Raw genomic sequence first — 54,495 nt, forward strand, 5'->3', positions numbered from 1 at the left:
AGGCGCTGTCGTCGGTGGTGGATTACGTGCTGGCGAACGCGAAGCAGGACCCGAACGCGGTGTTCGCGGGCAGCGTGCCGTACCTGAAGCTGGCGGGCGTGGTGCTGTGCGGATGGCAGATGGCGCGCGCGCTGGTGGCCGCGCAGGCGAACCGCGCGAGCGACCCGGCGTTCTTCGACGCGAAGATCGCGATCGCGCAGCTCTATGCGGAGCAGGTGCTGGTGCAGGCAGGCGCGCTCGAGGCGTCGATCGTCGGCACGAAGGGCAACGAGGGCGTGCTCGCGTTGACGGAAGACCAGTTCTGATTCTTCGCGGGACACTCGACGTCATGAAAAAGGCGCCCCCCGGGGCGCCTTTCTTTTTGATGCCGGTCGGCAGGCCCGCATTGCTGCGGGCGGCAGCGGCTTATGCGTAGGCCGGGCGCGTCTGGCCTGCCACGTCCTTCAGGTAACGGTGTACCGACAGGTCGTCAGCCTGGATCGCAGGCATCTTGCCCGAGATCAGGTCCGCGAGCAGTTGGCCCGAACCGCACGACATCGTCCAGCCGAGCGTGCCGTGGCCGGTGTTCAGGAACAGGTTCGACACCGGCGTGCGGCCGACGATCGGCGTGCCGTCCGGCGTCATCGGGCGCAGGCCCGTCCAGAACGTTGCCTTCGACGTGTCACCGCCGCCCGGGAACAGGTCGTTCACGCACATTTCGAGCGTTTCGCGGCGCGCGGCGCGCAGCTTCTTGTCGAAGCCGACGATTTCCGCCATGCCGCCGACGCGGATGCGCTGGTCGAAACGCGTGATCGCGATCTTGTAGGTTTCGTCGAGCACCGTCGATACCGGCGCGGCCGCTTCGTTGACGATCGGCGCGGTGATCGAATAGCCCTTCAGCGGATAGACGGGGATCTTCATCAGGTTCGAGATGAAGCTGGTCGAGTACGAGCCGAGCGCGACGACGTACGCGTCCGCACGCACCGTCTCGCTGCCGCACTGCACGCCGGCGATCTTGCCGCCCGCGATCGCGAGCGCATCGATCGGCGTGTTGTAGCGGAACTTGACGCCGAGCGATTCAGCGAGTGCCGCGAGGCGCGTCGTGAACAGCTGGCAGTCGCCCGTTTCGTCGCCCGGCAGGCGCAGGCCGCCCGTCAGCTTGTGCGAAACGGCGGCGAGGGCCGGTTCGGCATTCTTCAGTTCGGCCGGCGACAGCAGTTCGAACGGCACGTTCGCTGCCTGAAGGACGGCGATGTCCTTCGCTGCACCGTCGAGTTGCTGCTGCGTGCGGAACAGTTGCAGCGTGCCGCCCGTGCGGCCTTCGTACTGGATGCCGGTATCGGCGCGCAGCGCCTGCAGGCAGTCGCGGCTGTATTCGGCGAGGCGAACCATGCGGCCCTTGTTGACTGCATAGCGCTCGGCCGTGCAGTTGCGCAGCATCTGGTACATCCACTGGAGCTGGAAGCGCGTGCCGTCGAGGCGGATCGCGAGCGGCGCGTGTTTCTCGAACATCCATTTGACGGCCTTCAGCGGCACGCCGGGGGCGGCCCACGGCGCGGCATAACCGGGGGAGATCTGGCCAGCGTTCGCGAAGCTCGTCTCGAGCGCCGGGCCGGCCTCCCGGTCGATCACCGTGACTTCATGACCGGCGCGCGCGAGGTAATACGCGCTTGCCACGCCCACCACACCGCTGCCCAGAATGACGACTCGCATAGCTGCTCCAGATGGAAGGGACCAGATCGAGGCCGGGCGCACCTGCGGCTCCGTGTAACCTCTAGCTGATCTAGTTTTTTGCGCTATGGTATTGTCGAATGTGTAGGTTTTGTTATCGTATTTTTCAGGTTTTCAGCATAAACAAATGAGAACGCAACGTCAGCCCGTACGCTCGCTCGACAAGCTCGACCGGCGCATCCTGAAACTGCTCCAGGACGACGGCCGGATGGCGATGAAGGACCTCGCGGAACAGGTCGGACTGACCGTCACGCCGTGTATCGAGCGTGTGCGACGCATGGAGCGGGACGGCGTGATCACCGGTTATCACGCGCGTGTCGATCCTCACCAGCTGGATGCCTCGCTGCTGGTGTTCGTCGAGATCACGCTCGGCCACAAGGGCGGCAACATGTTCGAGCAATTCCGCCGGGAAGTGATGAAGATCGACGAGGTGCTTGAGTGTCATCTCGTGTCCGGCGATTTCGACTACCTGATCAAGGCGCGGATCGGCGAAATGGCCGACTACCGCAAGCTGCTCGGCGACATCCTGCTGCAGTTGCCGGGGGCCGTGCAGTCGAAGAGCTATGTCGTGATGGAGGAAATCAAGGAGACGCTGACGATCGCGGTGGGCGACTGACGTACCGGCGGCAGTCCGCCGGGCCCTTTATCCCGCCCTTGGCACGCTGCGCCCAATACTGTATAAATGTACAGTATTGGGCGCAGGCGAATGGGTGGGCATATGGACGATCGATCCGACAACGAATTTCCGATAGCGCCGCCCGTGCCCCGCAAGGGGCGCGGTGCGGTCGACAACCTGCAGGGGCGATACGAGATCGCGCAGCGTGAAGCGGTCGACGACGGCTGGACACACGAGTCGGACGATGCCGATTTCCCCGCGCCGCTGCGCACGCAGGTATTCGAGGAGCGGGCGAAGAGCATCCTGACGCACAACCAGTCGCCCGATATTCCATTCAGCGTATCGCTCAATCCGTATCGCGGTTGCGAGCACGGGTGCATCTACTGCTTTGCGCGTCCGACGCATAGTTATCTCGGCTTGTCGCCGGGGCTCGATTTCGAAAGCCGCATCTATGCGAAGGTCAATGCGGCCGAATTGCTTGAGCGCGAGATTTCGCGCAAGCGCTACGTGCCGGAGCCGATCGCGCTCGGCGTCAACACCGACGCCTACCAGCCGGTCGAGCGCGACTTGCGCATCACGCGCAGCGTGATTCAGGTGATGCACGATCGCGGGTTGCCGTTCGCGGCGATCACGAAGTCGTCGCTGATCGAGCGCGATCTCGACTTGCTCGCGCCGATGGCCGAGCGCAAGCAGGTGATGGCGGCGGTCACGATCACGACGCTCGACGCCGATCTCGCGCGCACGCTCGAGCCGCGCGCGGCGACGCCGGCGCGACGGTTGCGTACGATTCGTGCGTTGAGCGAGGCGGGCGTGCCGGTCGGCGTGAGCATTGCGCCGATGATTCCGTTCGTCACCGAGCCCGACATGGAGCGTGTGCTCGAGGCGTGCGCGGAAGCCGGCGCGACGCATGCGAGCTACATCATCCTGAGGCTGCCGTGGGAAGTCGCGCCGCTGTTCAAGAACTGGCTCGCCGCGCATTTTCCCGACCGCGCGGAGCGCGTGATGAACCGCGTGCGCGACATGCGCGGCGGAAAAGACTACGACTCGGATTTCTCGAAACGGATGAAGGGCGAGGGAATCTGGGCCGACCTGCTGCGGCAGCGCTTCCGCCAGGCCGTCAAGCGGCTCGGGCTGAACGAGCGCACAAACGGCATTCTCGATCTGTCGCAGTTTCGCGGCACGCCGGCCGCCGCGGCGCCGGTGCCGCGTGTCGCTGTGCGTTCAGCCGGCACGCGATCGACGCAGGCGCGCGACGACATGCAATTGAACCTGTTCTGATCGGCGCGCCAAGCCGGCGCGGGGTGCCGGTGCGTCGCGTTCGTTGCGCTTACTGCGAAATCTGCTTGGCCGCTTCGACCTGCGACTCGAAATACGTCTGGAACGACAGTGCGAGCGCGGTCATCAGCAGGAACGCGCCGATCAGCAGCGAGAAGATCACCACGAAGATCACGGTCCAGCCCGACTTGCTGTGCCTGCCCGTCTCCGCGTTGAATTGCGCGTCCCATTTTTCGTCGGGACGCAGCCCGTAGACGAGGGCTGCGAGGAAGGCGGCCAGCAGCGAGATTGCGCCGGGTACCGCAAGCCACCAGCCGAGGCCGGCGCTGCGCTGGGTCGCGGCGAGCAAGAGGAAGCCCGGGATGCCGACGATCGTCGCGAGCAGGTGCGCCCAGCCGTACACGTCGCGAAAGCCATACAGATAGAAGCGGTGCGCGCCGAGCGAACCGAACAGGAACGCGAGGGCGGCGGTGAGCGTCTTGGAGCGGAAGCGGCGGGACGGTGCGGTGCTGCTGGACATGGATGGCGGCGTATTGTCGTTGGCATGGGCGGCCGGCGGGCCGGCGCGGGCGCGCGGCCCGGCACGCATTCTACGATGCGCGGTCGGGGCCGGTCACCCCTGTACTGCGTCAAGGTGCCGCATAGGTCACGCGATAGATTGCGCCCGCGTAGTCGTCGCTGACGAGCAGCGAGCCGTCCGGCAGCGGCAGCACGTCGGCAGGGCGTCCCCATACCGTGCCGTCGGGCCGCAGCCAGCCCGTGACGAACGGAGTCTGGCGCGCGTGGCTGCCGTCAGCCGACACCACGACACGCATCACGCGGTAGCCGACCTTCGTGCTGCGGTTCCACGAGCCGTGTTCGGCGATGAACACGTTGTTGCGATACGACGCCGGAAACATCGGCCCTGTATAGAAGCGCATGCCGAGGGCCGCGACGTGCGCACCGAGTTTCAATACGGGTGGCACGTAGCGGCGGCAAACGTCGGGGCTGCCGAATTCGGGGTCAGGCGTGTCGCCGCCATGGCAGTACGGGAAGCCGAAGTCGAGGCCTGCGCGCGGTGCGCGGTTCAGCTTGTCGTCGGGCACGTCGTCGCCCATCATGTCGCGCCCGTTGTCGGTAAACCACAGCTCGCCCGAATCGGGGTGCCATGCGAAACCGACCGTATTGCGTATGCCGCGGGCGACAACCTCGTTCCCGCTGCCGTCCGCCTTCATGCGCGCGATGATCGCGTAGCGGCTGCGATCGGCGAGACAGACGTTGCACGGTGCGCCGGTCGGCACGTACAGCTTGCCGTCGGGGCCGAACGCGATGAATTTCCAGCCGTGATGGTGTTCGGCCGGCAGCGCGTCGGTGACGACGGCGGGTGCGGGCGGCGTGGCGAGCCGGTCGTCGATGCGATCGAGCCGCAGGATGCGCGATACGGCTGATATATAGAGTGCGCCGTCACGGTAGGCGACACCGACGGGCATGTCGAGCCCGGAAGCGATCACGTAGCGCGCGCTGATCCGGCCCTCGTGCATCACGAACGCGTGCACGCGGCCTTCCCGCGTGCCGACATACAGGATGCCGCGTGGCGACCACGCCATTTCGCGCGCGGTCGGTACCGCGTCGGCCAGCACTTCGACGTGGAAGCCGGGCGGCACGACGAGTTCGCCCACCGGCAGCGCGGCTGACGCCATTGCGGATACGAGGCAGGCAAGGCCGGCAAGCAGCGCCGCGAAACGGTGCTGCGCGCGGCACATCGAGGCGGCGCGAAGGGGCGGCATGACGGTGTGGAACGTCCCGGACACGACGATTCTAGGCCCGGCGGACAGGCCGCCCGTGGATTTTTTGCGCGTAAGTGTTTGTTGTACCTCTGGTTTCCGGCTATAATCGCGTGTTTCAGTAGTTTCGAACCCGGTTTTCCCGAAGGACATCATATGGTTATCATCCGTCTGGCTCGTGGCGGCTCGAAGAAGCGCCCGTTCTACAACATCGTTGCTACCGATTCGCGCAACCGTCGTGACGGCCGCTTCATCGAGCGCGTCGGCTTCTACAACCCGGTCGCCACGAAGGGCGAATCGCTGCGTATCGCTCAGGATCGCCTGACGTACTGGCAAGGCGTTGGCGCACAACTGTCGCCGACCGTCCAGCGTCTCGTGAAGGAAGCGCAAAAGGCGCAACCGGCTGCCTAACATGGCACGGTGTGCCGGTCGTGCCGGCTGTGAGGTGCATTGATGGCGGGTCACGATTCCGGTAATGCAAGGCGCGGGCGTGCGTCGTTTGGCGCATTCGTCCGCAAGCCGGTCGAGCGCGACGTTGTCGCGAACGCCGGTCAGGCTGCCGAGCAGGGCAGTCTCGAAGTGGCGCAGGCCTGGCCCGACGATGCCGTCGAGGTCGGGGCAGTGGTCGACGCCTATGGCCTGAAGGGTTGGGTCAAGGTGGCGACACATGCCGACGCCGGTCGCGGTGGCGATGCGCTGCTCAAGGCGCGCCACTGGTGGCTGGAGCGCGGTGCGGAGCGGCTTTCCGTCCGCATCCTGCAGTCGAAGACGCACAGCGACACTGTCGTTGCGCAACCCGCGGGCGTGAGCGACCGCGATGCCGCGCTGGCCATGCGCGGTTTTCGCGTGTTCGTGCGCCGGGAAGATTTCCCGGCATTGGCCGCGGACGAATTCTATTGGGTCGACCTGATCGGTCTCGATGTCGTCAACGAGCAATCGGTGGCGCTCGGGAAGGTGAGCGGGATGATCGACAACGGCGTGCATTCGATCATGCGTGTCGAGTATCCGGCGACCGGCAAAGACGGTCAGCCGACCACCGACGAGCGGTTGATTCCGTTCGTCGGCGTATACGTCAAAACGGTGGATCAGGCGGCGCGTCGCATCGTCGTCGACTGGGAAGCCGATTACTGAAATGAACCAGGTTACCGAGAGCGCGGTGCAGTTCGACGTCGTCACGCTCTTTCCCGAGATGTTCCGTGCACTGACCGACTGGGGGATCACCAGCCGGGCCGTCAAGCAAGGGCGCTTCGGGTTGCGCACCTGGAACCCGCGTGATTTCACGACGGACAACTACCGCACGGTCGACGATCGTCCGTACGGCGGCGGTCCGGGCATGGTGATGCTGGCCAGGCCGCTCGAAGCCGCGATCGATGCCGCGAAAGCGGCGCAGGCGGAACAGGGTATCGCGAGCACGCGCGTCGTGATGATGTCGCCGCAAGGCGCACCGCTCACGCACGATCGCGCGGTGCGGATGGCGCAGGAACCCGGCGTTGTCGTGCTGTGCGGCCGCTATGAAGCGATCGACCAGCGCCTGCTCGATCGTTGCGTCGACGAGGAAATCAGCCTCGGCGATTTCGTATTGTCGGGCGGCGAACTGCCGGCGATGGCGATGATGGATGCGGTCGTGCGGTTGCTGCCCGGCGTGCTGAACGATTCGCTGTCGGCCGTGCAGGACAGTTTCGCCGACGGCCTGCTCGATTGTCCGCACTACACGCGCCCCGAGGAATACGATGGCATGCGCGTGCCGGACGTACTGCTCGGTGGGCATCATGCCGAGATCGAGCGGTGGCGGCGCCAGGAAGCATTGAGGAATACGTTGCGGAAGCGGCCGGACCTGATCGTCCGGGCGCGCCGCGAGAAGTTGCTGAGCCGGGCCGACGAGGCGTGGCTTGCGAACCTCGCACGCGAAGCGAAGGACGCCTCCTGAGGCGGTGTCGCGGGCGGGAATTGGCGGTGTCGTGCATGCGTGTGCGGCGCCTGATGTGAATCCATCCTCTATCGGGGCCAGGCCTGGAAACAGGCGGGTGTGAACGCCGACACGATGGCATAAGGAGTCAGTAATGAATCTGATCGCAAAACTTGAGCAGGAAGAGATCGAGCGCGCGCTCGCCGGCAAGACGATCCCCGAATTCGCCCCGGGCGACACGGTGATCGTGAACGTAAACGTGGTTGAAGGTAACCGCAAGCGCGTTCAGGCTTACGAAGGCGTCGTGATCGCGATTCGCAACCGTGGTCTGAACTCGAACTTCATCGTCCGCAAGATCTCGTCGGGCGAAGGCGTCGAGCGTACGTTCCAGACGTACTCGCCGCTGCTGGCAAGCATCGTCGTGAAGCGCCGCGGCGATGTGCGTCGTGCGAAGCTGTACTACCTGCGCGAGCGTTCGGGCAAGTCCGCTCGTATCAAGGAAAAGCTGGTGTCGAAGGATCGCGCCGCAGCAGCTTCCCAAGAGTAATAGCTGTAAGGAAAAAGCACCCACCCGGGTGCTTTTTTCATTCTGGCGCGACAATATGCTCGATACGACACAAACACGAGAGCCCCATTGAATCGCCGCCCCATCATCGATCCCGAAGTCTTGCCGGTCGAAGGCACCGGCGCCGGCCTGCCGGCCATCGATTCCCGCCTGATGACACCGTCCGGCCTGCGCGACCGTTTCGCGCGCACGCTCGAGTGGAGCGTCGAGCCCGACGAGGCGAGACTGCAGGAGGGCGTCGATCCGCGTAGCGCGGCCGTCCTCGTTCCGCTCGTCGTCCGCGAGTCCGGCCTCACCATGTTGCTGACCCAGCGCGCCGACCACCTGAACGACCACGCCGGACAGATCAGCTTCCCAGGCGGTCGCCGCGAACCGTTCGATCGTGACGCGACCGCAACCGCGTTGCGCGAGGCGAAGGAAGAGATCGGGCTGGCCGACGAGCGTGTCGAGATCCTCGGCGCATTGCCCGACTACCTGACCGGCACGGGCTTCTGCGTGACGCCGGTGGTCGGCCTCGTGCATCCGCCGTTCACCGTGCAGGCCGACACGTTCGAAGTGGCCGAGATTTTCGAGGTGCCGCTCGCGTTCCTGATGAATCCCGCGAACCATCAGGTCCGGGTGTTTCGCTGGGAAGGCGGCGAGCGTCGTTTTTTTGCGATGCCCTATCCGAATGGCGAACCCGGCGGGCATTACTTCATCTGGGGCGCAACTGCCGGCATGTTGCGCAATCTGTACCGCTTCTTGGCAGCCGGCTAGGCGCGCGCGGCGGCTGGCGCGCGCGGCCGGCTGCCGCACGACTGCGCCGGCAGCCATCCGGTGCTTACGCTGTGCTATCGTTATGCAAAAAATGACATAACTCCGAAGACGGCGCCACGCATGACTTTCTTTTCGGTTCTCCTCGCCCTCATCATCGAACAGGTCCGCGCGTTGTCGCCGAACAATCCGGTGTTCGCGTTGTTCCAGTTTCATGCGGAAACCGTCGCGCATGGTCTAGACGCAGGCAAGCAGAAGCACGGCATCCTCGCATGGCTCGCGGTCGTGCTGCCGTGGGTGCTGATCGTCGCGCTGATCTATTTCCTGCTGTACAAGGTGAGCTTCGTGCTCGCGTTCATCTGGAACGTCGTCGTCGTGTATTTCACGCTCGGCTTCCGCCAGTTCAGCCACTACTTCACCGACATCCACCTCGCGCTCAACAACGATGACGTGCCGCGTGCGCGCGAAATCCTGCACGAGTGGACGGGTATCGACACGGTCGACATGCCGGTCGGCGAAATCGTCCGCCATACGCTGATTCACGCCGTTGTCGCATCGCATCGCCACGTGTTCGGCGTGTTCTTCTGGTACGTGCTGCCGATCGGCCCGGCCGGCGCCGTGCTGTACCGGATTTCCGAATACCTCGCGCGCAGCTGGTCGACGCCGGGTGACGACCGCACGGCAGCCTTCTCGACGTTCGCGCAGCGCGCGTTCTTCGTGATCGACTGGATTCCCTCGCGACTGACTGCGCTCGGCTTTGCAATCGTCGGTAACTTCGAGGACGCGATCTACGCGTGGCGCAACCATACGCGCCAGTGGCCCGATCCGAACGACGGGGTCCTGCTGGCAGCCGGTAGCGGCGCACTCGGCGCACGCCTCGCGGGGCCGCTCGCGGAACCGTCGAGCCTCGATGCGCTGGCGGTCGGTGACAGCGGTCCGTTGACGGTCGGTGACGATTGCACGCCGCGTACGCTGCAATCCGCGGTTGGCCTTGTCTGGCGCGCGGTGATCCTGTGGATGATTCTGCTGCTGATGCTGACACTCGCCGTCTGGGTGTCGTGACGGGGCAGTGCAGTGCCCGATGAAAGACAAAAGGCCGGCTTGATGCCGGCCTTTTTTGCTGTGCGGGTCAATCGTCGCGTGGGTCGCGCACGGCGCCGCATTGCCAGCAGGCCGTGAACTGGGCCTCGAGCGCCTCGCCGCACTGCCGGCAGCGCCAGGGCGCGGCGCCGGCCGACGGGCCATGCGAAGCGGCATCGAGGAGCCGGCGCGCGAGCGCGTCGTCGCGTTCGTCGTCGAGCCACAGCTCGGGCGTGCACGCGTCGGCAGGCAGGCCGCCGAGTGCGCCGGTCGCGTAGCAGTTATGCAGCTCGCAACCGATGCCGGCCACCTGGAGCACGTTGGCCCAATGCTGCGCCGTCGCGAGATCGGGTGCCTTGAAACGCATCGCGGCTCCTGTCGGTGAGGGCCGGCCCGCATGGCACCGGCTGGCCGCCGCGCGCGTGCCGCGCGATCAGCGGACGATCTGGCTTGCCTCGTGCACGAGCTGCGCATACAGCGCATGCCGTGTCGGCGCGATGCGGCCGTCGGCGACGGCTTCGAGAATCGCGCAGCCGGGTTCGTGCAGATGATGGCAATTATAGAAACGGCAGTCCGCGAGCAGCGGCCGGAACTCCGGAAACGCGCGCTCGAGACGGCCTTCCGTCAGGTGGTAGAGGCCGAATTCCTGGAAGCCCGGCGAATCGATCAGGGCGCCGCCGCCTTCCAGCGGGTAGAGGCGCGTGAACGTCGTCGTGTGACGGCCGCTGTTGAGCGCGGCCGAAATCTCGCGCGTGGCGGCTTCGGCGTCGGGAACGAGCAGGTTCACGAGTGTCGACTTGCCCATCCCGGACTGGCCGAGCAGGATCGTCGAATGCCCGGCGAGGTGCGGCATCAGTTGCGCGCGCGCGTCGTCGGGCGAGCCTTTCACCGACAGCTCGAGCACGTCGTAGCCGAGTGCGCGGTAGGGCGCGAGGCGCTCGCGCGCGACCGGCAGCGCGGCTTCGACGTCGATCTTGTTCAGCACGACGAGCGGCTTCAGCTCGTTCGCCTCGGCGGCAATCAGCGCGCGGCCGAGCAAGTCCTCGCTGAAATAGGGCTCGGTCGCGAGCACGATCAGCAACTGGTCGAGGTTGGCCGCGAACAGCTTCGACTTGAACTGGTCGGAACGGTACAGCAGGTTGCGCCGTTCGCCGATCTCGACGATGACGCCCTGGTCGGCCGAGGCGAGTTCGTACGCGACACGGTCGCCGACCGCGATATCGCTCTTCTTGCCGCGCGGGAAGCACTGCAGCATCGGGCCGCCATCGTCGGGCGCGACGATGTAGTGGCGCCCGTGCGCCGCGATCACGCGGCCTTCGGCACGTTGCGCGCCCGACGCGCGCGGGGCCGGCTTGCGGGAGGTCGGCCGGCTCATGCGTGCTGCAGCAGGCGGTCGATCCGCTGCGAGGCGGGCGGATGCGAGTAGTAGAAGGCCGTGTAGACAGGGTCGGGCGTCAGCGTCGACGCATTGTCCTCATAGAGCTTCACGAGCGCGCTGACGAGATCCTGCGCGTCGGTCTGGCTGGCCGCGAATGCGTCGGCCTCGAATTCGTGCTTGCGCGACGTGAGGCTGCCGAACGGCGTCGCGAAGAACAGGAACACGGGAATCGCGAGGAAGAACAGCACGAGCGCGGCGCCCGCGTTGCTCGTGTCGAGCGACGGCGTGACGCCGAGCCCCGTGTAGAACCACGTGCGCTGTGCAAGCCAGCCGAGCAGCGCGAGCAGCACGAGGCTCAGCACGAACGACACGAGCATCCGCTTCATCACGTGGCGGCGCTTGAAGTGGCCGAGTTCGTGCGCGAGCACGGCCTCGATTTCCTGGCCGGACAGGCGTGCGAGCAGCGTGTCGAAGAACACGATCCGCTTCGAGGCGCCGAAGCCCGTGAAGTACGCGTTGCCGTGCGCGGAGCGGCGGCTGCCGTCCATCACGAACAGGCCCTTCGCCGCGAAGCCGCAGCGCTTCATCAGCGACTCGATGCGCGCGCGCAGCGCGTCGTCCTTCAGCGGTTCGAACTTGTTGAAGATCGGTGCGATGAAGGTCGGGTAGATCAGCAGCACGAGCATCTGGAACGCGACCCAGACGATCCAGGTCCACAGCCACCACAGGCTGCCGGCCTGATTCATCAGCCACAGCACGACGAACAGCAGCGGCAGGCCGAGCGCGGCGCCAAGCAGCGAGTTTTTCAGCATGTCGGTGAAGAACAGCCGCTTGGTCATCCGGTTGAAGCCGAAGCGCTGTTCGATTCCGAACTGGCGGTAATACTCGAACGGGACGTCGATCACGCTCGTGATCACGAGCACCGCGGCGACGAGCGCGACCTGCTGCCCGTAGCCGCGGCCGAGCCAGCCGGTGAGCAGCGTGTCGAGGGCGCCGACGCCGCCGAGCAGCGTGAGGCCGACCAGCACGGCCGCGCTGACGACGATCTCGAGCATCGTCAGCCGGGTGCGCTCGACCGTATAGTCGGCCGCGCGCTGGTGGGCGGTCAGCGGGATGGTCGCGCTGAATTGCGCGGGGACGCCGTTGCGGTGCGCGGCGACGAAGCGGATCTGCCGCGACGCGAGCCACAGCTTGGTGACGACCATCGCGAGCACGGCGAGCGCGAACAGCAGGGTGAACGAAAAGGGTGACATCGAAGGCGCCAAAGGGTTCTATGCGAGAATTATATGTTCTTGCGGACCGGGCCCGCTGATGCGATGCCGGCCGCCCGGGCGGCGCCGCGCGCTGCCCGCCATTTTCCAGGATGACTCATGACCGATACCGCCGCTTCCACCAGCCAGCCCGCGCTCGTGCGCAACGAGTTGAACCTCGTCTGGCTCGACATGGAGATGACGGGCCTCGACCCGGATAACGACCGCATCATCGAGATCGCGGTCGTCGTGACCAATTCCACGCTCGACGTCGCCGTCGAAGGCCCCGTGTTCGCGATCCACCAGAGCGACGAAACGCTCGCGAAGATGGACGACTGGAACAAGTCGACGCATGGCCGCTCGGGCCTGATCGACCGCGTGCGCGCGTCGACCGTGACCGAGGCGGACGCCGCCGCGCAGCTGCAGGCCTTCCTCGCGCAGTACGTGTCGCCCGGCAAGTCGCCGATGTGCGGCAACTCGATCTGCCAGGACCGCCGCTTCATGGCGCGCTGGATGCCCGAATTCGAGCGGTTCTTCCACTACCGCAACCTCGACGTCAGCACGCTCAAGGAGCTGTGCCGCCGCTGGCAGCCGGCGATCTACAAGGGGTTCCAGAAGCGGGCGATGCACACGGCACTCGCGGACATCCACGAGTCGATCGACGAGCTCAAGTACTACCGCGAGCATTTCCTGATTCCGGCCGCGTCGGCTTCGGCAGGCGAGTCCGCGCCGGCCGCCTGAGCGGGTCGGCACGCGCCCGGCGCCGGGTACAGGCTCAGCGCCGCGCGCTTTTCGGCCGGAACGCCGCGACCACCGCGGCGTCGGTCTCGATATACGGGCCGCCGATCAGGTCGATGCAGTAGGGCACCGCGGCGAAGATGCCGGGCACGGTCGACTTGCCGTCGGCATCGCGCAGCCCTTCGAGCGTTTCCCGGATCGATTTCGGCTGGCCCGGCAGGTTGATGATCAGCGCCGCATGGTCGGCCCGGGCCGTTTCGCGGATCACCGCGACCTGCCGAGACAGGATCGCGGTCGGTACGAAATTCAGGCTGATCTGCCGCATCTGTTCGCCGAACCCGGGCATTTCCTTCGTCGCGACGGCCAGCGTGGCCTCGGGCGTCACGTCGCGGCGCGCGGGGCCCGTGCCGCCGGTCGTCAGCACGAGGTCGCATCCCGCGACGTCGACGAGCTCGGCGAGCGTGGCGGAGATCGTGGGCGCATCGTCCTGGATCAGGCGCGTTTCGGCGCGCCACGGCGACGTAAGCGCGCCGCCGAGCCATTCCTGCAACGCCGGAATGCCCTTGTCTTCGTAGACGCCCGTGCTCGCGCGGTCGCTGATCGACACGAGGCCGACGACGAGCTCGTCCGGGTGGTTACGCTTCGTCGTCATGGTCGTCTCCGGCGTCGTCCGCCGCTTCGTCGTCCGCATCGGACGCGCCGCCGGCGGCCTTGATCCACTGGAACAGCTCGCGGAAATAGCGCGGCGGCTTGCCCTGCTGCGCTTCCTTGCGTGCGTTGCGGATCAGCGTGCGGCCTTCCTGGATATCGGCTTCCGGGTGCTGGCGCAGGAATTCGGTCAGCGCGTCGTCGTTCGCGAGCAACTGTTCGCGCGTGCGTTCGATCCAGTGCAGGCGGGCCGTCGCGGCCTTGTTCACGCCGCGCTGCGCGTCGAGCGCGGTGCGCAGCGCGGCCGTCTCGTCGTCGGTCAGCGAGCGCATCACGCGGCCGACGTACTGGAGCTGGCGGCGCTTGCCTTCGTGATCGGTGATCCGGCGGGCTTCGCGCACGGCGTCCGCGAGATCTTCGGGCATCGGCATGCGCTTGAGGGCGTCCTTCGGCAGGTCGACGAGCGCCTGGCCGAGCTCCTGCAGCGCGTGCATTTCGCGTTTCAACTGGGATTTGCTGGGGCGATCGTAGCCATTGTCGTCGTCCTCGACGGCATGCTCGATCGGCTGGATTCGGGTTTTGCGTGTCATGGACGGCATTGTATCGCGCCGCGGACACGCCAAGCTTGTCGGTGTCCGGCCCCGGACCTTGCTATGATCGCGGGATACGCAATATTTTGAACATGCGGGCGCCCGCCCGCCACCGGATATCAAGACGATGGCAGCCAATCTCGACGTACAAGCGCGCTATTTCCCGCACACGCAGGACCAGCTCAAGGAAATCGCCTCGGACATCCTTCGCCATGCGAAGGCCCTCGGCGCGACGGATGCCGCGACCGAAATCTCCGAGGGCGACGGCCTGTCGGTGTCGGTGCGCCGCGGCGAAGTCGAAACGATCGAGCACAACCGCGACAAGATGGTCGGCGTGACCGTGTTCATCGGCAAGAAGCGCGGCAACGCGAGCACGTCGGATTTCTCGCCGGGCGCGATCAAGGATACCGTCGCCGCCGCCTACAACATCGCGCGCTTCACGGCCGAGGACGAGGCCGCCGGCCTCGCTGAAGCCGAGCTGCTCGAAACCGACCCGCGCGACCTCGATCTGTACCACCCGTGGGCACTGACGGCCGACGAGGCCGTCGAACTCGCCCGCCGCGCGGAAGATGCCGCATTCGCGGTCAGCCCGCAGATCCGCAATTCGGAAGGCGCGAGCGTGTCGGCCCAGCATTCGCAGTTCGTGCTCGCGACGTCGCGTGGCTTCCTGTCCGGCTACCCGTACTCGCGCCACTACATCGCATGCGCGCCGATCGCGGGCAGCGGCCGTCACATGCAGCGCGACGACTGGTATTCGTCGAAGCGCAGCGCGACCGATCTCGCGGCGCCCGAAGCGGTGGGCCGTTATGCGGCCGAACGTGCGCTTGCGCGGATGGGCGCACGCCGTCTCGACACCCGCAAGGTGCCCGTGCTGTTCGAGGCGCCGCTCGCGGCCGGCCTGCTCGGCGCGTTCGTACAGGCGGTGAGCGGCGGTGCGCTGTACCGCAAGACGTCGTTCCTGGTCGACAGTCTCGGCAAGCCGGTGTTCGCGCCGCACATCCAGGTCGTCGAGGATCCGCACGTGCCGCGCGCGATGGGCAGCGCGCCGTTCGACGAGGAAGGCGTGCGTACGCGTGCGCGCAGCGTCGTCAAGGATGGCGTGGTCGAAGGCTACTTCCTGTCGACCTATTCGGCGCGCAAGCTCGGCACGCAAACCACCGGCAACGCAGGCGGCTCGCACAACCTCGCGCTGCGCAGCTCGAACACGCAGCCGGGCGACGATTTCGACGCGATGCTGAAGAAGCTCGGCACGGGCCTGTTGCTGACCGAGCTGATGGGGCAGGGCGTGAACTACGTGACGGGCGACTATTCGCGCGGCGCGGCGGGCTTCTGGGTCGAGAACGGCGTGATCCAGTATCCGGTCGAGGAAATCACCGTCGCGAGCACGCTGCAGGAAATGTTCCGGCATATCGTCGCGATCGGCGCCGATTCGATCGTGCGCGGCACGAAGGAAACGGGCTCGGTGCTGATCGAGCAGATGACGATCGCCGGGCAGTAAGCGGCGCGCGGCCTCGGCCGCCATCAAACAAAAAAAGCCCGACGGCGTGAGTGAGCCGGTCGGGCTTTTTTATTGCGCGCGATGCGTCAGCCGCGCTTGCGCTCGTAGACGACGAACGCATAGCCGAACGTGTTCGGCGCGGCCGCCTGGTGCGCGTCGCGGGACACTTCCTGCCAGTGCGCGGCGTCGGGTGCCGGGAACGACGCGTCACCGTCGAAGTCGGCATCGATCTCGGTGACGATCAGCTTGTCGGCGAGTGCGAGACCTTCCGTGTAGAGTTGCGCGCCACCGATCAGGAACGCCTCGGGCACCCCGTCGCGCGCGGCGAGCGCCAGCGCATCGGCGAGCGACGTGACCGTGTCGCAGCCGTCGAAGCGTCGCGCCGCATCGCGCGTGACGACGATGTTGCGGCGGCCCGGCAGCGGCCGGCCGATCGACTCGTGGGTCTTGCGGCCCATCACGATCGGTGCGCCCATCGTCGTGCGCTTGAAGAAGGCGAGATCCTCGGGAAGTTTCCAGGGCAACTGGTTGTCGCGGCCGATGATGCCGTTGCGGGCACGCGCGACGATCAGGGTCAACGTCGTCATGAAGGTGGGGAGAGGAAAACCGGAATGGCGCCGATTCTACCGGAACGGCGGCGCGCACCGGTTCCGGTGCGCGCATCCGCGTTCCGGCGCTGCGCGCCGCGACGGTCGAAGCCACGCGTCGCGGCGACGGAATGAATAAAAAGCGTGCCCGCCGGGGGACGGAGCACAAAACCGTTTCGTGTCGAGAGATCGCGAATGCAGCCTCTGATCGATGCTCTCCGGCCTGCCCGGATCAATACGTCATCCTGATCAAATGGTTCGATCGACGGTCACTGATGCGTACTGCCTTGTGCGGTGCCTTCCATCGCGTGCTGCACGTCGCCCGGCTGCGGTATCGGGAGCGGCATCGGCAACTGGGGCGGCGGGGGGATCTCGTCCCACAAGGTCACCGATGTCCTGCCGGCCGGCAGCGGTTGCGGTGCCGACACGGTCACGATGCCGAACCCGACGCCGTGCTGCATGCCCGGCGTGTTTGATGCAAGCAGCACGGCGTGATCCGGCTTCGAGCTTTCGTCTGCGTGTACGGGCGTGGGCGGGCCGGCGGCCGCGACCGCAATGGTCATCGGCACGAAAGAAAGTAAAAGATGTTTTCGCATGGTCGCTGTCTCCGACGGTTTCCCTATTCAGCGAAATACATGCCATCGCGCCGCGACCGTTGTCGAGACTGCGATTCGTGCGCAAGCGTTGCGAATTGTGGCGGAAAACGGCTGAAAATGTTTCAGGCCTGAAACGAGGGGGCTCGGGAATACTGCGGATTCAATCGATACGCTTCAAGGACGAAAATCGTCGCATGCATCGATGACTGCACGCATTGCTGCACAGGTGCTATGTGCAGACGATTGACATACATCGACCTCCTGAGCGATTCGGCCGTATCGCCCACGGTACTGAAATCGGATTGTCGTATTCAGTGCCTATAACTAAGCTATCTTGATCAAAATAACTGGACGCGAGATAAGCGCCATCATGCGAGGCTTTGTCGTTGCCGAGCATCGGCATGGCGAATCGAGCCGCCTTCGGCTGCCCCGATTCGATCCTTTCGCACGCGTACTGACGTGCACGGCAATCGTTAGACGGTTGAGGAACGGGGTGAGCATATGGGAGTCGATCAACGGCATGTGATCTACTATTCGCGCGAGCCGAACGACGCGTTGCGCGGCCATTTCGACGAATGCGGCTGGCGTGTCGATCTCGCGGAGACCGTGCGGGACGTACGGCGCGTCGTGCAGCACGGTGTCGCAACGGCCGGGCTGCTCGATTTTTCGCCGGGCTTCAAGCCCTCGGACCTGCGCGAACTCGAATCCTGTCTGAGCATTCAGCACATCGGCTGGATCGCGGCGACGCGCCGCGGCCAGTTGCAGGACGCCACGCTGCGCCATCTCATTCGTGACTACTGTTTCGACTACGTGACGATGCCGTACGAGACGGCGCGGATCGTCGAGACCGTCGGTCATGCGCACGGCATGGTCGCGCTGACCGAAACCGCTGCGCCGCCCGTCGGCACGGGACGCAGCGAGGGCGAGATGGTCGGGACCTGCGATGCGATGCTCGGGCTCTTCAGGACGATTCGCCGCGTCGCGGCGACCGACGCACCTGTGTTCATCTCCGGCGAATCGGGTACGGGCAAGGAGCTGACGGCGGTCGCGATTCATGAGCGCTCGTCGCGCGCGCACGCGCCGTTCATCGCGATCAATTGCGGCGCGATCCCGTCGACGCTGCTGCAGGCCGAGCTGTTCGGCTATGAGCGCGGCGCGTTCACCGGCGCGAACCAGCGCAAGATCGGCCGCGTCGAGGCCGCCAACGGCGGCACGCTGTTTCTCGACGAGATCGGCGACTTGCCGCTCGAAAGCCAGGCAAGCCTGCTGCGCTTCCTGCAGGAAGGCAAGATCGAGCGGCTCGGTGCCCACGTATCGGTGCCCGTCGACGTGCGCGTGATCTGTGCGACGCACGTGGACATGGACGCAGCGCTGCGCGAAGGGCGGTTCCGCGAGGACCTGTTCCATCGCCTGTGCGTGCTGAAGATCGAGGAGCCGCCGCTGCGCGCGCGCGGCAAGGATATCGAGATACTTGCGCGTCACATGCTCGAGCGTTTCAAGGGCGACGCACATCGCCGCCTGCGCGGTTTTTCGCCTGATGCGGTCGCGTCGCTGTACGGCTATTCGTGGCCGGGCAACGTGCGTGAACTGATCAATCGTGTGCGCCGCGCGATCGTCATGTCGGAGGGGCGGATGATCACCGCCGCCGATCTCGAGCTGAGCGAATTTGCGACACTCGCACCCGTGTCGCTGCTGGAGGCGCGCGAGGCGGCCGAACGGCAGGCGATCGAGCAGGCGCTGTTGCGCCATCGTGGCCGTTTCGCGGATGCCGCGCGCGAACTCGGCGTGTCTCGCGTCACGCTCTACCGGCTGATGTGCGCGCACGGCATGCGCGATCGCGGCGACACGCTGGCAGGGTTTTCGGCGCCGTTGCAGGAGCTTCCGCGTCACGCTTGCTAAAATTGGCGGGTACGGCCGCCCTCGCGGCCGAAGGAACCCGCATGAAACAGTATCTCGATCTCGTTCGCACCATTCTCGATACCGGCACCTGGCAGGAGAACCGCACGGGGATCCGCACCATCAGCATGCCGGGCGCGATGCTGCGCTTCGACCTGCAGCAAGGCTTCCCGGCCGTGACGACCAAGAAGCTCGCGTTCAAGTCGGCGATCGGCGAACTGGTCGGTTTCCTGCGCGCTTCCCGCAGCGCGGCCGATTTCCGCGCGCTCGGCTGCAAGGTGTGGGACGCGAACGCGAACGAGAATGCCCAGTGGCTTGCGAACCCGTATCGCCAGGGCGTCGACGATCTCGGTGACGTGTACGGCGTGCAATGGCGCCAGTGGCCGGGCTACAAGGTGCTCGACGCGGGCGCCGACGCGCAGATCGCCGATGCGACGCGCCGCGGCTTCCGGATCGTGACGCGTTTCGACGAAGACGGCGCACCGAAGGTGCTGCTGTACAAGGCGATCGACCAGTTGCGCCAGTGCCTGGACACGATCATGGAGAACCCGTCCGATCGTCGCATCCTGTTTCACGCGTGGAACCCGGCCGTGCTCGACCAGATCGCGTTGCCCGCGTGCCATCTGCTGTACCAGTTCCTGCCGAATGCTACGAAGCGCGAAATCTCGCTGTGCCTGTACATCCGCAGCAACGACGTCGGCCTCGGCACGCCGTTCAACCTGACGGAAGGGGCCGCGCTGCTGGCGCTCGTCGGCCGGCTGACCGGCTACACGCCGCGCTGGTTCACGTACTTCATCGGTGACGCGCACATCTACGAGAACCAGCTCGACATGCTGCAGCGCCAGCTCACGCGCGAGCCTTACGACAGCCCGCGGCTCGAGATTTCCGAGCGTGTGCCGGATTACGCGAAGACAGGCGTCTATGAGCCCGAGTGGCTGGAACGGATCGAGCCGTCGGATTTCTCGCTCGTCGGTTATCGTCACCACGAGCCGCTGACCGCACCGATGGCCGTCTGATCGCGCGGCCCGGGCCGCGCGGAGGCATCGATCCGCTTCCCGCAGGAAAATGGCCCGACCGGCTGATACCGGTCGGGCCATTTTGTTTCACGTTTGCGGCGCTTATTGGCGGTGCCGCTCTTCGTGGCCGCCTTGCGGCGGCGGGTTGCCCGGGTGTGGCGCCTCGACGTGCGGCGCCGGTTGCGGCCGCGGTTCCATGTGCGGTGCGGGCATCGACGGGCGCGGCTCCATGCGTGGCGCCGGTTGCGGTCTCGGCTCCATGCGCGGCGCCTGCGGTTGCGGGCGCGGCATGTCATGCACGGCGGGGGCCGGCGGCCGGTACTCGTTCACACGTGGCGGGGCGACTTCGTGGTGCGGCGCCGGTTGCGCGAATTCGGGGTGCGGTTGCGGCGCGGGCGCCGCCCGCTCCGGTTGCGGTTGCCCATGCTGCGCCGGTGTCGGGAATTCGGGGCGCGGGCGCGGCTGCGGAATCTGCGCCGTATTGTCGAGCCGTGGTTGCGGCAATGCGCGCGGTGTTTCGTTCCGGCCGCCGGGCTGCGCGCCCTGCAGCGCCGGCGCGCCCTCCGGATGCGGGATCGCCGCGCTGCGCACCGGCGGCAGCGCATTCTGTCCCGCCGCATGCAGTGCTGTGGGCGGAGCGGGGCGCTGGCGCTCCATCGGTGTGTGCGGCTGCATCCAGGCGGGCGACGGCGTCTCGGCCGCGTGCGCATTGCCGATGCCGGCCGGACTGTTGTTCGCTACCGGCGGATGGGGGACACCGTTACCGGGCCCGAACGCCTGATGTGGCGCCGGGTTGCCGGGTGCCTGCGGCATGCCGCCGTTGGCGAAGTGCGGTGCGCCAGGGTTTTCGCCGTTCATGGGCCGCGTGGCATTCGGCACGCCGGGCATCGGTGTTCCCGGCCGCCCGGCCTGCAAGGCGGCCGGCTGGCCTTCGCGAGGCGCGCGAGCCGGCTGCACGACGGGGCCGTGCGGATTCACGAGCTGCACGTTGTGCATCGCCCATGCGCCGCCACCCGGTTTGCCCGGTACGCGGACCGGACGCGCCGTATAGTCGGCCGGCACGTTCGTCTTCACGACGGGCGCGCCGGCACCCGGCACGCGCCCGCCTTGCTGCGCGAGGTGGGCGGCGGCCTGGTCGCGATACGCGGCCGGCACGGCGGGATTGCGCGTGGCGACGTACGGATGCTGGGCAATTGCCGCCGGCGGGCGGTAGCTCGCATTGCGCAGCCCGCCGGTGAAGCTCTGGCGCACCGGCGCAATGCCCGGCGTACCCGGCGTGACATGCGCATTGCGCCATTGCTGCGGGTCGACGTGCTGCGAGAAGTGCGCGACAGGCTGGCCGTGCACGAACGCGGCAGCCGGTACGGCCGTGATCGCGTGCGGCGCACGGAAGTTGACGTAGGTCTTGTTGATGTTGGTGATATTGGTGATGTTCGTCACGTTCACGGTCTTGTTCACGTTGACGTTGTTCACCACGATGTTGCGGTTCACCCGGTCGTAGTAGTGCGGGCTCCAGCCGCCCCAGCCCGGATGCCACGGTTCGCCCGGGCCGAGTGCGAACCACGCGCAGCCGGCCGCAGCGACGCCGCCCACCGTGAGCGCGACGCTCCAGTTTGGGCCGCCGCCACCGCCGACGAACGCGACGAGTGCCGGTGCATAGGCCGGCGGCTGGCTGACGGCCAGCGGGCCCGGTACCCAGGCCCAGCTATCGTCCACGTACGCCCAGCGGCCGTAGTGATACGGCGCGAAACCCCATGGCGCGTCGTCGACCCACGTCCAGCCCCACGGGGCCTGCCAGATCCAGTGGCCGTCGTGATACGGCGCCCAGTCCGCCGGCGTATCGTTCGGCACCCATACCTGGCCGTAATTCGGGGTGTCGCGCCACGTGCCGTTTGCGTCGAGATCCTGGTAGCCGGGAATGTCACGGGACACATAGCGGGCCGACACCGAGCGTTCCTCGGCCGCGTCGCGGCTGGCGGCCCACTGGTCGAGCGCATCGGGGCCGGGGGCGGCGGCTTGCTGCGCGACCTGCAGGTCGGTGCCCGTGAACACGACCTGCTGCCCCGGTGACAGCGGATACTGGCCGTTGCTGCCGTAGACGGTCGCGCTGCCGCTGCGCACCGTGACCGTCGTGCTCGCGCCGTTCGGCGCGACGTCGACGCGATAGTCGCCGGGGCCCGTGATGCCGAGCGCGAGGTTCGGCGTGTCGATTTCGTACGATCCGCCGGCCGGCAGATCGCGCACGTGAGTCGATACGGTGCCGAGCCCCACTTTCAGCTGGGTCGTCGTGTCGTCGAGGTTCAGCACCGACAGGCTCGTCGACTCGCCGAGCCGCACCGCGGTCGAGCCGATGTGCAGTTCCGAGCGCGCCCCGGCATCGTTCCAGAGCTGGTCGCCGGTCGTCAGCGGCCGGTTCACGGCGGCATACGACCACGTATCGGTGCCGGCCGGCTCGGTCGTCACGGCGCCCGACAGGTAATTGAGCCGTGCGACACGGCTGGGCGGATCGCCGCCCGGTTGCCGTGCCGCGGCCGCATACGGAGGGGCGTCGGCCGATTGCGCGAATGCGGGGGGCAGGGCCGCAAGCGCGACGAACGCGAGCAGTGTGCAGCGGGCGGTTCGCTTGAGCGTGAACAGGGTGGCCATGGTGAGCGTCTTCGTCATTGTCGCGGCGCGTCGATTCGTGCCGTTGAGTTCACAATATCCGCTCGGCCTGTTTCAATGCTCGGTGTTTTGTAAGTCGAATGGCACGCGATGTAACAAAACCTGTCGATCGCGCGCCGTTGTCGTGCAGACGCAATGCGGGCGTCAAGCGGACGTAAGCCACTCGTCGAAAACCTGCTGTCCGGGCACGGTGACGCGCAGCACGCGCGGCCGTGCCGCACGCTCGATCCAGCCGTGCGCGCAGAAGCTCTCGAGCAGTGCCGCACCGAGCGCGCCGCCGAGGTGTGAACGCCGCTCGCTCCAGTCGAGGCATCCGCACGCGAAGCGGCGCCGGCGCGTGCGCTGCTGTGCGACGTCGATGCCCCATTGCGCAAGCGCCTGGGTGCCGAGTTCGGTGGTCTCGATCGCATCGCCGTCCGCCTGCAGCCAGCCGCGTGCGGTGAGCCCGTCGAAGATGCGCACCGCGAGTTCGCCGGCCATGTGGTCGTAGCAGGTGCGCGCATAGCGCAATTCGGCCGGGACCGTGCGGGACGGCGGCGGAGCCGCGCGATGCGGCGCGGCCGCGCGGGCGACGTTCGCGAGTGCCTCGAGCGATGCCGCGATGTCGGCCGATGCGATCCGGTAGTAGCGGTGCCGGCCGCGCACGTCGAGCGCGAGCAGGCCGCCTTCGGTCAAGCGCGAGAGGTGGGCGCTTGCGGCGGAGGGCGACAGCCCCGCGATCATCGTCAGCTCGCCCGCCGGTCGTGCGCTGCCGTCCATCAGCACCCACAGCATCGCGGCGCGTCCCGGGTCGGCGATCAGCGAACCGATGCGGCTCAGGCCCGGAAAGTGGTGGTCGTCTTGGTCGGTCATCGTCGTGTCTCGTCAGGCGGGATGCTCTCCAGTGTAGTGGGCGCGCGCATTCGATGTTTCGGTTCTGGCTGAAATGTCGGATGCAGACTTGCCGGCGTCGTCGATGTGGCGAACCGGGCCGCGGCCGCGTGCAGCGCGCGCGTAGAATGGCCGAAAGCGGCGGCAGCGGGCTGCCGCACGTGACACGACGCAACGATGAAGACGATTTTCTGTTTGCTGGCGGCGGCGCTCGTCTGCGCGGCCTGTGCGCAGGGCGGTGCGGGCGCGGCCGGCGAGCGCGGCGGCAGCCTCGAGATGTACGGGACGATCGATCAGGGCATCACGGTGCGCCGCTGACCGGCGCCGGCCACATGCACGCCGGGCACGGCCCCCACAGCCGCGCCACACGGGGCGCCCCGCGACGCGTTGCCGCAGTGCAACGTATAATCGGCCGATTACAGCGCCCCTGCCGCCTGGAGCCAACACGATGTCCCAACCGTCCCCCGTACCGGCCGCCCTCGACCGCACCGAAACCGTATTCCGCTTCCTCGCCGAACCGTCGTCCGTGAACTTTGGCGGCAAGGTGCATGGCGGCGCGCTGATGAAGTGGATCGACGAAGTCGCGTATGCGTGCGCGGCCGTCTGGTCGAGCCGCTATTGCGTGACGGTCAGCGTCGGCAACATCCGCTTCCAGCGTCCGATCCTGGTCGGCAATCTCGTCGAGCTGAAGGCGCGCGTCGTTGCGACGGGCCGCACCAGCATGCACATCCATGTGTCCGTCCATGCCGGGGATCCGAAGGGCGGCGTGCTGCGCCAGACGACCGATTGCCTCGTCGTGTTCGTCGCGGTCGACGAGAACGGCAACCCGGTGCCGGTGCCGCCGTTCGTGCCCGAGACCGACGAGCAGAAGGTGCTTGCGAAATATGCGGCCGACGTGCGGGCCGCGCTCGACAAGATCGTCGAGATGAAGCCGGAAGAAGTCGCGAAAGGCGCGGTTTGACCGCGGCGGGCGCCGCGCATCGCGCCGCGCCCGCGATTCCGTAGATCGTCGTACCGCCGGTCGTCGTACCGTCAGCGCGACCCGATCATCTGCTCGGGGCGCACCCACGCATCGAATTCCGCCTCGGTCAGGTAGCCGAGCGCGAGCGCGGCGGCCTTCAGCGTCGTGCCTTCCTTGTGCGCCTTCTTTGCGATCTGCGCCGATTTGTCGTAGCCGATGTGCGGGTTGAGCGCCGTCACGAGCATCAGCGATTCGTTCAGCAGCAGGTCGATCCGCGAGCGGTTCGGCTCGATGCCCACCGCGCAGTGGTCGTTGAAGCTCTGCGCGCCGTCGGCGAGCAGCCGCACCGACTGCAACACGTTGTGCGCGATCATCGGCCGGAACACGTTCAGCTCGAAATTGCCGCTCGCGCCGCCGACGTTGACCGCGACGTCGTTGCCGAACACCTGGCAGCACAGCATCGTCACGGCTTCGGACTGCGTCGGGTTCACCTTGCCCGGCATGATCGAGCTGCCCGGCTCGTTTTCCGGAATCGACAGTTCGCCAAGCCCGCAGCGCGGCCCGCTTGCGAGCCAGCGGACGTCGTTCGCGATCTTCATCAGGCTGGCAGCAACCGTCTTCAGCGCGCCGTGCGCGAACACCAGCGCATCCGCGGCCGCCATCACCTCGAACTTGCTCGGCGCCGTCACGAACGGCAGCTTCGCGAGCCGGCCGATCTCATCGGCGACACGCACCGCGAACTCCGGATGCGCGTTCAGCCCCGTGCCGACCGCGGTGCCGCCGAGCGCGAGCTCATACAGGTGCGGCAATGCCGATTCGACGTGACGGATGCCCTGGTCCAGCTGCGCGACATAGCCGGAAAACTCCTGGCCGAGCGTGAGTGGCGTGGCGTCCTGCAGGTGCGTGCGGCCGATCTTCACGATGTCGGCGAAGGCCTTCGACTTCGCGTCGAGCGTCGTGCGCAGCGTGCGCAGCGCCGGCAGCAGGTGGTTGACGATCGCGTACGCGGCGGCGACGTGCATGGCGGTCGGGAACACGTCGTTCGACGACTGGCCGCGGTTCACGTCGTCGTTCGGATGAACCTTGCGCGCTTCGCCGCGCTCGCCGCCCATCAGTTCGCTCGCGCGATTTGCGATCACCTCGTTGAGGTTCATGTTGGTCTGCGTGCCGGAGCCCGTCTGCCACACGGCGAGCGGGAATTCGCGCGGATGCTTGCCGGCGATGATCTCGTCGGCCGCGTCGATGATGGCGCGCGCCTTGTCGTCGGCCAGCACGCCGAGCGACTGGTTCACGGCCGCCGCGGCGCGCTTGACGATCGCGAGCGCGTGGATCAGCTCGGGCGACTGCTTCTCGGTCGAGATCCGGAAATTCTGCAGCGAGCGCTCGGTCTGCGCGCCCCAGAGCCGGTCGGCCGGTACGGCGATCTCGCCGAACGTATCGCGTTCCATCCGAACTGCTTCGTTCATGATCCACTCCTCCAGGAAAGGGGAAAGGCCGCGCGTCGTCGCGCGGCATCAGGCATAACCAGACGTATCGTGAGGCAGTCGCGCCGCTGGCGCGGCGTCTCGAGGTCTTCAGCCGACTAGCATAGCGCCGGCCGGGATTTCGCGTCGTGTCGCGCTCAGTGCGGCGACGTCGTGAGCGACGCGCTCTTCAGATGAAAGCGCCACCCCATCAGCACGGCCACGCTGGCAAGGCCGGCCGCGAGACCCCACCAGAGGCCGCGGGCACCGAGGCCCACGTGGAACGCGAACCAGTAGCCGGTCGGAAAACCGATGCCCCAGTAGCCGAGGGTCGCCGCGAGCATCGGGATGCGCGTGTCCTTCAGGCCGCGCAGCGCGCCCGACGCGACGGTCTGCGCGCCGTCGACGATCTGGAACACCGCGGCGATGCCGAGCAGCGACGCGGCGAGCGACACCGTGGCCGCGTTCGACGGATCGTCGAGGTTCAGGTACAGGCCGACGATCGCGTGCGGCGCGACGATCAGCACGATGCCCGACAGCGTCATGAACGCGACACCGAGGCCGAGTGCGACGAAACCCGCGTGCCGCGCGGCGACGGGCGCCCCCGCGCCGACCCAGTAGCCGACGCGCACGTTGGCGGCCTGGCCGATCGCGAGCGGCACCATGAACGCCACCGACGCGACGTTCAGCGCGATCTGGTGCGCGGCCAGCGACGTCGCGCCGAGCACGCCGATGGTCAGGCCGGTTGCGAGGAACAGCGTCGACTCGACCCCGTACGTGATCGCCACCGGCCAGCCGATGCCGATCAGCTCGCCCATCATGGGCAGCTTCGGGCGCGCGGCGGTGACGAAATGACGGAAACGCTGCCGGCCGTGCAGCAGCCAGATCAGGGCGAGCGCGGTGAGCCAGATCGTGATCGTCGTCGCGACCGCCGAACCGAGGAAGCCGAGGCGCGGCAGCCCGAACGCGCCGTGGATCAGGCCGTAGTTCAGCACGGCGTTGACGCCGACGCCGCCGATCGACACCCACAGCAGCCGCCGCGCCGCGCCGATCGCCGGAAGGAATGCGCGCATCAGCCCGACACCGATCAGGCTGCCGAGCGCGGCGAAGCGCAGGATGCCCGTGTATTCGCCGACGTGATGCGCGAGCAATGGCGGCTCGTGGAACATCAGCAGGATCGGTTCGGACAGCGACAGCGCGATGATGGCCGGAATCGCGAGCAGCACGGACAGTGCGAAGCCGGTCCAGTAGATGTGCGGTACGCGCTCGTCGGCCTTGGCGCCGCGCGCGTGCGCGACGCTGACGCTGACCGACGACAGCACGCCTTGCAGCACGGTCACGATGACGAAGAAGAAGTTCGCGCCGAGCCCGCCGGCGGCGAGCGAATCGGGGCCGAGCGAGCCGAGCAGCACCGTGTCGGTGACGCTCATCGCCATCTGCGAGAGCTGCGCGATCGCGAGCGGCGCGGCGAGGCGGGCGGTATCGGCGGCATGACTGGACAGGGACGGCGGCGCGGCGGCCGTCCGCGTAAGACCGGAATGCGACATGGAGTGGGCGCTCGCGCGGGTGCGGGCCCGCGCTATATGTATTTATTTTGAGAGACGGCTAGCTTACGGCTTTATTCGAACCGTGTCGAACGCGCGCGCCGATGGCCATGTCGCAGGCAGGGGAACCGTCGGCCCTAGGCTTCGCGCACCGCAATACGCGTGTCGCCGAGCAGGACGACCTGGCCCGCGCGGATCTTGCAGGTCTTGCGCAGTTCGACCACGCCGTCGACTTTCACCGCGCCGGACGCGACGATCAGCTTCGCGCTGCCGCCACTGTCCGCGAGGCCGGTGATCTTGAGAAGGTTGTGCAGCTCGACGTATTCGCCGGTCAGCGTGAAATCCAGGTTGGGCATGACGAAGAAGGTGCGCAAGGCGCGGGAGGAAACGCTCCGCATCATACGGCACCACGGGCCGGCACGCGAGCGCGGGCCGCCGCGGCATGCAGTTGTTAAGGACTGTGAGCGACTCGTCAGCAAATGAAACGGTGGGTAACAGTCTGAGAGATTCGAGAACCGGCCGGGCGCACCGCGGGTCTTTTTCGTACCTGCTGCGTGTTGCGGCAGGGGAAGCGACGGACCGCATCGCTGCGGTTCGGGCTCACAACTTCCTGAGGAGAATTGCCATGTCCAAGATTCGTACGATGCTGATCGGTGCCGCGCTGACGGCGTTCGCTACTTCGGCCGCATTTGCCCAGACGGGCACGGCGGTGCAGGGCACGGCCGGTGCCGGCGTGCAGGCGCAGACGCCGGCGGCGGGTGTCGGTGCCGGCATGCAGGGCAGTGCGGGCGCGAACGCGTCGGGCAATGCCGCCGGCGGGGCAACCGATGCGGTCGGCGCGGCAGCCGACGGCGCGAAGGATACGGCGTCGTCGGCCGTCCACTCGGCCAAGAAGCACACGAAGCATGCCGCGAAGTCGGCCAAGAGCCATGTCGGTTCGGCCAAGGCGAAGGCCGGCGAAGCGACCGAAGGCGGCGCATCGGTCGGTGCGGAGGGCGGTGCATCGGCCCAGGGCGCCACGCAGTAAGCGGTGCCTGGCGCCGCGCGACGCTCGTCCCTGGCGGTGCGTCGCGACGGCGGTCATCCAGCGGCCCGGTTCGCATTGCGCGAACCGGGCCGTTTTCGTGTGTCGATGCGCATCGGGGCGCCGTTACGGGCGGCGCTGTCCTTGTCCTTGTCCCGGACCCTGTGCCGGCCGCGCGGCAGCCGGGGTGAATACGCTGCGCAGCCACGCGGCGAGCCGTGCGAAGACATCGTACGGCTCCTCGACGAAGATCTCCGGCTTCAGCAGCCGCAGGTATTCCATGATCTGCTGCGCTTCCTGTTTCTGGAACGAGCCGTGCGCGAGCCCGAGCCGCAGCAGGCCGCGCAGTTCGCCGAGCTTGTCGCGCGCGGTGCTGCCGACGCTCATCTCGCACGCGAGCTTGGCCTCGTAGACCCGTTGCCGCAGCGATTCCGCGAGACGCCACGCCGGCGTCTGCATCAGTTCCTCGAGTGCCTGGATATCTTGCGCCGCGCCCTTGATCTGCGACGCGAGCGGGTCGATCAGCGACGGGTCGCCCTGCGCTTCGGCGACGATCGCCTTCGCCCAGTCGCGGCACGCCTTCGCGAGTTCGTCGGGGGTCCATTCGGAACGGCACGCGAAGCCGAAGCCGAATTCGCCGGCCTGTCGCATCAGGATCGCGACGACGTCCGGGAATTCCTTGTCGAGCGTGCGTTTGGCCCACGCGTACTGGCCGCCCTGCAGCATCCGCTGCACCGCGTGCTCGGTCAGCGGCACCATATTGTCGAGCAGTTTGGCGCGCAGGAAATCCTCGAACGACGGCGTCGCGAACTGCGGGTCGAGTTTCAGCGACACGCGGACGAACGCGTCGTAGTCCTTGCGCAGGGACTCGAGCGTGTCGTCCTTGAGGGAAAGGGTGATCTGGCCCATGAATCGTCTCGATGGCGGCCCGCGCAAGCCGGCGGCCGGCACGGCGCACCGGGGCGGGCGCAGCGTCGACTGACCGGTGCGCGCCGAGGCCGGTGGCGGGTCTTCATCCCCTATATCGGCCTGCCGGGCGGAAACTTGAGCGCACGTGACCGAGCGTGTGCTCAGGCGGGCAGCCAGTGGGGCAGCACGACCCCTTGCCAGAAAAAGAACACCGCGAGCCCTGCCGCGATCGTCACGAGCGGGCGGCGGGTCGTTGCCGACACGAGCACGGACGCCAGCGCGCCGACGAGCTGAGGATTGCGCCAGGTCAGCTCGGCCGTGCCGCCGTGCGGCGAGACGGTCATCGGCACGATGATCGCGGTCAGCACGGTGACGGGCACGAAGCCGAGCGCGGTCCGCACGAGCGGCGGGAAGGCCAGCCGTTCGCCGAACAGGAACAGCGTCGAGCGGATCGCGTACGTGATGACGGCCATCCCGAGAATCAGCAGCGCGTAGCTCACGATGCGGCCTCCGTGTGCGAGCCGGCACGCGATCGTTCGTGCAGCAGCGTGAGCGCGACGCCGATCGCGACGCCGGCGGCGACCGCGCCGAGCAGTCCGAGCTTGTACGGCCAGCCCTGCCAGAAGTACGCCAGCGTGCCGGCCGTCACGGCCGCCGCGAAATAGCGCAGGGTGCCGAGCTGCGGGACGACGATCGCAATGAAGGTGGCCGCCATCGCGAAATCGAGGCCGAGCGACTGCAGCCCCGGGAACGCCGCGCCGAAACCGATGCCCGCGAGCGTCCAGACCTGCCAGTTCAGGTACATCGCGAGCCCCGAGCCGAAGAAGTAGTGGGGGCCGATCGCGCCGGGCGGGAAATGCCGGTAGTGCGCATAGGCGACCGCGAACACCTCGTCGGTCATCAGCGCGCCGAGCGTTGCGCGCCAGCGCAGCGGCAGGTGCGCGACATAGGGCGCGAGCGTCGCGCTGTACAGCAGGTGACGCAGGTTCACGATCAGCGTGGTCGCGAGCACGACGACGAAGCTTGCGCTACCCGCGATCAGGCCGAGCGCGATGAACTGCGCGGAGCCCGCGAACACGGCGAGCGACATCAGCGTGCCATGCCACGCGGCGAGCGGGCCGCCGCCGACGAGCGTGCCGAAAATCACGCCGAACGGGGCGGCGCCAATCATCATCGGGATCGTGTCGCGCGCGCCGTCGAGCCATTCGTTGAACGGGCGGCGAGTGGGCGATGCGGGTGTCGGGTTCAAGGGGTGCTCCTCCATGAACGGGAGGATAGCGGGCGGGGAGGCGAGTCGGCTTGTATGTTCTTGCGCTTGGGCGGCGAGCCGGTGCTTGCCTGCTTGCAGGCGCCGGCGGCATCGCGTTGGCGGGCCGGACGCCGCGCGTCAGCTCGCCTGCCAGCGCCCGGGCGGTACGCCGAACATGCGTTTGAAATGCCGTGTGAAGTGGCTTTGGTCGACGAAGCCGCTGGCCGCGGCGACGTCGGCGACGGGCACGCCCGCGCGCAGCGGCGCCAGCGCGCGCTGCAGGCGCAACTGGTTGCGCCACGCATGCGGCGGCATGCCGTTCGTGCGGGTGAACAGGCGCGCGGCGTGGAACGGCGACAGGCCGGCCGCCTGCGCGACTTCGTCGAGCGTCACCGTGCACGTCAGATCGGCGGCGAGCCGTTCGCGCATCGCGTCGACGCGGGGTTCGTCCGCCGCGAGCGGCGCCGGTCGCGGCAGGGCGTCCGCATGGCGCACGATCAATGTCGACAACGCATCGAGCATCGCCGTTTCGGCGGCGAGCGGATCGTAGATGCGGGGTGCGCCCGTCGCGGGAACGTCAGCTGCTTGCCCGTGCGCCTGCGAGGGCAGTGCGTGCTCGCTGCCGGCCTCCATCATCCGGTGTGCCAGCGTGAGCCGCGCCGCCAGGTCGGCGTCGCGAATCACGTCGGGCGCAAACCACGGCGCGTCCTGCGGGCGGCCGGCGATCGCGCTGGTGAGTTCGCGGATGAAATCGACCGGGATGTAGCTGACGCGATAGCACCAGCCCTCGTCGGCGGCACGCGACCCCGTATGCACTTCGCCCGGATTGATCACGGGCACGGTGCCGGTTTCTGCGACATGGCCGCTGCCGCGATAGGTGTAGCGTTCCGCGCCTTCGAGAATCACGGGGATCGTGTACGCGTCGTGCCAGTGGGGCGCGAACGTGTGGTCGCGATAGGTGGCCGTGACGAGATCCGCATCCGGCAGCAGCGGCGTGCGCCAGTAGCGTGCGGAGTCGGGAAGGCGGGTGGCGGACATGAGCGGGCGCGGAGCGGTCGAACCGACAGTGTATCGCTCGCGCGCCCGGCAGGCGCGGGCCTTACTTGACCGGAATCGTCGTGCCGGCCGGCATCGGCACCGCGGTGACGGCGTTCTTCGGGCTGCCGCTGACGATGCGGTCGCTGTAGGTCAGGTAGACGATCGTATTGCGCTTGGTGTCGACCACGCGCACGACGTGCAGGGTCTTGAAGATGAACGACATGCGCTCGCTGAACACGTCGGTCTGCTGCTTGAGCGGCTCCTTGAAGCTGATCGGGCCGACCTGCCGGCACGCGATCGACGCTTCGCTCGGATCCTCGGCGACGCCGAGCGTGCCCTTGATCCCGCCGGTGCGCGCGCGCGACACGTAGCAGGTCACGCCGTGCACGACCGGATCGTCATACGCCTCGACGACCACGCGATCGGAGCCCGTGACGCGGAAATGGGTGTTGACGCTGCCGACTTCCTCCGCGTGCGCGAGCGGTGCTGCGGCGAATGCGGAAAGCAGGAGGGCGAGTGGTGCTGAGCGGAGGAGACGGTGCTTCATCGACGGAACCGGATGCGAATGCGGGACAGAGACTCTAGCATGCGCGCGACCGGGCGACGAAAGCCGAAAGGCGGGCCGGAAAAACAAAAGGCCCGTCGAATGACGGGCCTTTCGCTATTTGGCTCCCCGACCTGGGCTCGAACCAGGGACCTACGGATTAACAGTCCGGCGCTCTACCGACTGAGCTATCGGGGAATAAATCGGTACATCTGCTTGTTTGTCTACCAGCAAAAAGCCCGTCCACTTTCAACGGGCCTTTGCGTTTTTGGCTCCCCGACCTGGGCTCGAACCAGGGACCTACGGATTAACAGTCCGGCGCTCTACCGACTGAGCTATCGGGGAACAAACAACAACAGCAGAGAAACGAGATTTTATGGAGCGTTGATCAACCTGTCAACACTTTTGAGCCGCGGCGCACAAAAATTTTTTGCGGCCGCTGCGCGATCAGCGCTCGAGCAGGTGCAGTTTGTCCTGCACGTCCTTCCACTCGTCCGCGTCGGCCGGTGCCGGCTTGGTCTTCGTGATCGACGGCCAGTCCTTTGCCAGCTCGGCGTTCAGCGCGGTGAACTGCTGCTGGTCGCCCGGAACGTCTTCTTCGGCATAGATCGCATTGGTCGGGCACTCGGCGACGCACACGGCGCAGTCGATGCACTCGTCCGGATCGATGGCGAGAAAGTTGGGACCTTCACGGAAGCAATCCACCGGGCACACATCCACGCAGTCCGTGTATTTGCACTTGATGCAGCCTTCGGTCACAACGTGAGTCATTAAAACGCTCCTGCTTGGCGGTATATATGGGGTGGCGTTTGCGCCAAAACCGGCATTGTAACTGAAGCGCAAAACCCGCATGGCGTGGTCGGCTATCCGGCTTATATCGTTTCGTGATTAGTTTATGGCGGCCCGCAGAAGGGACTCGCCGACGGGGTGCGTGCACTGTACGGCGGCGCAGCCGGGGAGGGCGGCAGGCGGTTTCGCGATGGTCGGGCCCGCATTCGGGTAACATGGCCGGCAGACCGGGCGGCGCGCGGTGCGCCGGGGCCCTGTCACGATACTGGCGGTGCCGTAATCATGATCATCACTTCGCTGCTCGACACGGATCTCTACAAGTTCACGATGATGCAGGTCGTCCTGCATCACTTTCCTGCCGCAAACGTCGAGTACCGCTTCCGGTGCCGTACGCCCGGCGTCGATCTCGTGCCGTACATCGACGAGATCCGCGACGAGGTGCGCGGCCTGTGTTCGCTGCGCTTCACCGACGTCGAACTCGACTACCTGCGGCGCATGCGCTTCATCAAGAGCGATTTCGTCGACTTCCTCGCGCTGTTCCACCTCAACGAGAAGTACATCTCGATCACGCCGTCGCCGAAGGGCAACGGCGAGATCGACATCGTGATCGAGGGGCCGTGGCTGCACACGATCCTGTTCGAGATCCCGGTGCTCGCGATCGTCAACGAAGTCTATTTCCGCAACACGCAGCGCGAGCCCGACTATCGCGAAGGTCGCGAGCGGCTGTGCGAGAAGATCAAGCTGCTCGGCGCGAAGCCCGAGTTCGCCGACTGCAAGATCGCCGACTACGGCACGCGCCGGCGCTTCTCGAAGGTGTGGCACGAGGAAGTCGCCCTCACGCTGCGCGACGGGCTCGGCCCGCAGTTCGCCGGCACGAGCAACGTGCTGTACGCGATGAAGCACGGCATCACGCCGCTCGGCACGATGGCGCACGAGTATCTGCAGGCGTGCCAGGCGCTCGGCCCGCGGCTGCGCGATTCGCAGATCTACGGCTTCGAGATGTGGGCGAAGGAGTATCGCGGCGACCTCGGGATCGCGCTGTCGGACGTCTACGGGATGGACGCGTTCCTGAATGACTTCGACATGTACTTCTGCAAGCTGTTCGACGGCGCGCGCCACGATTCGGGCGATCCGTTCGAGTGGGGCGAGCGCATGCTGCGCCACTACGAGGCGAACCGCTGCGACCCGCGCACCAAGGTGCTCGTGTTCTCGGATGCGCTCGACATCCCGAAGGTCATGCAGTTGTACGAACGGTTCCGCGGCCGCTGCAAGCTCGCATTCGGCGTCGGCACCAACCTCACGAACGACCTCGGCTACGTGCCGCTGCAGATCGTGATCAAGATGGTTCGCTGCAACGGGCAGCCGGTCGCGAAACTGTCGGATACGCCGGGCAAGAGCATGTGCGACGACAAGGCGTATCTCGCGTACCTGCGCCAGGTGTTCGGCATCGCGCAGCCGGTCGAGGAAGACGCGTCGAAGTAAGCGTCGGCCGAACGGCCAAAACTGCGTCGCGGCGGGGCCGGCCGGTATAATCCGACGGTATCGCCCGCCAACGTCACGAGGACCGTTCATGGACACTTCCGCTGCCCGTCGCCAGATCCTCGCGCGCATTCGCGCGGCGCAGGGGCGTGCGGCCGAACCCGATGCGGCCGAGCGCGACGGCGTTGCCGACTATCTCGCCCGTCATCCGGAGGGCCCGCGCCCGCCGGCGCCGGCCGACCTCGTCGCGGCGTTCGTCGACGAAGCGGCCCGTTTGTCGACGACGGTCGACGAAGTCGCGGCGCTTGCCGATGTGCCGGCCGCCGCAGCCCGCTACCTGTCCGCTCACGGACTGCCGACGCAGGCCGTCGCATGGCGCACGCTGGCCGATTTCGACTGGGCGGGCGCAGGCCTGTCGGTCGAATGCCGCAAGCCGCGCGACGGCGATCTGGTCGGCCTTACCGGCTGTTTTTGCGCGACCGCCGAAACGGGCTCGCTGGTGCTGCTGTCCGGCCCCGACACCTACGCGTCGGCGGGCCTGCTGCCGGAAACGCACATCGCGATCGTTCCCGCGTCGCGGATCGTCGCCGGTCATGAGGACGCCTTTGCGCTGATCCGCGCGGAGCGCGGCGAATTGCCGCGCGCGGTCAATTTCGTGTCGGGCCCGTCGCGCACGGGCGATATCGAGCAGACCATCGTACTGGGCGCGCACGGCCCGTACCGCGTTCACGTGATCGTCGTACGGGGCGCATGACGCGCCCGCCGCATCCACCACCATTCGAACAAGGAAGTTCTGCATGAAACGACATGCCGCCTGGGCGGGCATGGCGTCGGGGATCGCGCTTGGCGCCGTTCCCGCGCTTGCATCGGCCGCAACGCTCGACGGTGCCTCGCTGTCTGCCCTCTGGGGCATTCCGTTCGCCGGAATCCTGCTGTCCATCGCACTGTTCCCGCTCGTCGCCCCCGTCTTCTGGCATCACCATTTCGGCAAGATTGCGGCCGCGTGGGCGGTCGTGTTCCTGATCCCGTTCGGATTCGCGTTCGGCGCGGGCACCGCGTTCGGCACGCTCGTGCATGCGCTGCTCGAGGAATACATTCCGTTCATCGTGTTGCTCACCGCGCTCTATACGGTCGCGGGCGGCATCTGCGTGAACGGCAATCTGCATGGATCGCCGAAGCTCAATACCGCGATCCTCGCGCTCGGTACGCTGCTCGCGAGCGTGATGGGCACGACGGGCGCCGCGATGCTGCTGATCCGGCCGCTGCTGCGCGCCAACGATAACCGCAAGCATGTCGTGCACGTCGTGATCTTCTTCGTCTTCCTCGTCGCGAACGCGGGCGGCTCGCTGTCGCCGCTCGGCGATCCGCCGCTGTTTCTCGGTTTCCTGAACGGCGTGAGCTTCTTCTGGACGACCACGCACCTCGCACTGCCGATGCTGTTCATCTGCGCGGTGCTGCTGACGCTGTTCTTCGTGCTCGATACGTATTTCTACCGGAAGGGCGGCGAGGAGCGGCCGGCCGTGCTCGACCCGACGCCGGACGGCGCGGCGCTGTCGATCGACGGGAAGATCAACTTCGTGCTGCTCGCGGCCGTGGTTGCGCTCGTGCTGATGAGCGGCATCTGGAAGCCGGGCATCGCGTTCGACGTATGGGGCACGCACGTCGCGCTGCAGAATCTCGTGCGCGACGTCGCGCTCGTGGGCGTGACGCTCGCGTCGCTCGCGCTGACGCCGCGTTCCGCGCGCGAGGGCAACGCGTTCAACTGGGCGCCGATCGAGGAAGTCGCGAAGCTGTTCGCGGGGATCTTCGTGACGATCGCGCCGGTGATCGTGATCCTGCGCGCCGGCGCCGACGGCGCGTTCGCGCAGATCGTCCACCTCGTCACGGGGCCGGACGGCAAGCCGATCGACGCGATGTACTTCTGGGCGACGGGCATCCTGTCGTCGTTCCTCGACAACGCGCCGACCTATCTCGTGTTCTTCAACCTCGCGGGCGGCGATGCCCAGTCGTTGATGACGACGGGCGCGTCGACGCTCGCCGCGATTTCCGCAGGTGCGGTGTTCATGGGCGCGAACAGCTATATCGGCAACGCACCCAACTTCATGGTGAAGGCGATCGCCGAATCGCGCGGCGTGAAGATGCCGAGCTTCTTCGCGTATCTCGGCTGGGCGCTGGTCGTACTGATACCGGTATTCCTGCTGACGTCGTGGCTTTTCTTCACGGCGTAAGCTGACGATTTTCAACCTTGAGCGGGCGGTCCCGGCGGCGCACGGCGCGCTTCGATCCTCCCGCGGCATGCGGAGATGGCGATGCAGAAGATCCTGGTCGCGCGTCCGATCTTTCCGGACGTGATCGAGCGGCTCAAGCAATATTTCGACGTCGACTGGAACAACGGCGACGCACTCGCGCCCGGCGCGCTCGCCGCGCGTCTGGCCGACAAGGACGGCGCGTTGACGGCCGGCGATCCGGTCGGCGCGGCCGAGCTCGCCGCGGCGCCGCGCCTGCGCGTCGTGGCGAACATGGCGGTCGGCTACAACAACTTCGACATGGCTGCGTTCAACGTGGCGAACGTGCTCGGCACCAACACGCCCGACGTGCTGAACGAGTCCACCGCCGATTTCGGCTGGGCGCTGATGATGGCCGCCGCTCGCCGGATCGCCGAATCCGAGCACTGGCTGCGCGCCGGCCACTGGCAGAAGTGGGCTTACGACGGGTTCCTCGGCAGCGACATCTACGGCTCCACGCTCGGCGTGATCGGAATGGGGCGCATCGGCCAGGCGCTCGCGCGCCGTGCGCGCGGCTTCGGGATGCAGGTGATCTATCACAACCGGTCGCGTGTCGCGCCCGAGATCGAGGCCGAGCTGAACGCCGAATACGTATCGAAGGATGCGCTGCTCGCGCGCGCCGATCACGTCGTGCTCGTGCTGCCGTACACGCAGGAAAACCACCATACGATCGGCGCGGCCGAACTCGCGAAGATGAAGCCCACCGCGACGCTGACCAACATCGCGCGCGGCGGGATCGTCGACGACGCGGCGCTGGCCGTCGCGCTGCGCGACGGGACGATCGCCGCCGCCGGCCTCGACGTGTACGAAGGCGAGCCGACGGTGCATCCGGCGCTGCTCGAGGTGCCGAACGTCGTGCTGACGCCGCATATCGCGAGCGCGACAGAAAAAACGCGCCGCGCGATGGCGAACCTCGCCGCCGACAACCTGATCGCCGCGCTGGGCGAGGGGCCGCGCGCGGGGCGGCCGCCGAATCCGATCAACCCTGACGTGATCGGGAAGCCGCGCGCATGACGATGACGTTGTTGCTTGCGGCGGTCGTCGTGCTGGCCGTCGCGCTCGCGGTGGCGATCGTCGCGCTCATGCGTGGCGCTGGCCGTCACGACGATGCGGCGGTACTGGGCGACCAGATCGAGGACGCCGCGCACGCGCAGGCGCGCGCGGTCGAGCGGCTCGAACGCGAATTGCGCGGCGAGATCGTCGAGAACGCGCGCGGCTCGCGCACCGAGCTGGCCGGCAGTTTTGCGCAGCTTCAGCAGACGCTCGCCGCGCAGCTGACGAGCGTGGCGACCGTCCAGAACAACCAGGTCGAAGGCTTCGCCCAGCAGCTCGGCAAGCTCGTCGCCGGCAACGCGCAGCAGTTCGACGCGATGCGCGAGAGTTTGCAGCGTCAGGCACAGCAGGCGCGCGAGGAGCAGACGGGTGCGCTCAGGCTGTTCGGCGACACGTTGAACCGGCAGCTCACGCAGCTGACCGAGGCGAACGATCGCCGGATCGGCGAAGTGCGCGCGACGCTCGAACAGCGGCTGAAGGAAATCGAGACGAACAACGCGGCGAAGCTCGAGGAGATGCGCCGCACCGTCGACGAGAAACTGCACGCGACGCTCGAGCAGCGGCTCGGCGAATCGTTCAAGCTCGTGTCGGACCGGCTCGAGCAGGTGCATCGCGGGCTCGGCGAGATGCAGACGCTCGCGGCGGGCGTCGGCGATCTGAAGAAAGTGCTGACCAACGTGAAGACGCGCGGCACCTGGGGCGAAGTGCAGCTCGAGGCGCTGCTCGAGCAGATGCTGACGCCCGAGCAGTACGCGAAGAACGTCGCGACGGTGCCGAAGAGCAGCGAGCGCGTCGAGTTCGCGATCCGGCTGCCGGGGCGCGATGCCGGTACGCGCGATGCGCCGCCCGTGTGGCTGCCGATCGACGCGAAATTCCCGCGCGAGGATTACGAGCGGCTGATCGACGCGCAGGAGCGCGCCGATGCGGCGGCGGTCGAGGAAGCGGCCCGCGCGCTCGAAGCGCGTGTGCGGCTCGAGGCGCGCACGATCGCCGAGAAGTACGTCGCGCCGCCGCATACGACCGATTTCGCGCTGTTGTTCCTGCCGACCGAAGGGCTCTATGCGGAGATCCTGCGCCGCCCGGGGCTGACCGACCTGCTGCAGCGCGACTATCGCGTGACGGTGGCCGGCCCGACGACGCTCACCGCACTGTTGAACAGCCTGCAGATGGGTTTCCGCACGCTCGCGATCGAGCAGCGGTCGAGCGAGGTGTGGCAGGTGCTCGGCGCGGTAAAAACGGAATTCGGCAAGTTCGGCGACGTGCTCGCGCGCACGAAGGCGCAGCTCGAAACGGTCACGCGCTCGATCGAGTCCGCCGAGCAGCGTACGCGCGTGATGAACCGCAAGCTGAAGCAGGTCGAGGCGCTGCCGGGCGACGCGGCGGCCGGGCTGCTCGGTGCGGAAGGTAGCGACGGTGCCGATGCGGACGACGCGTGACGCGCGTTGCCGATACCGGCCGGAACGAAAACGGGCGCCGCGGCGCCCGTTTTTTCATGCAGCGATTGCCGGTGCGGCCGCGATGCGCTCAATGCCCGGCGAGCGCGTCCAGCGCGTCGCCCGTCACGCGAACGATGCGCCAGTCGGGCAGCACGGTGGCGCCCATCTTCTCGTAGAAATCGATCGCAGGCTGGTTCCAGTCGAGAACCGACCATTCGAAGCGCCCGCAACGGCGCTCGACGGCCAGGGCCGCGAGGTGACGCAGCATCGCGGTGCCGAGGCCCGTGCCGCGTTGCGACGGCTGCACGTACAGATCCTCGAGATAGAGGCCACGACGGCCGAGGAACGTCGAGTAATTGTGGAAGAACAGCGCATACGCGACGATCGCGCCGTCGTGTTCGGCCACCCGTGCTTCGGCGGCAGGCCGCGCGCCGAACAGCGCGTCGGCGAGATCGGCCTCGGTCGCGACGAACAGATGCGTGAGCTTCTCGAATTCGGCGAGCTCGCGCATCAGCGCGAGGATCGCACCGACGTCGCTCGCTTGCGCCGCACGGATCAGCGGTGTGCCGCTCACGCTTCCTCCGGCGGATCGGACAGCACGATCTCGATGCCGCCGAAGCGCGATGCGACCCAGTTGTACGCGTGGCACGCGATCCACAGCAACACGAAGCCGAGGATGGCGTTCAGCAGCAGCGCGCTCAGGATCGTGCTCAGTTCGACCATCCCGTAACGAACGTAGGCGACGAGAATGCCGAGCAGCACGATCGGCACGCTGAACGTCAGGTAGACGAGGATCAGCGCCTTGGCGGTCTGCCCCGCGGCGATCGACGAAATTTGTTTCTTCATGTGCGGATTGCCCCCGTAGAGATATACCGATAGTGGAATTCAGATCAGGCCGTCGAACGGCAGGATGTCGACCGGGGTGCCCGCGTCGACTGCCGCGGTATCGTGGCCCAGGACGATGAAACAGTTGGCGGCCGAGAGGCCGCTCAGCGACGCGGAACTCTGCGAGCCGGCAGGTGCGACGTGCCAGCGGCCGTCGGCGGCGCGTGTCGCGATGCCGCGCAGGTAGTCGGTGCGGCCCGGGCGCTTCTTCAGCGCATGCGTGCTGAGTGCCGTATGCATCGCCGGCGGCTGGGCCTGCGCGCCGGCCAGCGTCAGCAGTGCGGGGCGCACGATCGCGTAGAACGTCACGGCGGACGCGACCGGATTGCCGGGCAGGCCGAAGAACAGCGCGTGACCGGCGCCACCGGGCGCGCGCGCGAGCGTGCCGCACGCGAGCGGCCGGCCGGGACGCAGCGCAAGGCTGGCGAATGTCACGTCGCCGAGCCGTGCCATCACGTCGCGCGTGAAATCGGCTTCGCCGACCGATACGCCGCCGGACGTGATCACCGCGTCGGCGTGCGCGGCGACGGCGTCGCGCAATGCGGCTTCGAGCGTGGCCGGGTCGTCGCGGACGATCCCGAGGTCGATTGCGTCGACATGCAGTCGTTCGAGCATCGCGATCAGCATCCCGCGATTGCTGTCGTACAGTGCGCCGGGGCCGAGCGGCTCGCCGGGCTCGCGCAGTTCGTCGCCGGTGGAGAACACGGCGACGCGCACGCGCCGGCGGACCGTGACCTCGGTGATGCCGAACGACGCGAGCAGGCCGAGATCGGACGGTCGCAGGATGCGGCCCGCGGCGAGCGCGCAGGCGCCGCGCGCGAGATCCTCGCCGGCCTTGCGGCAGTTCGCGCCGCGCGCGATGTCATGCGCGACGAAGCGGATCGTGTCGCCGTCGGCGCGCACGCGTTCCTGCGGAATCACCGTGTCGCATCCGGCCGGCATCGGCGCGCCCGTCATGATGCGCACGCATGATCCGGTCGCCACGGTGCCGTCGAACGGATGGCCGGCGAGCGCGGTGCCGGCGACCGTCAGCGCGACATCCGCTTGCGGCGCCGCGTGCGTGCCGGTGCTGCCGTCGAACGCGTAGCCGTCCATCGCCGAGTTGTCGTAGGCGGGAATGTCGAACGGTGCGTTCACGTCGGCCGCGAGCACGCGGTCGAGCGCATCGCGCAGCGCCACCGTCTCGCACGCCGCGACGGGCACCGCAAAGCGGCACGCGAGTGCCTGCGCGTCGGCGAGCGACAGCGGGGCATCGGAATCGGGGGCGCTTCGGGAGGCGGGCGAGGATTGCGTGATCATCAGTCGGACTGCGCCGCAAGGCGTATCGGGTTCGTGGCCGGTGGCGCGAGGAGGGTGCCTGGGCGCGGGTTTCGCGTGCGGCGGGCGGGAACCGCGCGAGTGCCGTCAGCGGCGGGCCAGCGCGGCGAGTTCCTGCCAGGAGTTGGCATTGTAAAACGCACGCTCGTCGTGAAACTCGACTTCGACCGTCTTGTGGCGTGCGTACCACGCACGCACCTTGCGGTCGCCGGCCGCGAGCCGGGCGGCGAGATCGTCGGCCAGCGACGTGCGCAGCAGCGCAAACGTCGGCTGCGGCGAGCGCGCCTGCTGCGCGTCGACGGTCACCGCCATGGCGATGTCGGCCTGCTGCGCGTCGAGCGCTGCGTGCAGCCGTGCGACGAGGTCGGCGGGCAGGTAGGGCGTATCGCATGGCGAACACGCGACGAGCGGCGCGCGTGCCGCCCGCATGCCGGCGAGCAGGCCCGCGAGCGGACCGGGGAAGTCGGGCGTTTCGTCCGCGACGATGCGCGCGTCGAACGGCGCACCGAGTTCGGCATAACGATCGGCATGGCGATTCGCGCTGATCAGCGTTTCGTCGACCTGTGGCGAGAGACGGCGCAGCACGTGCAGCGCGAGCGGCGTGCCGTCGAGCAACTGCAGGCCCTTGTCGACGCCGTCCATGCGTGTGGCCCGCCCGCCTGCGAGCAGCAGGCCGGCGATCGAGGGAGAGGTGGAAGCGGGCATCGCGAGAAGGCGGAAGGGCAGCGTGCGTCAGCCGCCGATATACGACATCTCGACGCGCTTGCCGGCGCCGTCGGGCACGGTGTCGGCAGACGCGCTGCCGCGCAGCTGCGAATAACGGTCGGTGCGAGCCTGCCAGATGCGGGCGATCGCGGTCGCGATCTCGGCGTCGCTCGCGCCGCCGCGCACGAGTGCGCGCAGGTCGTGGCCCGTCGACGCGAACAGGCACAGGTACAGCTTGCCTTCGGTCGACAGTCGCGCGCGTGTGCAGTCGCCGCAGAAGGCCTGCGTGACGCTCGAAATCACGCCGAGCTCGCCGCTGCCGTCCGCATAGCCCCAGCGCTGCGCGGTTTCTGCCGCCGTGTGCGGCTCGAGCGGCACGAGCGGGAAGTGTTCGGCGATGCGTGCGATGACGTCCGCCGACGGCAGCACCTCGGTCATGTTCCAGCCGTTCGACGTACCGACGTCCATGTATTCGATGAAGCGCAGGATCACGCCGGTACCGCGTAAACGCTCCGCCATCGGCAGGATCTCGCTGTCGTTGGTGCCGCGCTTCACGACCATGTTGACCTTGACCGGCGCGAGGCCCGCGGCCTGGGCGGCGAAGATGCCGTCGAGCACGTCGGCGCTTGCGAACTCGGCATCGTTCATGCGCTTGAACAGCGTATCGTCGAGCGCGTCGAGGCTGACCGTCACGCGCGTGAGCCCGGCGTCCTTCAGCGCGCGCGCCTTGCGGGCGAGCAGCGAACCGTTGGTCGTGAGCGTCAGGTCGAGCGGGCGGCCGTCATGCGTGGTCAGGCGTGCGAGGCGCTCGATCAGGAATTCGAGATTCTTGCGCAGCAGCGGCTCGCCGCCCGTGATGCGGATCTTCTCGACGCCGTGTGCGACAAAGAGTCGCGCTACGCGTTCGATTTCCTCGTGCGTGAGCAGCGCGCTGTGCGGCAGGAACGGGTAGTCCTTGTCGAAGACGGCGCGCGGCATGCAGTACACGCAGCGGAAGTTGCAGCGATCCGTCACCGAAATGCGCAGGTCGCGCAGCGGCCTGGCGAGCGTGTCGGCCAGCGTGCCGTCCGGGGCGTGCGCGACGCCGGAGACGTCTGGCATCCCGCTGACGTCGGCGAGAGGAATGATGCGTCGGGACATGTTGAAAGAAGTGCGAACCAGACCTCTATTTTAGCCGCAAGCGGCGGGCCGGTCCGGTGGGCGGAAACCCGCAGCGCGGACGTGAAAAAGCCCGCCGGAGGCGGGCTTTTCCTGGTCGGGCGATGTGCCGGTCAGTGATGCGTCGTTTCGACCTGCTGCATCGGGGCCGTATCGACCGGCGGCAGTACCTTGCGTTCGCGCGGCACGCGAGCCGGGCGCGGGAGTCGCGACGCGGCTTCCTGCGCGGCGGCGAACTTGTCGGCGTCCGTGTTCACCCAGACGAGACCGGCCTGCTCCAGCACGACATCCAGGCTCGCCGAAGCGGGCGCGGCTGCCGGTTGTGCGGAAACCGGTGCCGGTGCCGCTGCTGCGACGGCCTCGACCGGCGCAGCTTCGACCGGTGCCGGCTCGACAGCCGCCGGAGCAGCTTCGATCGCCACGGCCGGCGCGGCTTGCTCGACGGGCGCGGACTGCGGTGCTTCGACCGCGGCAGGCGCTGCCGGCACTTCGAACGCGTCCGTCGGCGAAACCGCGACCGGAGCCGGACCGGCTTCCGTTTCGACGGCCGGTGCGACCGGAGCCGGTTCTGCCGCGGGGGCAACAACCGCCGGTTCGACCGGAGCCGCTTCGACGTGTACCGGTGCCGGCTGCGGCTCGACAGCGGCCGGCGCGACCGGTTCGGCGTGGTGCTCGACCGCTGCTTCGGCGACGACGGCGCCTGCCGCAGCCGCGGCCACGACGACTGCCGGTGCGGCCGTGTGGGCCGGTTCGGCAGCGGCCGGTGCTTCCGGCGTCACGGCTTGTACGGCGGCTTCGCCATCTGCGCCTTGCTCGGCGTGGTCGACGACTGCGCCGTCTTCCTCGCGCTCGCGGCGACCGCCGCGGCGGCCGCGACGGCGACGGCGACGTTCCTCGCCATCACGCGCGCCGGCTTCCGCGTCGGCTGCCAGCTCGGCGCCGGGCAGGGCCTCGGCGGCGGCCTTGTCGGCTTCCGGTTCCGGATGGGTTTCGCCACGGTTGACCGTTTCGAGCGTAGCCGCATGCTGGGTCGGCTTGCGGCGCTCGCCGCGCTCGCGACGTTCCTGGCGCTCGCCACGGCCGGCGGCTTCGACGCCTTCCGGCTGCTCGGCACGCTCGCGCGGTTCGCGGTTCTCGCGCGGTTCGCGGCTTTCACGCGGCTCGCGGCCTTCGCGCGGGCCACGGCCCTCGCGACCTTCGCGACCCTCACGGCCTTCGCGGATCTCGCGACCTTCACGCGGCTCACGGCCCTCGCGCGGTTCGCGGTTCTCGCGCGGCTCACGTGCTTCACGCACTTCCTTGCCTTCGCGCTCCTGGCGTTGCTGCTGGCCGCGGCCTGCCGCAGCCTGGTCGCGTCCGCCTTGTGCCTGCTGGGCGCCGCCGCGACGGTTGCGGTTGCGATCGCCGCCGCGTTCGCCGCGTTGCTCGGACTTCTCGGCGCGTTCGCCGCGAGCCGGACGGGCTGCCTGCTCCTTCGCCGGTGCCGGGGCAACCGGTGCGGGCGCCGGAGCCGGCGCCACGCCGAACAGGCCCTTCAGCCAGCCGATGAAACCGCCGCTTGCCGGCGCGACGGGCGCGGGCGCGGCAACGGGTTCGACCGGACGCTGCGGTGCCGGGCTCGGCGCCGGACGCTCGGGCGTGATGCCCTTGACCGCGGCTTCCTGCTTCGGCTTCACTTCCGCCGCGCGCTTGCTGTAGCCGGTTTCCGACTCGAGTTCGCGGGCCGCTTCCTCGGCCATCTTCCAGGATGCGCGCGGATCGTCGAGACGTGCGTCGTCGTGGCGCAGGCGCTCGAGCTTGTAGTGCGGCGTATCGAGGTGCTTGTTCGGGATCAGCACGATGCCGACCTTGAAGCGCGACTCGATCTTGTTGATTTCCTGACGCTTTTCGTTGAGCAGGAAGGCGGTCACCTCGACCGGCACCTGGCAGTGGATCGCCGCGGTGTTTTCCTTCATCGCTTCTTCCTGAATGATCCGCAGGACCTGCAGCGCGGACGATTCGGTATCGCGGATGTGGCCGGTGCCGTTACAACGCGGGCAGGTCACGTGGCTGCCTTCCGACAGGGCCGGACGCAGGCGCTGGCGCGACAGTTCCATCAGGCCGAAACGGGAGATCTTGCCCATCTGGACGCGCGCGCGGTCATGCTTGAGCGCGTCTTTCAGGCGCTGCTCGACTTCGCGCTGGCTCTTCGCCGATTCCATGTCGATGAAATCGATCACGATCAGGCCGCCGAGGTCGCGCAGGCGGAGCTGGCGGGCGACTTCGTCGGCCGCTTCGAGGTTCGTGCGGGTCGCCGTTTCCTCGATGTCCGCGCCCTTGGTCGCGCGGGCCGAGTTCACGTCGATCGCGACGAGCGCTTCGGTGTGGTCGATCACGATCGCGCCGCCCGACGGCAGCGGCACCGTACGCGAGTACGCGGTCTCGATCTGGTGCTCGATCTGGAAGCGGGAGAACAGCGGCACGTCGTCGTGGTAGCGCTTCACCTTCGCGACGTTGTCCGGCATCACGATATCCATGAATGCGCGGGCCTGATCGTGGATCTCGTTCGTATCGATCAGGATTTCGCCGATATCGGGCTGGAAATAGTCCCGGATCGCGCGGATCACGAGGCTCGATTCCAGGTAGATCAGCATCGGCTGGCCGGCGTTGCCGCTTTGCGACGCCGCTTCGATCGCGCGCCACAGTTGCAGCAGGTAGTTCAGGTCCCACTGCAGTTCCTCGGCGCTACGGCCGATGCCCGCGGTACGGGCGATCATGCTCATGCCGTCCGGAATCTGCAGTTGCGCCATCGTTTCGCGCAGTTCCTGGCGCTCGTCGCCTTCGATCCGGCGCGACACGCCGCCGCCACGCGGGTTGTTCGGCATCAGCACCAGGTAGCGGCCGGCGAGCGAGATGAAGGTGGTGAGGGCGGCGCCCTTGTTGCCGCGCTCTTCCTTCTCGACCTGGACGATCAGCTCCTGGCCTTCGCGCAGTGCATCCTGGATGCGCGCGGAGCGCATGTCGATGCCTTCCTTGAAGTACTGGCGGGCGACTTCCTTGAACGGCAGGAACCCGTGGCGGTCTTCGCCGTAATTGACGAAGCACGCTTCGAGCGACGGCTCGATGCGGGTGATGACACCTTTGTAGATATTGCCTTTGCGCTGTTCGCGCCCGGCGGTTTCGATGTCGATGTCGATGAGCTTCTGCCCATCGACGATGGCGACGCGCAGCTCCTCCTGCTGCGTCGCATTGAACAGCATGCGTTTCATGAACGGCTCCAGGCGGCTCCGCTGCCGGCGCCTCGCGGTTGTCAGTCGCGAGGGCGGGAACGACGGCAGGCCGCACCTTGTTGTGTTGTCACAAGCACGCTGGAGCGGGAACGATGGCGGGGAGAATTGCCTGAAGAGGCGCTTGGGCCCCGAAAGACGGGGCCGGCGGCCGTAGGGCACCTGCGAATACGGCTTCAAAGCACGGCGTTCACACACCGCACGCTGCAAAAGCGCGCTAAGCCTGTCCGGGCATTGCCACGGGCGCGCGCAATGCGTCGCGCGCGCCGACGGGCGGCAGATGCTGCGGCTTGGGCCGCAGCGGGGAGTATCGAATCCAGCCCGACTTTCCCGCTTGGGGTGTACTTCCCTGGTTTGACGTCGCCAAGTCCCGCACGCTTCGCGGAACCAAATCGGGCGCAACGCCGTAATTTTCGCAACCGGCAGCTTGCGGACGCACTTCGCGCCGTCGGGCTGCCGATCAAATTCTTTTCAACCAACTTTCCGTTACCGCGGCGCCTTGCCGACCGAATCCGCCTGTGGGCGCGATCCTTGCCGACGGGCGGCGCCGTGCGTGCAACTTGCTGCATCTCTTTGATTAGGGGCGAGCAGCGGACCCCCGGCGCAAGTAAAATAGCGGTTTGCGCTTGCGCCTTGCCCGATTCAGCCGGGGCCGGCCGATCAGGCCACCCACAACGTCAGGCTGGGCAAAATTATATTCAGTATGAATGAGTTAGGCAAAATATCCCAGAATTCGGTCGCAAGCGGCCAGGTATCGATGATCGAGATCGACGAAAACTCGGCCGGTCAGCGCATCGACAATTTCCTGTTGCGCGTCTGTAAAGGCGTGCCGAAAAGCCATATTTACCGGATCCTGCGCAGCGGCGAAGTGCGCGTCAACAAGGGCCGGATCGATGCGCAGTACCGCCTCGAACTGGGCGACCTCGTCCGCGTGCCGCCGGTGCGCGTCGCGGCGGCCGACCTCGCGCGCGCCGATACGCCCGTCGTGCCGCCCGCGAATTTCCACGTGCTGTACGAGGACGACGCGATGCTCGTCATCGACAAGCCGGCGGGGGTCGCGGTTCACGGTGGCAGCGGCGTCGCGTTCGGCGTGATCGAGCAGATGCGCCAGGCGCGCCCGCGCGCGAAATTCCTCGAACTGGTGCACCGACTCGACCGCGAGACGTCCGGGATCCTGATGCTCGCGAAGAAGCGCACGGCGCTCGTCGGCCTGCACGAGCAGATTCGCGAGAACCGGATGGACAAGCGCTACTTCGCGTGCGTGCACGGCGAATGGCAGCCCGACTGGGGCCGCCGCCGCGCGGTGAAGGCGCCGCTGTTCAAGTATTCGACCCCGGAAGGCGAGCGCCGCGTGCGGGTGCAGGACGACGGGCTGCCGTCGCATACGGTGTTCAACCTCGTCGACCGCTGGCCGGACTACGCGCTCGTCGAAGCGGAACTCAAAACGGGTCGGACCCATCAGATTCGGGTGCACCTCGCGCATCTCGGCCTGCCGATCGCCGGCGACGCCAAGTATGGCGATTTCGCACTGAACAAGGCGCTGGCGCGCGCGAATGCGCAGCCGTCGCTGAAACGGATGTTCCTGCATGCGCACCGGCTGAAGCTCGCCCACCCGCTGACCGGCGAGGCGCTGCAGTTCGATGCGCCGCTGCCGGACGAATGCCGGCGCTTCCTCGACCAACTCAGCGCATTGCGCGATACCGCCTGAACCTGAACCGCATGGCTCGACAGCAATTTGACCTGATCGTCTTCGACTGGGACGGCACGCTGATGGATTCGACTGCGCACATCGCGCACAGCATCCAGGCCGCATGCCGCGATCTCGGCCTGCCCACGCCGTCCGACGAGGCGTCGCGCTACGTGATCGGCCTCGGCCTGCGCGACGCGCTGCAGATTACCGCTCCGACCCTCGATCCGTCCGACTATTCGCGGCTCGCCGAGCGCTACCGCTATCACTATCTGCTCGACGACCAGCGCATCGAGCTGTTCGCCGGCGTGCGCGAACTGCTCGCCGAGCTGCGCGACACCGGTTATCTGCTCGCCGTGGCAACCGGCAAGGGCCGGGTCGGGTTGAATCGCGTGCTCGACCAGTCGAAGCTGACGAGCCTGTTCGATGCGACGCGCTGCGCGGACGAGACTTTCTCGAAACCCCATCCGGCGATGCTGCACGAGTTGTCCCGGGAACTGGGGCAGGATCTTTCCCGCACCGTGATGATCGGCGACACGACGCACGACCTGCAGATGGCCGCGAGTGCCGGGGCGGCCGGCGTCGGTGTCGCATACGGCGCGCACACGGCCGATGCGCTGGCTGCGCTCACGCCGCGCTTCGTCGCGCCGGACGTCGAGGCGCTGGCCGCGTGGTTGCGGGAGCACGCATGAGCGCGGCGCCGGACGCGATGCGCGTGTGTGCATCGGATGCCCTGGCCGACGGCGGTGCCGGCGTGCGCGTCGACGCGACGCTGCGCGGCGAGCAGGCCGTCGTGTTCTTCGTGCGCTACGAGGGGCGCGCATACGGTTACCTGAACCGCTGCGCGCATGTGCCGATGGAGCTCGACTGGGCCGAAGGCCAGTTCTTCGAATCGTCGGGCCTCTACCTGATGTGCGCGACGCATGGCGCGATCTACGAGCCGAACACCGGCAAGTGCGTCGGCGGCCCGTGCCGCGGCGGCCGGCTGCGGCCGGTCGAGGTCGACGAGCGCGACACGGCCGACGGGCGTGCGGTATTCTGGGTGCCCGACGCCGACCTGCGTCCCGCCGTTTCCGCCACGACCGACTGACGACAATACCGCATGGCCGACCAACCGAATTCCCCGGATTCCTCCTCCCGTCCCGACAGCCGTGAACCGAACTGGGAGCGTGCGGCGCTCGAGCGGATCGCGCTTGCGGCCGTCAAGGAGCAGCGCGCGGCACGGCGCTGGAAGATCTTCTTCCGCTTCGCGTTCCTCGGCGTGTTCGTGCTGCTTGCGTTCGCGCTGATCGATTTCTCGAGCGATGCGAAGTTCTCGGCGAGCGGGCGGCATACGGCGCTCGTGACGATCGACGGCGAGATCGCCGCCGGCGTCAACGCGAACGCCGACGACATCAACACGGCGCTCGACGCCGCGTTCGACGACGACGGTACGGCCGGCGTCGTGCTGCGGATCAACAGCCCGGGCGGCAGCCCGGTGCAGGCCGGGATGGTCTACGACGAGATCCGGCGGCTGCGCGCGAAGCATCCGGACAAGCCGCTGTACGTCGTCGTGACCGACATGTGTGCGTCGGGCGGCTATTACATCGCATCCGCTGCCGACAAGATCTTCGTCGACAAGGCGAGCATCGTCGGGTCGATCGGCGTGCTGATGGACGGGTTCGGCTTTACCGGCCTGATGGGCAAGCTCGGCGTCGAGCGACGCCTGCATACGTCAGGTGAAAACAAGGGCTTCTACGATCCGTTCTCGCCGGAGACGCCGAAGATGGACGCGCACGCGCAGGCGTTGCTCGACCAGGTGCACGCGCAGTTCATCAAGGCAGTGAAGGATGGCCGCGGCAAGCGGCTGCACGAGACGCCCGACATGTTCTCGGGCCTGTTCTGGACCGGCGAGAAGAGCGTCGAGCTCGGGCTCGCCGACGGCTTCGGCACGACCGACACGGTCGCGCGCGACGTGCTGAAGGCGCCCGATCTCGTCGACTATACGGTGAAGGAAAGCCTGACGAACCGTGTCGCGCGCAAGTTCGGCGCGGCCGTCGGCGGCGCCGCGATGAAGGCGCTGACGGCCGGCGGCGCGGCGGTCAGCCTGCGCTGACGGAAGCGGGTGGGCCGCGATGGCCCGCCGATCGGCTGCCGGGCAGCCACCGGTCGCGGCTTCAGTTCGCCAGCAGCAGGAAGATCGCAGGGCGCTTGTGCAGATTCGGCGCAGGCGCCTTTTTCCAGTCCGTTACGGTGCGGCTCGCGATCGTCTCGGTCGCGAGGGTCAGGTCGGCCGCGACGCAGATCTGCGTGGACGGTGCGCAGGTCGCGACGAGCGTGTCGAGCATCGCCTGATTCCGGTACGGCGTTTCGATGAAGATCTGCGTCTGGCGCGCCTTGCGTGACAGCTGCTCGAGTTCGCGCAGGCGCTTCGCGCGCGCGGCCGCGTCGACCGGCAGGTAGCCGTTGAACGCGAAGCTCTGGCCGTTCAGGCCCGATGCCATCAGCGCGAGCAGGATCGAGCTCGGCCCGACGAGCGGCACGACCTTCACGCCGCGCTCGTGTGCGCGGCGCACCAGCAAGGCGCCGGGATCGGCGACGGCCGGGCAGCCGGCTTCGGATACGAGGCCGGCATCCGCGCCGGCCAGCACGGGTGCGAGCAGCCGGTCGATCTGGCCGGCCGGCGTATTGACGTTCAGTTCGCTGATCTCGATTTCCTGGATCGGGCGCGTCGTGCCGATTTTCTTCAGAAACGCGCGCGTCGTCTTCGCGTTCTCGCCGATGTAATAGCCGAGCGTGCCGGCGCGTGCCTGCACGGCCGCGGGCAGGACCGCCGCGAGCATCGATTCGTCGCCTTCGCCGAGCGTGTTCGGAACGAGATAGAGCGTGCCGGCCGTCATGCGCGGTCTCCACGGGTGGTTGCAAACAGTGGATATTCGGCGGCGCGCAGCATCCGCGTGAGCGCGATCAGCGGCAGGCCGACGAGTGCCGTCGGGTCGTTCGAGTCGATCGCGTCGAGCAGCGCGATGCCGAGTCCTTCCGACTTGGCGCTGCCGGCGACGTCGTACGGCGTTTCCGCGCGCAGGTACGCATCGAGTTCGGCCTCGGGCAGCGAGCGGAAACGCACGCGCGTGACGACGTCCTCGACCTGCGCTTCGCCCGTGCGGCTGTCATACAGGCAGAGCGCGCTGTGGAATTCGACTTCGCGGCCCTGCATCGACACGAGTTGCGCGAGCGCGCGCTCATGCGTGCCCGGCTTGCCGATCTGGAGCCCGTCGAAGGTCGCGACCTGGTCGGACCCGATCACGAGCACGCCGTCCGGCGCGTCGATCGTCGCGGCGACGGCGCGCGCTTTCGCGCCTGCAAGGCGCAGTGCGGTCGCGGCCGGCGTCTCGCCGTCGTGCGGGGTTTCGTCGAGGTCGGGCGACACGACGTCGAAGGGGATGCCGAGGCGCTCGAGGAGCGCGCGGCGGTAGCGTGAACTGGAGGCAAGAATCAGCCGCGGCGGGCGGCAAACGGTATCCGGCATGGTCGGTGGGATCGGTGAGTCGTCGGGTGTTGCGCAGCGTTGCTGCGGACGCAAGCTTAAGTGATTGACTGCAAAAGGTAAAACAGGTATGCTTTCCCGCTTTTCGTCGGCAGGCTTCCGTTGTGGTGGCGCCTGCCGGGTCTTCGGAAGTAAAGTACGGTCACCCGTACGCGAGCGGCACCAAGTCGGATCCGCAAGTCAGCCTGTAGGCAGGAGCGCACATGAACACTTCTTCTGGCAAACCTGCTGCGGCGCCACTTGATCCGCATGCAGTGGACCTGTTCGAGTTCGCCCGCAGCGGGCGGCAGGCAGCAGGCGCGGTGCACCTCTCGCAACTGCCGCGCATGTTAAACGAAGTGCCTGCGGACGCGCCAGATCGCGACACGGTCTTCACATGGCAGGCGGAAGGGTTCACCCAGAAGGAGTTGCAGGACGACGGCGCCGACGGGCAGCAGCCGTATCTGCGCCTCGCGGTGCACGGTCATGCGTGGCTCACGTGCCAGCGCTGCATGACCCCGTACGACCAGACGTTCGACGTCGACATGACGTACCGGGTCGTCGCGACCGAAGAAGAAGCTGAAGAATTTCCGCTCGACGACGATGAAGCCGATGTGATCGTGGGCTCACGCCAGTTCGATCTCGTCGACTTGATCGAAGAGGAATTGCTGCTTTCGTTGCCGCTCGTGCCCAAGCACGAGGTTTGCCCGGCAGTTCACGAAAGCCTCGTGTCGGGTGCGAGCGGTCCCGCGGAAGAGGCGGACGAGGAGTCCGACGAAGCCGGGGACGAAGGCAAACGGCCGAATCCGTTCGCAGCGCTGGAAGCGCTGAAGAAGGGCGGTGACGGCACCAAGAAACACTAAGCAGTTGTGGCGCGGGAAGGCGTAAAGGCTTTGGGCCAGGGTAGTTAAGCGCCGGATCGGGCTGTGTTAGAATCCGGAAAATTATTTAGGAGTTAGTCATGGCAGTCCAGCAAAACAAGAAGTCGCCGTCGAAGCGCGGCATGCATCGTTCGCACGATTTCCTGACGGCAGCGCCGCTGGCAGTCGAGCCGAGCACGGGTGAAGTGCACCTGCGTCACCACGTCAGCCCGAACGGCTACTACCGCGGCAAGAAAGTCGTCAAGACGAAGAACGACTAAGCGTCAAGTCACGCGTTGCGCGCTACGTTTGCCGTTCGCGTGACAACTGGTTCGCTTGACACTTTCCTGGCTCAACAAAAAGGCGGCATTCAACTGCCGCTTTTTTGTGCCTGAAATTCGTCGCATTCCATGACCGTAAAGCTCACAATCGATTGCATGGGAGGCGACCACGGCCCGTCCGTGACCGTTCCCGCGGCAGTCAAGTTCGTCCGCGCGCATCCCGATGCGCACCTGATGCTCGTCGGCATCGAAAGCGCGATCCGCGCTCAGCTGAAAAAGCTGAAAGCCCTCGACGATCCCGCGCTGACCATCGTTCCCGCCACCGAAGTCGTGGCGATGGACGATCCTGTCGAAGTGGCGCTGCGCAAGAAGAAGGATTCTTCGATGCGCGTCGCACTCAACCACGTCAAGGAAGGCGCGGCGCAGGCCTGCATCTCCGCCGGCAATACCGGCGCGCTGATGGCCGTTTCCCGTTACGTACTCAAGACGTTGCCCGGCATCGAGCGGCCCGCGATCGCGTTCGCGCTGCCGAACCCGACCGGCTACACGATGATGCTGGACCTCGGCGCGAACGTCGACTGCGAACCGCAGCACCTGCTGCAGTTCGCGGAAATGGGGCACGCGCTCGTGGCCGCGCTCGAAGGCAAGGAGCGCCCGACGATCGGCCTGCTGAACATCGGCGAAGAGGTCATCAAGGGCAACGAGACGATCAAGCGCGCAGGCGAACTGCTGCGCGCCAGCACGCTCAATTTCCGCGGCAACGTGGAAGGCAACGACATCTACAAGGGCACGGTCGACGTGATCGTGTGCGACGGCTTCGTCGGCAACGTCGCGCTGAAGACGTCCGAAGGGCTCGCGCAGATGCTGTCGGACATCATCCGCGAGGAGTTCGGCCGTTCGCTGATGTCGAAGCTGATGGCGCTGCTCGCGCTGCCGGTGCTGATGCGTTTCAAGAAGCGCGTCGATCACCGTCAGTACAACGGCGCGGCGCTGCTGGGGCTGAAGAGCCTCGTGATCAAGAGCCATGGTTCGGCCGATGCCTACGCGTTTGAGTGGGCAATCAAACGCGGGTATGATGCCGTCAAAAACGGCGTGCTGGAGCGCCTCACGCGTGCGATGGCGGATAATTCGGTGTCGCTCGGCGACGGCGAACACAACGCGGGCGGCGCGGGCCATGCAAGCCCCGCCGCAGGCCATCACGCCGAACCTTCCGCTGCGCAATCCTCTAAAGCATAAATGGCCCAATCGACTCTCTATTCCCGCGTGCTCGGCACGGGCAGCTACCTGCCGCCTGACCGCGTCACGAACCAGCAGTTGACCGATCGACTTGCGAAGGAAGGCATCGAGACGAGCGATGAATGGATCGTTGCGCGCACGGGCATCCATGCGCGCCATTTCGCCGCACCGGACGTCACGACCAGCGACCTCGCGCTCGAGGCGTCGCGTCGCGCGATCGAGGCCGCCGGCATCGATCCGCAGTCGATCGACCTGATCATCGTCGCGACTTCGACCCCCGATTTCGTGTTCCCGAGCACCGCGTGCCTGCTGCAGAACAAGCTCGGCATCAAGAACGGCGGCGCGGCCTTCGACGTACAGGCCGTGTGTTCGGGCTTCGCGTACGCGATGGCGACCGCCGACAGCTTCATCCGCAGCGGCCA

At 67.2% G+C, this 54,495-nt stretch carries 58 protein-coding genes and 2 tRNA genes (1 of these 60 only partly in view); 29 read left to right on the forward strand and 31 right to left on the reverse strand.

Translation table 11 applies throughout. The annotated features are described in order from the left end of the window. Positions 1 to 305, forward strand: a 305-nt coding sequence (locus DPV79_RS04730; RefSeq protein ID WP_208866705.1) for an acyl-CoA dehydrogenase C-terminal domain-containing protein, incomplete at its 5' end; no start/stop codon positions are given. Positions 306 to 405: 100 nt separating this feature from the next. Here DPV79_RS04730 and DPV79_RS04735 read toward each other — a convergent pair. Beyond that, complete coding sequence (locus tag DPV79_RS04735; protein ID WP_113044915.1) at positions 406 to 1,692, reverse strand: D-amino acid dehydrogenase; 1,287 nt, start codon at positions 1,690 to 1,692, stop codon at positions 406 to 408. Positions 1,693 to 1,837: 145 nt separating this feature from the next. On the opposite strand from DPV79_RS04735, the gene DPV79_RS04740 reads away from it, so the two are divergent. After that, a complete protein-coding gene (locus DPV79_RS04740) occupies positions 1,838 to 2,326 on the forward strand; it encodes an Lrp/AsnC ligand binding domain-containing protein (protein WP_042975180.1) in 489 nt (162 codons plus the stop codon). Positions 2,327 to 2,416: 90 nt separating this feature from the next. Beyond that, positions 2,417 to 3,604, forward strand: a complete 1,188-nt coding sequence (locus DPV79_RS04745; protein WP_042975179.1) for a PA0069 family radical SAM protein — start codon at positions 2,417 to 2,419, stop codon at positions 3,602 to 3,604. Between the two features lie 49 nt (positions 3,605 to 3,653). On the opposite strand, the gene DPV79_RS04750 is transcribed toward DPV79_RS04745, so the two are convergent. After that, positions 3,654 to 4,121, reverse strand: coding sequence for an NINE protein (locus tag DPV79_RS04750; protein ID WP_059486875.1), 468 nt, complete (start codon positions 4,119 to 4,121; stop codon positions 3,654 to 3,656). Positions 4,122 to 4,230: 109 nt separating this feature from the next. Next, positions 4,231 to 5,367 (reverse strand): PQQ-dependent sugar dehydrogenase, encoded by a 1,137-nt coding sequence (locus DPV79_RS04755; RefSeq protein WP_113044916.1) that lies wholly within the window; start codon positions 5,365 to 5,367, stop codon positions 4,231 to 4,233. 153 nt (positions 5,368 to 5,520) lie between these two features. Between DPV79_RS04755 and rpsP the strand changes: the two genes are divergently transcribed. From rpsP to DPV79_RS04785, 6 genes are all read left to right on the forward strand, one after another. After that, on the forward strand, positions 5,521 to 5,775 hold the full coding sequence (gene rpsP, locus DPV79_RS04760) for a 30S ribosomal protein S16 (RefSeq protein ID WP_006476550.1): 255 nt from the start codon (positions 5,521 to 5,523) through the stop codon (positions 5,773 to 5,775). Positions 5,776 to 5,817: 42 nt separating this feature from the next. Next, positions 5,818 to 6,495, forward strand: coding sequence for a ribosome maturation factor RimM (gene rimM / locus DPV79_RS04765; RefSeq protein WP_021159743.1), 678 nt, complete (start codon positions 5,818 to 5,820; stop codon positions 6,493 to 6,495). 1 nt (position 6,496) lies between these two features. Then, positions 6,497 to 7,291, forward strand: coding sequence for a tRNA (guanosine(37)-N1)-methyltransferase TrmD (gene trmD, locus DPV79_RS04770; RefSeq protein WP_027788044.1), 795 nt, complete (start codon positions 6,497 to 6,499; stop codon positions 7,289 to 7,291). A gap of 133 nt (positions 7,292 to 7,424) precedes the next feature. Continuing rightward, positions 7,425 to 7,817, forward strand: a complete 393-nt coding sequence (rplS, locus tag DPV79_RS04775) for a 50S ribosomal protein L19 (protein WP_006753174.1) — start codon at positions 7,425 to 7,427, stop codon at positions 7,815 to 7,817. 87 nt (positions 7,818 to 7,904) lie between these two features. Beyond that, entirely contained in the window at positions 7,905 to 8,591 is a 687-nt protein-coding gene (locus tag DPV79_RS04780; RefSeq protein ID WP_021159741.1) for a CoA pyrophosphatase, read from the forward strand. Between the two features lie 120 nt (positions 8,592 to 8,711). Further along, entirely contained in the window at positions 8,712 to 9,650 is a 939-nt protein-coding gene (locus DPV79_RS04785; protein ID WP_021159740.1) for a CobD/CbiB family protein, read from the forward strand. Positions 9,651 to 9,717: 67 nt separating this feature from the next. Here DPV79_RS04785 and DPV79_RS04790 read toward each other — a convergent pair whose 3' ends face one another. From DPV79_RS04790 to DPV79_RS04800, 3 genes are all read right to left on the reverse strand, one after another. Continuing rightward, complete coding sequence (locus DPV79_RS04790) at positions 9,718 to 10,035, reverse strand: putative signal transducing protein (protein WP_021159739.1); 318 nt, start codon at positions 10,033 to 10,035, stop codon at positions 9,718 to 9,720. A gap of 66 nt (positions 10,036 to 10,101) precedes the next feature. Then, the gene (gene rsgA, locus DPV79_RS04795; protein ID WP_021159738.1) at positions 10,102 to 11,043 is read right to left on the reverse strand and encodes a ribosome small subunit-dependent GTPase A; all 942 of its coding nucleotides are present in this window, start codon (positions 11,041 to 11,043) and stop codon (positions 10,102 to 10,104) included. After that, positions 11,040 to 12,299 carry a M48 family metallopeptidase gene (locus DPV79_RS04800; RefSeq protein ID WP_048022930.1) on the reverse strand — a complete coding sequence of 420 codons (1,260 nt, stop codon included), beginning with the start codon at positions 12,297 to 12,299 and terminating at the stop codon, positions 11,040 to 11,042. The genes rsgA and DPV79_RS04800 overlap by 4 nt, the downstream gene beginning before the upstream one ends. A 117-nt stretch (positions 12,300 to 12,416) precedes the next feature. Between DPV79_RS04800 and orn the strand changes: the two genes are divergently transcribed. Then, positions 12,417 to 13,037: an oligoribonuclease gene (gene orn, locus DPV79_RS04805; RefSeq protein WP_048022931.1), complete on the forward strand. Its 621-nt coding sequence runs from the start codon at positions 12,417 to 12,419 to the stop codon at positions 13,035 to 13,037. A gap of 34 nt (positions 13,038 to 13,071) precedes the next feature. Here orn and mog read toward each other — a convergent pair whose 3' ends face one another. After that, the gene (gene mog, locus DPV79_RS04810; RefSeq protein WP_059590133.1) at positions 13,072 to 13,686 is read right to left on the reverse strand and encodes a molybdopterin adenylyltransferase; all 615 of its coding nucleotides are present in this window, start codon (positions 13,684 to 13,686) and stop codon (positions 13,072 to 13,074) included. Then, complete coding sequence (yjgA, locus tag DPV79_RS04815) at positions 13,670 to 14,272, reverse strand: ribosome biogenesis factor YjgA (protein WP_272481918.1); 603 nt, start codon at positions 14,270 to 14,272, stop codon at positions 13,670 to 13,672. The genes mog and yjgA overlap by 17 nt, the downstream gene beginning before the upstream one ends. A gap of 127 nt (positions 14,273 to 14,399) precedes the next feature. On the opposite strand from yjgA, the gene pmbA reads away from it, so the two are divergent. Beyond that, the gene (pmbA, locus tag DPV79_RS04820; RefSeq protein ID WP_027788039.1) at positions 14,400 to 15,770 is read left to right on the forward strand and encodes a metalloprotease PmbA; all 1,371 of its coding nucleotides are present in this window, start codon (positions 14,400 to 14,402) and stop codon (positions 15,768 to 15,770) included. Positions 15,771 to 15,856: 86 nt separating this feature from the next. On the opposite strand, the gene DPV79_RS04825 is transcribed toward pmbA, so the two are convergent. Together DPV79_RS04825 and DPV79_RS04830 are read right to left on the reverse strand one after the other, a co-directional pair. Further along, positions 15,857 to 16,357 carry a dihydrofolate reductase gene (locus DPV79_RS04825; RefSeq protein ID WP_059498136.1) on the reverse strand — a complete coding sequence of 167 codons (501 nt, stop codon included), beginning with the start codon at positions 16,355 to 16,357 and terminating at the stop codon, positions 15,857 to 15,859. Between the two features lie 269 nt (positions 16,358 to 16,626). Further along, positions 16,627 to 16,953 carry a hypothetical protein gene (locus tag DPV79_RS04830; RefSeq protein WP_021159732.1) on the reverse strand — a complete coding sequence of 109 codons (327 nt, stop codon included), beginning with the start codon at positions 16,951 to 16,953 and terminating at the stop codon, positions 16,627 to 16,629. 501 nt (positions 16,954 to 17,454) lie between these two features. On the opposite strand from DPV79_RS04830, the gene DPV79_RS04835 reads away from it, so the two are divergent. Further along, positions 17,455 to 18,852 (forward strand): sigma-54 dependent transcriptional regulator, encoded by a 1,398-nt coding sequence (locus tag DPV79_RS04835; protein ID WP_021159730.1) that lies wholly within the window; start codon positions 17,455 to 17,457, stop codon positions 18,850 to 18,852. Between the two features lie 41 nt (positions 18,853 to 18,893). Then, a complete protein-coding gene (locus DPV79_RS04840; RefSeq protein WP_059863503.1) occupies positions 18,894 to 19,865 on the forward strand; it encodes a thymidylate synthase in 972 nt (323 codons plus the stop codon). A 102-nt stretch (positions 19,866 to 19,967) separates the two neighbouring features. On the opposite strand, the gene DPV79_RS04845 is transcribed toward DPV79_RS04840, so the two are convergent. Further along, entirely contained in the window at positions 19,968 to 22,511 is a 2,544-nt protein-coding gene (locus DPV79_RS04845; RefSeq protein ID WP_113045046.1) for a DUF6600 domain-containing protein, read from the reverse strand. A gap of 162 nt (positions 22,512 to 22,673) precedes the next feature. After that, a complete protein-coding gene (locus DPV79_RS04850) occupies positions 22,674 to 23,381 on the reverse strand; it encodes an ArsR/SmtB family transcription factor (protein WP_027788033.1) in 708 nt (235 codons plus the stop codon). A 195-nt stretch (positions 23,382 to 23,576) separates the two neighbouring features. Here DPV79_RS04850 and DPV79_RS42510 point away from each other — a divergent pair, with 195 nt between their 5' ends. Next, the gene (locus DPV79_RS42510) at positions 23,577 to 23,717 is read left to right on the forward strand and encodes a hypothetical protein (RefSeq protein ID WP_006753078.1); all 141 of its coding nucleotides are present in this window, start codon (positions 23,577 to 23,579) and stop codon (positions 23,715 to 23,717) included. 130 nt (positions 23,718 to 23,847) lie between these two features. Continuing rightward, entirely contained in the window at positions 23,848 to 24,360 is a 513-nt protein-coding gene (locus DPV79_RS04855) for an acyl-CoA thioesterase (protein ID WP_012328135.1), read from the forward strand. A gap of 71 nt (positions 24,361 to 24,431) precedes the next feature. On the opposite strand, the gene fumC is transcribed toward DPV79_RS04855, so the two are convergent. The 3 genes from fumC to DPV79_RS04870 all read right to left on the reverse strand — a co-directional run bounded on the left by fumC (position 24,432) and on the right by DPV79_RS04870 (position 27,723). After that, a complete protein-coding gene (gene fumC / locus DPV79_RS04860) occupies positions 24,432 to 25,826 on the reverse strand; it encodes a class II fumarate hydratase (protein WP_048022942.1) in 1,395 nt (464 codons plus the stop codon). Between the two features lie 155 nt (positions 25,827 to 25,981). Beyond that, entirely contained in the window at positions 25,982 to 27,370 is a 1,389-nt protein-coding gene (norM, locus tag DPV79_RS04865; protein WP_021159726.1) for a multidrug efflux MATE transporter NorM, read from the reverse strand. A 134-nt stretch (positions 27,371 to 27,504) separates the two neighbouring features. Then, positions 27,505 to 27,723: an RNA-binding S4 domain-containing protein gene (locus DPV79_RS04870; RefSeq protein WP_060218003.1), complete on the reverse strand. Its 219-nt coding sequence runs from the start codon at positions 27,721 to 27,723 to the stop codon at positions 27,505 to 27,507. 269 nt (positions 27,724 to 27,992) lie between these two features. On the opposite strand from DPV79_RS04870, the gene DPV79_RS04875 reads away from it, so the two are divergent. Continuing rightward, positions 27,993 to 28,394: a hypothetical protein gene (locus tag DPV79_RS04875; protein WP_027788030.1), complete on the forward strand. Its 402-nt coding sequence runs from the start codon at positions 27,993 to 27,995 to the stop codon at positions 28,392 to 28,394. Between the two features lie 123 nt (positions 28,395 to 28,517). On the opposite strand, the gene DPV79_RS04880 is transcribed toward DPV79_RS04875, so the two are convergent. The 8 genes from DPV79_RS04880 to fdxA form a co-directional block, all read right to left on the reverse strand. Then, on the reverse strand, positions 28,518 to 29,300 hold the full coding sequence (locus DPV79_RS04880; RefSeq protein WP_021159723.1) for a DUF4088 family protein: 783 nt from the start codon (positions 29,298 to 29,300) through the stop codon (positions 28,518 to 28,520). 161 nt (positions 29,301 to 29,461) lie between these two features. Continuing rightward, positions 29,462 to 29,800, reverse strand: coding sequence for an AzlD domain-containing protein (locus DPV79_RS04885; RefSeq protein WP_113044917.1), 339 nt, complete (start codon positions 29,798 to 29,800; stop codon positions 29,462 to 29,464). Continuing rightward, positions 29,797 to 30,564 carry an AzlC family ABC transporter permease gene (locus tag DPV79_RS04890; protein WP_113044918.1) on the reverse strand — a complete coding sequence of 256 codons (768 nt, stop codon included), beginning with the start codon at positions 30,562 to 30,564 and terminating at the stop codon, positions 29,797 to 29,799. Before DPV79_RS04890 ends, DPV79_RS04885 begins: the two co-directional genes overlap by 4 nt. 123 nt (positions 30,565 to 30,687) lie before the next feature. Further along, positions 30,688 to 31,587: an AraC family transcriptional regulator gene (locus DPV79_RS04895; protein WP_021159720.1), complete on the reverse strand. Its 900-nt coding sequence runs from the start codon at positions 31,585 to 31,587 to the stop codon at positions 30,688 to 30,690. 61 nt (positions 31,588 to 31,648) lie between these two features. After that, positions 31,649 to 32,134 (reverse strand): CreA family protein, encoded by a 486-nt coding sequence (locus tag DPV79_RS04900; protein WP_113044919.1) that lies wholly within the window; start codon positions 32,132 to 32,134, stop codon positions 31,649 to 31,651. 119 nt (positions 32,135 to 32,253) lie between these two features. Then, positions 32,254 to 32,329 (reverse strand) — tRNA-Asn (locus DPV79_RS04905). Between the two features lie 71 nt (positions 32,330 to 32,400). Then, a tRNA-Asn gene (locus DPV79_RS04910) sits at positions 32,401 to 32,476 on the reverse strand. A 102-nt stretch (positions 32,477 to 32,578) separates the two neighbouring features. Beyond that, positions 32,579 to 32,902 (reverse strand): ferredoxin FdxA, encoded by a 324-nt coding sequence (fdxA, locus tag DPV79_RS04915; protein ID WP_011351384.1) that lies wholly within the window; start codon positions 32,900 to 32,902, stop codon positions 32,579 to 32,581. 300 nt (positions 32,903 to 33,202) lie between these two features. Here fdxA and pncB point away from each other — a divergent pair, with 300 nt between their 5' ends. The 5 genes from pncB (at position 33,203) to DPV79_RS04945 (ending at position 39,173) form a co-directional block, all read left to right on the forward strand. Beyond that, positions 33,203 to 34,402, forward strand: coding sequence for a nicotinate phosphoribosyltransferase (gene pncB, locus DPV79_RS04925; protein WP_059498126.1), 1,200 nt, complete (start codon positions 33,203 to 33,205; stop codon positions 34,400 to 34,402). Between the two features lie 88 nt (positions 34,403 to 34,490). Continuing rightward, positions 34,491 to 35,153 carry a LutC/YkgG family protein gene (locus DPV79_RS04930; protein WP_059498123.1) on the forward strand — a complete coding sequence of 221 codons (663 nt, stop codon included), beginning with the start codon at positions 34,491 to 34,493 and terminating at the stop codon, positions 35,151 to 35,153. A 43-nt stretch (positions 35,154 to 35,196) separates the two neighbouring features. Beyond that, on the forward strand, positions 35,197 to 36,627 hold the full coding sequence (locus DPV79_RS04935) for a sodium:proton antiporter (protein ID WP_113044920.1): 1,431 nt from the start codon (positions 35,197 to 35,199) through the stop codon (positions 36,625 to 36,627). An 81-nt stretch (positions 36,628 to 36,708) separates the two neighbouring features. Then, positions 36,709 to 37,698: a 2-hydroxyacid dehydrogenase gene (locus DPV79_RS04940; protein WP_113045047.1), complete on the forward strand. Its 990-nt coding sequence runs from the start codon at positions 36,709 to 36,711 to the stop codon at positions 37,696 to 37,698. Continuing rightward, on the forward strand, positions 37,695 to 39,173 hold the full coding sequence (locus tag DPV79_RS04945; protein ID WP_059681822.1) for a DNA recombination protein RmuC: 1,479 nt from the start codon (positions 37,695 to 37,697) through the stop codon (positions 39,171 to 39,173). Before DPV79_RS04940 ends, DPV79_RS04945 begins: the two co-directional genes overlap by 4 nt. Positions 39,174 to 39,261: 88 nt before the next feature. On the opposite strand, the gene DPV79_RS04950 is transcribed toward DPV79_RS04945, so the two are convergent. The 6 genes from DPV79_RS04950 to DPV79_RS04975 all read right to left on the reverse strand — a co-directional run bounded on the left by DPV79_RS04950 (position 39,262) and on the right by DPV79_RS04975 (position 46,486). After that, positions 39,262 to 39,747, reverse strand: a complete 486-nt coding sequence (locus DPV79_RS04950; protein WP_113044921.1) for a GNAT family N-acetyltransferase — start codon at positions 39,745 to 39,747, stop codon at positions 39,262 to 39,264. After that, positions 39,744 to 40,019, reverse strand: a complete 276-nt coding sequence (locus tag DPV79_RS04955) for a hypothetical protein (protein ID WP_006401288.1) — start codon at positions 40,017 to 40,019, stop codon at positions 39,744 to 39,746. The genes DPV79_RS04950 and DPV79_RS04955 overlap by 4 nt, the downstream gene beginning before the upstream one ends. A 39-nt stretch (positions 40,020 to 40,058) precedes the next feature. Further along, positions 40,059 to 41,357, reverse strand: coding sequence for a molybdopterin molybdotransferase MoeA (moeA, locus tag DPV79_RS04960; protein ID WP_113044922.1), 1,299 nt, complete (start codon positions 41,355 to 41,357; stop codon positions 40,059 to 40,061). A 105-nt stretch (positions 41,358 to 41,462) separates the two neighbouring features. Beyond that, the gene (gene mobA / locus DPV79_RS04965) at positions 41,463 to 42,080 is read right to left on the reverse strand and encodes a molybdenum cofactor guanylyltransferase MobA (protein ID WP_048022956.1); all 618 of its coding nucleotides are present in this window, start codon (positions 42,078 to 42,080) and stop codon (positions 41,463 to 41,465) included. 27 nt (positions 42,081 to 42,107) lie between these two features. Then, positions 42,108 to 43,220, reverse strand: a complete 1,113-nt coding sequence (gene moaA / locus DPV79_RS04970) for a GTP 3',8-cyclase MoaA (protein WP_113044923.1) — start codon at positions 43,218 to 43,220, stop codon at positions 42,108 to 42,110. Positions 43,221 to 43,351: 131 nt separating this feature from the next. Then, entirely contained in the window at positions 43,352 to 46,486 is a 3,135-nt protein-coding gene (locus DPV79_RS04975) for an Rne/Rng family ribonuclease (RefSeq protein WP_113044924.1), read from the reverse strand. A gap of 721 nt (positions 46,487 to 47,207) precedes the next feature. On the opposite strand from DPV79_RS04975, the gene DPV79_RS04985 reads away from it, so the two are divergent. Genes DPV79_RS04985 through DPV79_RS05000 form a run of 4 tightly spaced genes read left to right on the forward strand, consistent with a single transcriptional unit; the run spans position 47,208 to position 50,286 of the window. Further along, on the forward strand, positions 47,208 to 48,212 hold the full coding sequence (locus tag DPV79_RS04985; protein WP_059589887.1) for an RluA family pseudouridine synthase: 1,005 nt from the start codon (positions 47,208 to 47,210) through the stop codon (positions 48,210 to 48,212). A gap of 11 nt (positions 48,213 to 48,223) precedes the next feature. Continuing rightward, positions 48,224 to 48,883, forward strand: coding sequence for an HAD-IA family hydrolase (locus DPV79_RS04990; protein ID WP_027788016.1), 660 nt, complete (start codon positions 48,224 to 48,226; stop codon positions 48,881 to 48,883). Then, positions 48,880 to 49,281, forward strand: coding sequence for a Rieske (2Fe-2S) protein (locus DPV79_RS04995; protein ID WP_021159704.1), 402 nt, complete (start codon positions 48,880 to 48,882; stop codon positions 49,279 to 49,281). The genes DPV79_RS04990 and DPV79_RS04995 overlap by 4 nt, the downstream gene beginning before the upstream one ends. 12 nt (positions 49,282 to 49,293) lie before the next feature. After that, positions 49,294 to 50,286 carry a S49 family peptidase gene (locus DPV79_RS05000; protein ID WP_021159703.1) on the forward strand — a complete coding sequence of 331 codons (993 nt, stop codon included), beginning with the start codon at positions 49,294 to 49,296 and terminating at the stop codon, positions 50,284 to 50,286. A gap of 61 nt (positions 50,287 to 50,347) precedes the next feature. Here DPV79_RS05000 and DPV79_RS05005 read toward each other — a convergent pair whose 3' ends face one another. Further along, on the reverse strand, positions 50,348 to 51,070 hold the full coding sequence (locus DPV79_RS05005) for an SAM-dependent methyltransferase (RefSeq protein ID WP_027788014.1): 723 nt from the start codon (positions 51,068 to 51,070) through the stop codon (positions 50,348 to 50,350). Continuing rightward, the gene (locus DPV79_RS05010; RefSeq protein WP_042975165.1) at positions 51,067 to 51,699 is read right to left on the reverse strand and encodes a Maf-like protein; all 633 of its coding nucleotides are present in this window, start codon (positions 51,697 to 51,699) and stop codon (positions 51,067 to 51,069) included. Before DPV79_RS05010 ends, DPV79_RS05005 begins: the two co-directional genes overlap by 4 nt. A gap of 221 nt (positions 51,700 to 51,920) precedes the next feature. On the opposite strand from DPV79_RS05010, the gene DPV79_RS05015 reads away from it, so the two are divergent. The 4 genes from DPV79_RS05015 to DPV79_RS05030 form a co-directional block, all read left to right on the forward strand. Continuing rightward, positions 51,921 to 52,559: a YceD family protein gene (locus tag DPV79_RS05015; protein WP_060217996.1), complete on the forward strand. Its 639-nt coding sequence runs from the start codon at positions 51,921 to 51,923 to the stop codon at positions 52,557 to 52,559. Positions 52,560 to 52,657: 98 nt separating this feature from the next. Beyond that, positions 52,658 to 52,837: a 50S ribosomal protein L32 gene (rpmF, locus tag DPV79_RS05020; protein ID WP_006051932.1), complete on the forward strand. Its 180-nt coding sequence runs from the start codon at positions 52,658 to 52,660 to the stop codon at positions 52,835 to 52,837. A 129-nt stretch (positions 52,838 to 52,966) separates the two neighbouring features. Next, positions 52,967 to 54,073 (forward strand): phosphate acyltransferase PlsX, encoded by a 1,107-nt coding sequence (plsX, locus tag DPV79_RS05025; protein WP_042975164.1) that lies wholly within the window; start codon positions 52,967 to 52,969, stop codon positions 54,071 to 54,073. Next, on the forward strand, positions 54,074 to 54,495 hold the 5' portion of the coding sequence (locus DPV79_RS05030; protein ID WP_042975163.1) for a beta-ketoacyl-ACP synthase III. 568 nt of this gene lie beyond the right edge of the window; only the first 422 of its 990 coding nucleotides appear in the window; its start codon is at positions 54,074 to 54,076; its stop codon lies beyond the right edge, outside the window.

The organism is Burkholderia reimsis (assembly GCF_003294055.1).
GTDB classification, from domain to species: Bacteria; Pseudomonadota; Gammaproteobacteria; order Burkholderiales; family Burkholderiaceae; genus Burkholderia; species Burkholderia cepacia.

Coding starts and splice junctions, on each gene's coding strand:
- DPV79_RS05000 (WP_021159703.1), top strand. CDS start 49,294: ATGGCCGACCAACCGAATTCCCCGGATTCCTCCTCCCGTCCCGACAGC.
- DPV79_RS04875 (WP_027788030.1), top strand. CDS start 27,993: ATGTCCAAGATTCGTACGATGCTGATCGGTGCCGCGCTGACGGCGTTC.
- DPV79_RS04895 (WP_021159720.1), bottom strand. CDS start 31,587: ATGTCCGCCACCCGCCTTCCCGACTCCGCACGCTACTGGCGCACGCCG.
- DPV79_RS05010 (WP_042975165.1), bottom strand. CDS start 51,699: ATGCCGGATACCGTTTGCCGCCCGCCGCGGCTGATTCTTGCCTCCAGT.
- rimM (WP_021159743.1), top strand. CDS start 5,818: ATGGCGGGTCACGATTCCGGTAATGCAAGGCGCGGGCGTGCGTCGTTT.
- moeA (WP_113044922.1), bottom strand. CDS start 41,357: ATGATCACGCAATCCTCGCCCGCCTCCCGAAGCGCCCCCGATTCCGAT.
- DPV79_RS04735 (WP_113044915.1), bottom strand. CDS start 1,692: ATGCGAGTCGTCATTCTGGGCAGCGGTGTGGTGGGCGTGGCAAGCGCG.
- pncB (WP_059498126.1), top strand. CDS start 33,203: ATGATCATCACTTCGCTGCTCGACACGGATCTCTACAAGTTCACGATG.
- DPV79_RS04930 (WP_059498123.1), top strand. CDS start 34,491: ATGGACACTTCCGCTGCCCGTCGCCAGATCCTCGCGCGCATTCGCGCG.
- DPV79_RS04745 (WP_042975179.1), top strand. CDS start 2,417: ATGGGTGGGCATATGGACGATCGATCCGACAACGAATTTCCGATAGCG.
- DPV79_RS04935 (WP_113044920.1), top strand. CDS start 35,197: ATGAAACGACATGCCGCCTGGGCGGGCATGGCGTCGGGGATCGCGCTT.
- DPV79_RS04955 (WP_006401288.1), bottom strand. CDS start 40,019: ATGAAGAAACAAATTTCGTCGATCGCCGCGGGGCAGACCGCCAAGGCG.
- DPV79_RS04845 (WP_113045046.1), bottom strand. CDS start 22,511: ATGGCCACCCTGTTCACGCTCAAGCGAACCGCCCGCTGCACACTGCTC.
- rpsP (WP_006476550.1), top strand. CDS start 5,521: ATGGTTATCATCCGTCTGGCTCGTGGCGGCTCGAAGAAGCGCCCGTTC.
- DPV79_RS04855 (WP_012328135.1), top strand. CDS start 23,848: ATGTCCCAACCGTCCCCCGTACCGGCCGCCCTCGACCGCACCGAAACC.
- DPV79_RS04750 (WP_059486875.1), bottom strand. CDS start 4,121: ATGTCCAGCAGCACCGCACCGTCCCGCCGCTTCCGCTCCAAGACGCTC.
- mobA (WP_048022956.1), bottom strand. CDS start 42,080: ATGCCCGCTTCCACCTCTCCCTCGATCGCCGGCCTGCTGCTCGCAGGC.
- DPV79_RS04790 (WP_021159739.1), bottom strand. CDS start 10,035: ATGCGTTTCAAGGCACCCGATCTCGCGACGGCGCAGCATTGGGCCAAC.
- DPV79_RS04830 (WP_021159732.1), bottom strand. CDS start 16,953: ATGCGAAAACATCTTTTACTTTCTTTCGTGCCGATGACCATTGCGGTC.
- DPV79_RS04755 (WP_113044916.1), bottom strand. CDS start 5,367: ATGCCGCCCCTTCGCGCCGCCTCGATGTGCCGCGCGCAGCACCGTTTC.
- mog (WP_059590133.1), bottom strand. CDS start 13,686: ATGACGACGAAGCGTAACCACCCGGACGAGCTCGTCGTCGGCCTCGTG.
- orn (WP_048022931.1), top strand. CDS start 12,417: ATGACCGATACCGCCGCTTCCACCAGCCAGCCCGCGCTCGTGCGCAAC.
- plsX (WP_042975164.1), top strand. CDS start 52,967: ATGACCGTAAAGCTCACAATCGATTGCATGGGAGGCGACCACGGCCCG.
- DPV79_RS04940 (WP_113045047.1), top strand. CDS start 36,709: ATGCAGAAGATCCTGGTCGCGCGTCCGATCTTTCCGGACGTGATCGAG.
- DPV79_RS04740 (WP_042975180.1), top strand. CDS start 1,838: ATGAGAACGCAACGTCAGCCCGTACGCTCGCTCGACAAGCTCGACCGG.
- DPV79_RS05005 (WP_027788014.1), bottom strand. CDS start 51,070: ATGACGGCCGGCACGCTCTATCTCGTTCCGAACACGCTCGGCGAAGGC.
- norM (WP_021159726.1), bottom strand. CDS start 27,370: ATGTCGCATTCCGGTCTTACGCGGACGGCCGCCGCGCCGCCGTCCCTG.
- DPV79_RS04800 (WP_048022930.1), bottom strand. CDS start 12,299: ATGTCACCCTTTTCGTTCACCCTGCTGTTCGCGCTCGCCGTGCTCGCG.
- DPV79_RS04840 (WP_059863503.1), top strand. CDS start 18,894: ATGAAACAGTATCTCGATCTCGTTCGCACCATTCTCGATACCGGCACC.
- DPV79_RS04870 (WP_060218003.1), bottom strand. CDS start 27,723: ATGCCCAACCTGGATTTCACGCTGACCGGCGAATACGTCGAGCTGCAC.
- rplS (WP_006753174.1), top strand. CDS start 7,425: ATGAATCTGATCGCAAAACTTGAGCAGGAAGAGATCGAGCGCGCGCTC.
- DPV79_RS04990 (WP_027788016.1), top strand. CDS start 48,224: ATGGCTCGACAGCAATTTGACCTGATCGTCTTCGACTGGGACGGCACG.
- pmbA (WP_027788039.1), top strand. CDS start 14,400: ATGGCAGCCAATCTCGACGTACAAGCGCGCTATTTCCCGCACACGCAG.
- DPV79_RS04890 (WP_113044918.1), bottom strand. CDS start 30,564: ATGGAGGAGCACCCCTTGAACCCGACACCCGCATCGCCCACTCGCCGC.
- fumC (WP_048022942.1), bottom strand. CDS start 25,826: ATGAACGAAGCAGTTCGGATGGAACGCGATACGTTCGGCGAGATCGCC.
- DPV79_RS42510 (WP_006753078.1), top strand. CDS start 23,577: ATGAAGACGATTTTCTGTTTGCTGGCGGCGGCGCTCGTCTGCGCGGCC.
- DPV79_RS04995 (WP_021159704.1), top strand. CDS start 48,880: ATGAGCGCGGCGCCGGACGCGATGCGCGTGTGTGCATCGGATGCCCTG.
- DPV79_RS04835 (WP_021159730.1), top strand. CDS start 17,455: ATGGGAGTCGATCAACGGCATGTGATCTACTATTCGCGCGAGCCGAAC.
- DPV79_RS04975 (WP_113044924.1), bottom strand. CDS start 46,486: ATGAAACGCATGCTGTTCAATGCGACGCAGCAGGAGGAGCTGCGCGTC.
- DPV79_RS05015 (WP_060217996.1), top strand. CDS start 51,921: ATGAACACTTCTTCTGGCAAACCTGCTGCGGCGCCACTTGATCCGCAT.
- DPV79_RS04825 (WP_059498136.1), bottom strand. CDS start 16,357: ATGACGACGTTGACCCTGATCGTCGCGCGTGCCCGCAACGGCATCATC.
- DPV79_RS04900 (WP_113044919.1), bottom strand. CDS start 32,134: ATGAAGCACCGTCTCCTCCGCTCAGCACCACTCGCCCTCCTGCTTTCC.
- trmD (WP_027788044.1), top strand. CDS start 6,497: ATGAACCAGGTTACCGAGAGCGCGGTGCAGTTCGACGTCGTCACGCTC.
- yjgA (WP_272481918.1), bottom strand. CDS start 14,272: ATGACACGCAAAACCCGAATCCAGCCGATCGAGCATGCCGTCGAGGAC.
- DPV79_RS04880 (WP_021159723.1), bottom strand. CDS start 29,300: ATGGGCCAGATCACCCTTTCCCTCAAGGACGACACGCTCGAGTCCCTG.
- fdxA (WP_011351384.1), bottom strand. CDS start 32,902: ATGACTCACGTTGTGACCGAAGGCTGCATCAAGTGCAAATACACGGAC.
- DPV79_RS04945 (WP_059681822.1), top strand. CDS start 37,695: ATGACGATGACGTTGTTGCTTGCGGCGGTCGTCGTGCTGGCCGTCGCG.
- DPV79_RS04785 (WP_021159740.1), top strand. CDS start 8,712: ATGACTTTCTTTTCGGTTCTCCTCGCCCTCATCATCGAACAGGTCCGC.
- rsgA (WP_021159738.1), bottom strand. CDS start 11,043: ATGAGCCGGCCGACCTCCCGCAAGCCGGCCCCGCGCGCGTCGGGCGCG.
- rpmF (WP_006051932.1), top strand. CDS start 52,658: ATGGCAGTCCAGCAAAACAAGAAGTCGCCGTCGAAGCGCGGCATGCAT.
- DPV79_RS04850 (WP_027788033.1), bottom strand. CDS start 23,381: ATGACCGACCAAGACGACCACCACTTTCCGGGCCTGAGCCGCATCGGT.
- DPV79_RS04985 (WP_059589887.1), top strand. CDS start 47,208: ATGAATGAGTTAGGCAAAATATCCCAGAATTCGGTCGCAAGCGGCCAG.
- moaA (WP_113044923.1), bottom strand. CDS start 43,220: ATGTCCCGACGCATCATTCCTCTCGCCGACGTCAGCGGGATGCCAGAC.